Below are 57671 nucleotides of genomic sequence, written 5' to 3'. Positions count from 1 at the left end.
CGGTGCCGCCCGACAGGCGCTCGGCGGATGGCAGTCGCTCACGGGCAAAGAACGCGCCGCCGTCCTGCGCCGCTGGTTCGACCTGATCATGGAGCACCAGGTTGATCTCGGCGCGCTGATGACCTACGAACAAGGAAAACCGCTCGCCGAGGCGAAGGGCGAGGTGGCGTACGGCGCCTCGTTCATCGAATGGTTCGCCGAGGAGGCCAAGCGGGTCACCGGGGACCTGCCTGCGCCGGTCGGGCGCGATCAGCGGATCGCCGTACTCAAGCAGCCGATTGGCGTATGCGCGGCGATCACGCCATGGAACTTCCCGATCGCGATGATCACGCGGAAGGCGGCTCCGGCATTGGCCGCCGGAAACACCATGGTCCTGAAACCGGCTTCCGAGACACCGCTGTGTGCCCTGGCGCTGGCCGAACTCGCCGAACGCGCAGGGCTGCCGGCCGGGGTCCTGAATGTCGTCACCAGTTCGCATTCGGGCGAGGTCGGTAAGGTGCTCTGCGCATCGCAGGACGTGCGGCATTTGTCGTTCACCGGCTCCACCAATGTCGGTCGGGTGCTGATGGAACAGTGCGGGCAGACGGTGAAGCGCTTGGCTCTGGAGTTGGGCGGGCACGCCCCGTTCATCGTCTTTGACGACGCCGACCTCGACGCCGCCGTCGACGGCGCAATCGCCTCGAAATACCGCAATGCCGGACAGACCTGCGTGTGCGCAAACCGGATCTACGTGCAGCGCGGGGTACACGACGAGTTCGTCGAGAAGTTGGCGGCGAAGGTGAGCCAACTTCGCGTCGGAGACGGGTTTGCCGATGGGGTGACCATCGGCCCGCTGATCTCCGCCACCGCCGTGCAGAAGGTGCGCGCGCACCTTCAGGACGCGATGGCGAAGGGCGCGAAGATCCGCGCCGGTGCCGCTCCGACCGAGGGAAACAGGCTGGTCGAGCCGATCGTGCTGTCCGGGGCGTCATCGGACATGCTGCTGGCCCACGAGGAGACGTTTGGCCCGCTCGCCCCGGTCTTCGTCTTCGACGACGATGCGCAGGCTGTGGCGATGGCAAATGACAGCGAATTCGGCTTGGCGTCGTACGTGTACACGAACGACTTGAACCGGTACTGGCGTATCAGCGAGCAACTCGAGTACGGCATCGTCGGGATCAATACCGGCTTGATCTCGAACGAGGTTGGTCCGTTCGGGGGCGTGAAGCAGTCCGGATTCGGTCGCGAAGGCTCTCGGCATGGCATGGACGAGTACCTTTCGATGAAGTACTTATGCCTGGGCGGGGTTCGCTGAGGTCCGGATTCGGCCGTTCCGTAGGGTGTCCGCATGACTGAAGCGAAGGACATCAAGGCCGTACTGTGGGATTTCGGCGGGGTCATCCTGTCGAGCCCGTTCGATGCGTTCAACGAATACGAGGCGCAGCACGGGCTTCCGGCCGACTTCATCCGGACCGTGAACGCGACCAATCCCGATGCGAACGCGTGGGCACGGTTGGAGCGGTCGGAGGTCAACCACGGCGAGTTTGACGTCGCTTTCGCCGAAGAGTCAGCCGCGCTCGGGCACGAGGTCCGTGGCGCCGATGTGCTTGCGCTGCTGGCCGGCCAGGTGCGCCCGGAAATGGTCCGCGCCCTCGACAAGGTGATCGAGGCCGGTTACCGCACCGCGTGCCTGACCAACAACGTCAGCAAGAGCGACAAGATCGACCCGACGGCCAACGAGCGCGCCGACGTGACCGAGGTGTACGCGCGGTTCGAGGCCATCATTGAATCCAGCAAGGTCGGTTTCCGCAAACCAGAGCCGAAGTTCTACACGACAGCGTGCGAGACCCTCGGCGTCCAGCCGGACGAGTGCGTGTATCTCGATGATCTGGGGATCAACCTCAAACCCGCCAAGGCGATGGGCATGCAAACGATCAAGGTGCTCGGCGCCGAGCAGGCGATCAGCGACCTCGAGGGCATCCTCGGTATCCCACTGCGATAGGTCACTGCATCGGCGCGGACTTGGCGGTACCTACTTCTCCGCCGGGTCCGCGGCCGCGCGTGTCGTAGCGTGCTACCGCAGCGGCCCCTGTTGGATCCGCGGCAGCGAAGCTTGGTAGACGTCGGCGTCCGTCTGTGACAGGTCGGCCATCCGCTGCGCTGCGGCGTACCGCTGAAACTGATGCTTACTCGCTTCCACCGGGTAATGCGGCAACGACAGGAGCCGCTCGACCCACCGGTCGACCTCGGCATCGACGTCGTTGGCCGGTACGACGCTGTGCAGGAGGCCGAGCCGGTGCGCTTCCTCGGCCGGGAACGGCCTACACATCACGATCATTTCCCGGGCACGCGCGGCACCGATCTCGTTGATCAGTAGCGGCGTACCGCCCCAGGACAACGGCAGGCCGATCTCGACCTCAGGCAACCGAAACACCGTGTCATCGGCGCCGATCCGAAAATCGCTCGCCGCCGCCAGCAGCACAGCGCCGCCGATGACGTGATTGTGCAGCCTCGCCACGGTGATCGCCGGGCAGTCCAGGATCGCCTGAATGGCGCGGTGCCCGGTCTGCGCGATCCAGCGGTGCTTGCGCGGTGGATCGTCCGGCGCCGGCCGGGACGGATGATTCTTCAGGTCAGCGCCCGCGCTGAAGGCGCGCCCTCGCCCGCCGAGGACGATGACCCGGATCTCGTCGAATTGATGCACGGCGGTGTACAGCCGAGTGATCTCTTCGAGGGTCTGCGGATCGAGCGCATTGAGATTATGTGGGCGATCGAGCCACACCCTCAGCACGGCGCCGTCTGGCTCGATCGACAGGCGTTCGTACGTCGAAAAGTCGTCCAACACGATTGCCTCCCGTGGTGGTTGGGCTGGTTAGTACGCGCGTGCGACGATCGCGATCGCGCCGTCCTCGTCATCTGATGTCGGGATCTCGCCGTCTGGGCGCACCAGACAACGCACGGTGATCGCCGACGCCGCGAGCTTCTTCTCCCCTTCGGTACCCAGCGTCGCCCACGGGATGCGCGCAAACCCGTTCTGCGCCGCCTGCTCGGCCTCATCGACGGTCTGCACATCGACCGTAAGTTCGTCGCGACGCTGCAGGGCCTCCTCGTACAGGGCCCGCTGGTCGGCCTGCAGCGCATCGGTGCAGTACGTCGCGATCTGTTCCAGCACAACCGGGTCCTTGCCGCCGATGATCCGGCGCGCGATCGTCACCTTGCCTTCGGCGACATCGCGCGGACCGACCTCGATCCGCAGCGGAATACCCTTCAGCTCGGCGTCCACGGCGCGGCGGCCGAACGCGGTATCGGTGCGATCATCCAACTCGACCCGGACGCCGGCGTCATTGAGGTCTGCCACGATCCGGGCGGCAGCCTCGGTTACCCCGTCGCCGTCCTTCACGATCATCACGAGGGCTTGAATAGGCGCCAGGACCGGCGGGATCCGCAGGCCATTGTCGTCACCATGCGTCATGATCAACCCGCCGATCATCCGGGTCGACGTACCCCAGGACGCCGTCCAGCAGGTCTCCTGCTTTCCGTCGGCGGACAGATACTTGATATTGAACGCGTTTGCGAAGTTCTGACCCAACTCGTGCGAGGTGCCCATCTGCAGCGCCTTGCCGTCGCGCATCATCGCCTCCAGCGCGAGGGTGTTCGTCGCGCCGGCGAACCGCTCCGCATTGGTCTTGCGGCCGCGGATCACCGGCATCGCGAGCACGTTGACCATGAAGTCCTCGTACACCTCGCGGTGGATCTTCGCGGCGTAGTCCGCAGCGTCCTGCTCGGTGGTGTGCGCGGTGTGCCCCTCCTGCCAGAGGAACTCGGACGTCCGTAGGAACGTGCGTGGCCGCAACTCCCAGCGCACCACATTCGCCCACTGGTTCAGCAGCAGCGGGAGGTCGCGATACGAATTGACCCACTTGGCCATGAACTCGCCGATCACGGTCTCGGAGGTCGGGCGCACCACGACGGGTTCCTCTAACTGCTTGCCACCGGCGTGCGTGACTACAGCGAGTTCTGGGCTGAAACCCTCCACGTGCTCAGCTTCACGCGTCAGGTAGGACTCCGGGATGAACAGCGGAAAGTAGGCGTTCTTAGCGCCGGCGGCCTTGATCCGCGCGTCCATCGCGTCCTGCATCCGTTCCCAGATGGAGTAGCCGTACGGCCGGATCACCATCGTGCCGCGGACCGGCCCGTTGTCGGACATCTCCGCTTTCGAGATGACGTCCTGGTACCAACGGGGGAAGTCTTCGGACTGCGGAGTGAGAACGCGTTTCGCCATGCGAACGATCGTAATGGGCAGCCGGCCGTGACCTGCACCCCGGCTGGGCCCGAGGCTGAGGAAGTCGGCGAAACTGTTGAGCGCGGTGTTGTCGGCGAGCAGCCCTGGTAGGCGGTCGGTGCCGGGTATGTACGAGACCGACACGTTCACCGAGCGCGGTGTACCTGGGGTTAGTAGATGACTCCGCCGAGGACCACGCGCTCGGGCGTGCGTAGCACGCTTAAATCATCGAGTGGGTTGCGTTCGAAGCAGACGAAGTCGGCCGGAGCTCCCTCGACGAGGCCTGGCCGTCTGAGCCATTCGCGGGCACGCCAGGAAGCTGCCCCTAGTGCGTCGTACGGCGACATGCCGATCCCATTCAGCGCAAGCACTTCCTCGGCGATGGAGCCGTGCGCGATACCACCACCGGCGTCGGTCCCGGCGAACATTTCGATGCCTGCCTCGTACGCCGCCCGTAACCGCTGCGGGTGCTGCTCGTGCAGGTTGAGCATGTGTTTGGCATACACCGGGTACTTCCCTGCGCCGGAGGCAATCGAGGGAAAGTTCCGAATATTGACCACCGTCGGTACGAGCGCGGTGCCATGCTCGCGCATCGACGCAATGATCTCATCGGTGATTCCGGTGCCGTGTTCGATGCAGTCGATCCCAGCGGCGATCAGATCAGGCAGCGCCTGTTCGCTGAAGGTGTGCGCGGTGACCCTGGCCCCCGCTTCATGCGCTGCGACCATCCCCGCACGCAGTTCAGGCAACTCCCACAGCGGCGCAAGATCACCCACGCCGCGGTCGATCCAGTCGCCGACAATCTTCACCCAGCCATCGCCACGGCGCGCCTCTACCGTCATCTGGGCTGCGAGGTCCACCGGTTCGGTATGCGTGTAGACGCCCGCGATATAGCGCTTGTCCTGGGCGATGTGCTTGCCTGCGCGGATTACCTCCGGCAGGTCGGGTTCGTCGTTCATCCAACCGAGGTCGTACGGACTGCCGCAGTCACGGATCAGAGTCGCGCCGCCGTCTCGGGTGAGCTGAGCGTTCAGGCGCTGCTTCGGGACGTCGTCGGCCTGCACGAACCCATCCGGTGAGTTCCACAAATGGCAGTGAGCGTCGACGAGTCCAGGCACGATGTATCCGCGCCGCGTGACGGTTTCGGCCCCAGGCACCGGGTCAAAAGTGATGCGTCCATCGACGACGTACAGGTCACGTTCAACGTCAGTGGGCAGGAGAACGCCAGTGAAGCGCAGGGCTGTCATGTACTCGTGCTCATTCCTTCGGCAGGTTGAGCTTTGACAGATCCGGTAGCTTCGAATCCTTCGAGCCGCCGAGCGACTCCGGCAATCCGTCGGGAAGCCCACCGAACCCGCCTGGTAGTGCTCCAGGCGGCAAGCCGGGCATCCCACCGAATCCCGGCGGCATCTGTGGCCGATTCTGACGGTTCGACCCCTTCTTACCTTTGCCCTTCTTGCCACCCTTTTTGTTCTTGGCATTGCGCGATTTGCGGCTGATACTGCTACCGCCGCCGAGGCCCATCGCACCGGACATCTGGGTCATCATCTTGCGGGCCTCGAAGAACCGCGTGACGAGGTTGTTGACCTCCGAGACGGTGACGCCCGAACCGTTGGCGATGCGCAAGCGCCGTGAGCCGTTGATCATCTTCGGGTCGGCGCGCTCACCGGGCGTCATACCGCGGATGATCGCCGCGGTGCGGTCGAGATCGTTGTCGTCGAGGTTGTTGAGTTGGTCCTTGATCTGGCCGGCGCCCGGCAGCATACCGAGCAGGTTCTGCAGCGGGCCCATTCGGCGAATCGCCTGCAATTGCTCGAGGAAGTCTTCGAGGGTGAATTTGTTTCCGGAGGCGACCTTCTGCGCCATCCGCTCGGCCTCGTCCTCATCGAACGTCTGTTGCGCCTGCTCGATGAGCGTGAGCATGTCGCCCATCCCGAGGATGCGCGAGGCCATCCGCTCGGGGTGGAACACATCGAAGTCGTCGAGTTTCTCGCCGGTCGAGGCGAACATGATCGGTTGGCCGGTCACGTAGCGCACCGATAGCGCCGCGCCACCGCGCGCATCACCGTCGAGCTTGGACAAGACGACACCGGTGAATCCGACACCGTCGCGGAATGCCTCGGCGGTGTTGATCGCGTCCTGACCGATCATCGCGTCAATGACGAACAGGATCTCGTCGGGCTGTACGGCCTCACGGATGTCGATGGCCTGTTGCATCATCTCGGCGTCGACGCCGAGGCGTCCAGCGGTATCGACGATGACGATGTCATTCATCTGCCGCTTGGCTTCTTCCAGCGACTCCCGGGCGACCTGAACCGGGTTGCCGACACCGTTACCGGGCTCGGGCGCATAGACCGTGACCCCGGCCTGCCCGCCGACCACCTGCAACTGGGTGACCGCATTCGGGCGCTGCAGGTCGGCGGCAACCAGCATCGGCGAGTGCCCCTGCTCGCGCAACCAGCGCGACAGCTTACCGGCGAGGGTGGTCTTACCAGCACCCTGCAGACCCGCCAGCATGATCACGGTGGGCGGCGTCTTGGCGAACTGCAACCGTCGCGTCTCGCCGCCGAGGATCGCGATCAACTCGTCGTTGACGATCTTGATGACCTGCTGCGCCGGATTCAGCGCCTTCGATACCTCCGAGCCGAGCGCCCGGTCCTTGACCGCCCGAATGAACGCCTTGACGACCGGTAGCGCGACGTCGGCCTCCAGCAGCGCGATGCGAATCTCGCGTGCGGTGGCGTTGATGTCCGCCTCGGTGAGGCGTCCCTTGCTGCGTAAACCGGAGAAGACCTTCTCCAGGCGGTCGGACAGGGTGTCGAACACGAAAGTTGCTCCTGAGGTGAAGTGGCCGGGCCCGAAGAACCAGCCTAAGCGCGGCTAGGCCGCCGCGTTGTCTATAGCGTTCTTGAGGTCGGCCGGGTTGTTGGAGGTGATTTGCTCACCATTGACCAGCACCGTGGGCGTTCCCGGGTACCCGTTCTCGCTGAACGCCTGAGTGTTGGCCTCCGCTACGTCCGCGAACTCGTCCGACTCATAGCATTCGTTCCACGCGTTGGACAGGCCTACCTCCTTGGCGATGTCGGCAAGTTCCGCGTCACTGAGTCCCGGGCCGCCCTCCGGCGGCTGCTGTTCGTACAGCTGCTTCATGAACTTGTAGCCCTGCGGCTGGTCTGCCGCGCACAGCAACGCTTCGGTCGCGCGCGCGGAGTATCCAGCCGGGTTGGAGTTGTTGTTCAGAATCGCGGTCGGGTGTACGACGAGCTGCGCGTCACCGGCGTTCACGGCGTCTTCCATCGTCGCGGAGGCATTCTCCTCGAACTGACGGCAGGCCGGGCAGAGCAGGTCGATCCAGTAGTCGACCTTCGCGGGCGCGTCGTCCTCACCCCAGGTAATCGTGCCGTCCTCAACGCTGACCGTTCCGGCACCGAGATCGCGTGCGGCGGCCGCCGCTTCCTTGTCGCTGTTGCTCTTGGTCACCGCGTAGATGCCGGCGGCCGCGAGCGCGACGACCACGACGGCGGCGATGATCCAGACCGCCGTTTGACGGTTACCACCGGACGCCGCCTTCCGCGCGTCTGCGATGGCCTTGTTCTTCGCCGGCGGCTTGCGGTTACCGACTTTCGGGCCGGTCGAGTTGCTCTTACCGCCACCGGACGCACCGGACGAACCGTTCGCCTTGACGTTTCGCTTGTTCTGCGAGTTCGACATCGATCTCTTTCGTGTAATGGGCGTCCATGCCTCGGCAACGCGCCACTATCGGCACTCGGGATATTCTTCCACGCCTTGGGCAACAGCGGCGTTCAGCGCAATCGCCCTCAACGCCGCTGTGACGCGATCTACCGTCCGACTACGCGCCGGTCTGCAGCAGACCGTCGACGAACTCACGGGGAACGAACGGGATCAGATCGTCTTTGCCCTCCCCCATACCGACGAATTTGACCGGTACGCCGAGATCTTTCTGCACCGCGATCACGATGCCGCCCTTGGCGGAGCCATCAAGTTTGGTGAGCACGACGCCGGTAATATCGACAACATCGGTGAACACTTTTGCCTGGATCAGACCGTTCTGTCCGGTCGTTGCGTCCAGCACCAGCAGCGTCTCGTCGACCGGTCCGTGCTTCTCGACGACACGTTTGACCTTTCCGAGTTCGTCCATCAACCCCTGTTTGGTGTGGAGTCGACCGGCGGTGTCGATCAACACGGTGTCGACGTCCTGCTCTTTACCGGCCTTGACCGCGTCGAACGCGACCGAGGCCGGATCGGCCTGTTCCGGCCCGCGGACGACGTCCACACCGACTCGCTCCCCCCAGGTGGCGAGCTGGTCGGCTGCCGCCGCACGGAAGGTGTCGGCGGCGCCCATCAGTACGGTGTTGCCGTCACCGACGAGCACACGGGCGAGCTTTCCGCAGGTGGTGGTCTTGCCGGTGCCGTTCACACCGACGACCATGACAACGCCTGGGGTGCCATCGGAGCGGGAACTGTGCAGGGTGCGGTCCATCGACTCATCGAGGGATTCAACGAGTTCGTCGGCCAGCAGGGTCTTGATCTGTCCGGCGCTCGACGCGCCCACCGACATCGCCTTGGTGCGCAGTTGTTCGACGATATGCGTGGACGCCGCGACACCCACGTCCGCCTGCAGTAACGAGTCCTCGAGGTCCTCCCAGTCGTCCTCGTCCATTTCATCTTTGGAGATAACGGCGAGCAAACCACGTCCGAAGGCGCTGTTGGATCGCGCCAGACGTTCGCGCAGGCGCCCCATTCGTCCCTTGGTGGACGGCGGCGTGTCCAGTACCGGCTCCTCCGGCGCCGGTTCTGGCTCCGGCTCGGGGGTCGCCTTCGTCTCGGGCTCGGCAGGCGTAGTGATCGTGGGATCCGCCGGAGCCGCGGTGTCGAGGTCCGCCGGGCTGTCGGGGGCGGTGATTTCTTCGGTTGGTTCGGCGAGCGCGGCGGTCTGATCCGGCGACTCATCGGCAGTGAGGGCTTCAGCGGCCGGCGCGGGCGGCTCGTCTACCGGCTTCGGCGGCGACTGGACGGTCGGGGATGTCCGTTCGGCGACCGCCGTCGCGGAGCCCTGCTTCGGTGCGGCGCTGGAGCGTTCTGGTTTGTCCTCCAGCTTCATCACCTTGCGGCCCTTGCTCGCGATGTACGCGTATCCGCCGCCGATGATGACGACGAGTAGGGCCAGCGATATATAGAGCCATTCCATGGCGTGCATCCTTCCAGAGGACGTATCCGGCGGGCGTAGCCGCCGTCGGGTCGGGTGGGTGCCTGCGCTGACTCAGGCGACAGTCTCGGGTTCGCGGATACGCTGCGAAATCACCTGCGTGATGCCATCGCCGCGCATGGTGACGCCGTACAACGCGTCCGCGATCTCCATGGTCCGCTTCTGATGGGTGATGATTATCAGTTGGCTGGTGTCGCGCAGTTGCTCGAACAACGTGATGAGCCGGCCCAGGTTGACGTCATCGAGCGCCGCCTCGACCTCATCCATCACATAGAACGGGCTGGGACGGGCTCGGAAGATCGCCACTAACAACGCAACTGCGGTCAGCGAACGCTCGCCACCGGACAGCAACGACAGCCGCTTGATCTTCTTGCCCGGCGGACGAGCCTCGACCTCGATGCCGGTGGTGAGCATGTTGTCCGGATCGGTGAGTACGAGCCGGCCATCGCCGCCCGGGAACAACGTCGCGAACACGATCTCGAACTCACGAGCCACATCTTCGTACGCGGCGGTGAACACTTCGAGGATTCGGGCATCGACATCCGAGACCACGGTCAGCAGGTCCCGCCTGGTGGCTTTGAGGTCTTCGAGCTGATCGGAGAGGAACTGATGACGCTCCTCCAGCGCGGCGAACTCCTCCAACGCGAGCGGATTGACCTTTCCGAGCAACGCCAGATCTTTCTCCGCCTTCCGAGCTCGCTTCTGCATCACATCCCGGTCGTACGGCGTCGGCGCGGGCGCCGGTTCGCCCTTGTTCTCGGCGTCGGCGAGCATCGCGGCAGTCGGCGGTACTGGTTGCTGTGGGCCGTACTCGGCGATCAGTGCCTCGACGGTGACGCCGAATTCCTCACTGGCCTTCTCGCTGAGCGCGTCGATGCGCAGTCGCTGTTCGGCGCGCGCGACCTCGTCGCGGTGCACCTTGTCCGTGAGCCGTTCCAGGTCGGTGCCCAGTTCACGAATCCGGGTACGCACGGCGCGCAACGCCTCCTCGCGCTCAGCTCGCGCTGCGGTGATGGCGTCGCGTTCCTGTTGCGCGCGCTCCAGGGAGACCTGCAGATGAGCCAGCACGGCCTCAGCCGCAGCCACGACGTCCTTGGCGACGGCGGCCCCGCGTTCTCGCTGTTCACGCTGAGTGGCTAGGCGGGCGCGCGCGGCACGTTCGTTCTGCGCATTTCGCCGCAGCGACGACACTCGGCCAGTCAGCGATTGGACGCGCTCTTCCTGAGTGCGTACGCCGAGGCTGACGTCGACCTCTTGCTGGCGGAGGTTTCCGACCAGAACAACGAGCCGGTCACGTTCCTCGGTGGACGGTTCGGACTCGGTGGGCGCCTCCTGCGCTAGTCGTAGCCGTTCTGTCATTTCGGCAAGGCTGTCTCGCGCCTGCGATGCCTTGTGCTCGGACTGCTCGCGCTGACGCTCGAGCCGGTCGGCCTCGGCGGCGGCATTACGCGCGGCGGAGCCGAACTGCGCCAGTTCCTCGGCGACTGCGTTGATCCGCGCATCGGATTCATGCAGTGCCGCGAGAGCGGCCGCAACTTCGGTCGCGGCGTCCTGCTGCGTGGCGACAGCCCGCTCGATCTGGACGCTCAGTTCGTCGACGCGTCGCTGCGCGGCCTTCATTGCGGCCTCTGCTTCATCGACCGCGGCGCGTACCTCGATCGTGGACGGAGCCGAGGCGGACCCGCCACGTGCCTGGCCTCGACCGATCAGGTCGCCGTCTGCGGTGACCGCACGCACCTGCGGGTGGCTCTCGGCGAGCCTGGCCGCCGCCTGCAGGTCCGCAACGATGGCGACGCCGTGCAGCAGCGAGGCGACGGCGTCGGCGAGGTCCCCCGGGGCGGTGACGTCATCGATCGCCCACCGCGCGCCGTCCGGAAGCGCGGGCAATGCGCCGCGCTGTGCGTCGTCGGCCCGGGCGAGCAGGATCGAGACCTGGCCGCCGTCGGACTCCTTCAGCATGCCGATCGCTTCGGCAGCGTCCTGGGCACCGCGTACGACGGCCGACTCGGCAAATACCCCCAGCGCCGCGGCCACGGGCGCTTCACTGCCAGGCGTGACCTGGATCAGATTCGACAGCGCGCCAAGTACACCCGGCAGCCGGTCGCCCGCCTCCAGCAGATCCGCGGTGCCGTCCTTGCGTTTGAGGCCGACAGCCAACGCGTCTCGGCGTACCTGAAAACTCTTGGCTTCCTGCTCGGCTTCGCGGGACGCGTCACGTAATTCGCGCAGTCGAGTCTTGGCGGCGCCGAGTGCTGCCTCGGCGCTTTCGTGCCGCTCGTCCAGTCCGTGCTCCCCCTCATCGAGGTCGCCGACGGAATTCTGCAGCGTCGCCAGCTTCTCCTCGGCATCCCGAGCACGGGTGGTGGCTTCAGCTGCCGCAGCGCTCAACCGCGTGATTTCGTCATCCGCCCCGCTGACTCGCGCCTCCAGCGTGTTGACCTGCCCAACAAGTCGGGCTAAGCCCTCACGTCGATCCGCGATGGCGCGGACCGCCGCAACGTGCCGTTCCTCTTCGGCCTTGAGCGCGGCCTCGGCGGTGTTCTTCTCCTCGCCGATCTCGCTCAAGCGTGCGCGATCGGCGGTGAGTTGCTGCTGCATCACCGCCAGTTCAGCGGCGAAGGTGTCCGCCTGCCGCTCCAACTCATCCGGGTCTCTGCTGCTGGCCGGATCCTCCAATGGCGCACTGAGGTTGCGGTGACGTTCGGCGCCGAGTTGGATCGTGCCGCGTAGACGTTCGGCGATCCCAGCGAGTTGGAAGTGTGCATCCTGCGCTTCGGCCAGGGCGGGGGCGTCGGCAGCGAGCGCGGCGTCGAGGTCGTTCTCGCTGCGGCTGGCTGTGGCGAGCTCTTCCTCGACCTCCGTGCGGCGCCGCCGCAGGGCGGTCTCGTCGGCGACTTCGCGCTCCACGGTCGAGGACAACGTAGCCAATTCGTCGGCCAGCAACCGTAGTCGCGCGTCCCGAACGTCCGCCTGGATAGTCGCGGCCCGCCGCGCGACGTCCGCCTGCCGGCCCAAGGGTTTGAGTTGGCGACGTAGTTCGTCGGTCAGATCACTGACGCGCGTCAGGTTAGCCATCATCGCGTCGAGCTTGCGCAGTGCCTTTTCCTTGCGCTTGCGGTGTTTGAGGACGCCGGCCGCCTCTTCGATGAACCCGCGGCGATCCTCCGGACGCGCTTGCAGCACGGAATCGAGTTGGCCTTGACCGACGATGACGTGCATCTCGCGGCCGATACCTGAATCGCTCATCAATTCCTGGATGTCGATCAGGCGGCAACGATCGCCATTGATCTCATACTCGCTCTCGCCGCTGCGATACATCCGGCGAGTCACCGATACCTCGGTGTAGTCGATCGGCAGGGCGTTGTCCGAGTTGTCGATAGTCAGCGTGACTTCCGCGCGGCCGAGCGGTGCTCGGCCGGCCGTGCCGGCGAAAATGACGTCCTGCATCTTGCCGCCACGCAGCGCCTTCGCACCCTGCTCACCGAGCACCCAGGAGATCGCGTCAACGACGTTCGACTTCCCGGAACCGTTCGGGCCGACTACGCACGTGACGCCGGGTTCGAGCCGCAGCGTCGTCGCCGACGCGAAGGACTTGAAGCCCTTGACCGTGAGGCTCTTCAGATGCACTGACCACTCCGCATTCTCTTGACTCGGCAACGACCAACGATACCGGTCCGCGGCACGAACTTGCCGGATATGCGTCCGCAGGGGGCGTTACCAGGAACTACCGAGCCACAGCCCCACGGCCGCGAGCGCCGTCGTTGCCACCACCACGCCGATCCCGTTGAGGCCACCGGCAACCCACTTGCGCTCCTGGAACAACCGGACTGTTTCGAAGCTCGCGGTGGAGAAGGTGGTGTAGCCGCCGAGGAACCCGACGCCGATGACGAGGCCGACCGATTTAGGCAGCACCTGCATTGACACCACCCCAGTGAGTAGGCCCAGCAGTAACGAGCCACTGAGGTTGATCACGATAGTGCCGATCGGCAGCACGCCACGGGTGCGCGCCCGGATCGCCCCGTCCAGCAGGAACCGGGACGCCGAGCCGAGCCCGCCCGCCAACGACAGCCCGAGAAAAAGCAACGGGGTCATGACGGCGCCTCCCGCCGGCGGTGCGCCCGGGCGGCGAGCGCTACACCCACCCAGGTGGCCACTGCGCCGAGCAGCACCGTGCCCATCGCATAACCGATACCGGCCGTGATGGCTCCGGATCGCAGCAGGCTCGCCGTACCGGCGGCGAGAGTGCTGTACGTGGTGAACCCGCCCATGAATCCCGTTCCGATCAGCAACCGCAGCCCACGACGTCGTCCGTGGTCAGGGCCACGACGGGCGAGGCTGTCAAGCAGGACGCCGAGCAGCAATGCGCCGGTGAGGTTGATCGCGAAGATCACCCAGGGGATCTGGCTGTCGGTGCCGAACGCGAGCGTGAGCGCCTCACGGGTGCCCGCGCCGAAAGTGCCGCCAATGAAGACGAGAGCGAGCGCCCACCCTTGCAGATAGATCGGCCGTACGGCCGTCGCGTCAGGGTTCGCGTCGGTCATCCTCTGCCGTCACCACCGGGAACCTGCTGAGCGGTCACGGCGAGGCGGCAGCGCACGTTCGCGGCCGAGGGGCGGGCAGGAAGTGGCTGCGCAGCGGCTGAGCCGACCGTGGTGGTGGCGTTCATGATCTATTCCTACCTTTCGGGCGTGCTCGCGCCTACAGGTAGGGACTGTTGTCGGAGGTCCGAGGTTGGGTACGGCGAGCCCCACCGCCGTGACATCTAGACGTCTCTTTTTATTCTCGCACATGGCTCAGGAGGTGATGAGCGCCGCTGGATCGCACCTCGATTGCAGATGCCGCACGGCCTAGACTGGATCATTGTGACCACAGCAGTCCAGGTGATTGAGCTCAGCAAGCGCTACGGCGCAACGCGTGCTGTCGATGGAATGAGTTGGTCCGCGCGTACCGCCGAGATCACCGCGGTCCTGGGCCCCAATGGTGCCGGCAAGACCACCACGATGGAGTGCCTGGAAGGTTTGATCCGCCCCACCTCCGGTCAGGCGCGAGTATTGGGCGCCGATCCCTGGGCGGCGAACGCTGAGCACCGCGCGCGTGTGGGCGTGATGCTGCAGGACGGCGGCCTGCCTAACGGCGCCAAACCCGTCCGGTTACTTCGTCACCTCGCCTCCTTGTACGCCGACCCGCGATCGGTCGATGAACTGGTGAGCGAGTTGGGTATTGACCAGTTCGCGTCCACCACGGTGCGGCGACTATCGGGCGGTCAGCGGCAGCGAGTCGCCTTGGCCTGCGCGCTGATCGGTAACCCTGACGTGCTTTTCCTGGACGAGCCGACAGCGGGGCTCGACCCGCACGCTCGGCTGGATGTGTGGTCACTCATCCGCCGTACCCGCGAGCGCGGCGTCGCCGTCGTCGTCACTACGCACTCCTTCGAGGAGGCCGAAAGGCTGGCCGATCACATCGTGATCATCAATGAGGGTCGCGTGGCCGCCGATGGCCCACTCGCCCAGCTATGCGCCGGGCGGAGCCTGGAAGACGTGTACTTCGAGTTGACTCCCCGGGAACGCGTGTGAGCGCCCCCGCCGCCGAGCGGACCAGGATACTCGCGCAGGCCAAGTTCGACACCGCGAGCCTGCTGCGCAACGGCGAACAGCTCCTCGTCTCGCTGATCTTGCCGGCGATGGCACTCATCGCCGGGGTATTGCTGCCGTTCCCCGAACTCGATGGTCGACGGATCGACGTCGTCGCGCCAGGGGTGCTGGCGCTGGCGATCCTGTCGACGGCTTTCACCGGCCAAGCCATCGGCACCGGTTTCGACCGTCGGTATGGCGTCCTTCGACTACTTGGGGTCACTCCCCTGGGCCGCGGCGGCCTACTCGCCGGACGGGTACTGGCCGTGTTGGCGATCGAGGTGCTGCAAATCGTCGTGCTGAGCACGATCGCGCTCGCCCTAGGCTGGCACCCGGACCTCAGCGGCGTGCTGCCCGCGCTGCTGTTCTGGATCGTCGGTACGGCATGTTTCGTGTCGCTGGCGATGCTGTTTGCCGGGACCCTACGTGCCGAGGCAACCCTCGCACTGGCGAATCTGGTGTGGGTGCTGATGCTCGGGTTGGGCACCGTCCTGCCAAGTTCCTCGTACGGTTCGCCGTGGGAGACGATTGTCGCCCTCACGCCATGTGGCGCACTCGGCGATGGTCTGCGCTCCGCGCTTGGGTCTGGACCACTGGATTGGGTCGCGTTGTTGGTACTGGCCGTATGGACGCTGATCTTCGCAGGGCTCGCCCGCCGATTGTTCCGCTGGTCCGACTGAAGTTAGAACCTGGTGGCGCACGTCAACACCGAATGCGGCGGCCTGGTAGGCGGCTACGACTGAGTGCGGTGTGCGGGCGGCTGGTGGCGCCTAGAGTTCTTCGTACTTCGCATTCAGCGAGGACAACTTCGCCAGGAAGTTCTCGTAGCCGCGGTAGATCAGCTCCAGCCCGTGCAAGGTGGAGGTTCCATCAGCGGCGAGCGCTGCGATGAGGTACGAGAATCCGCCACGGAGGTCAGGGATCGCCAGCTCCGCGCCGTGCAATTGCGCGGGGCCGCTGATCACCGCCGAATGCGAGAAGTTGCGCTGCCCGAACCGGCAGGTCGACCCGCCGAGGCACTCGCGGTACACCTGAATGTGCGCGCCCATCGTATTGAGTGCTTGGGTGAAGCCGAGTCGGTTCTCGTACACGGTCTCGTGCACGATCGACAGGCCCTCGGCCTGGGTGAGCGCCACGACGAGCGGTTGCTGCCAGTCCGTCTGGAACCCTGGTGCGACGTTGGTTTCGATCGCCACGGCATTTAGTTGCCCGCCCTCGGGGCACCAGAATCGAATCGACTTGGCCGATCCGTTTCCGCCGTCGTTCACCTCGAACTGGCCACCGACCTGGCGAAATACGTTCAGGAAGGTCAGCATCGGCTCCTGCTCGGCGCCGACGACCGTGATATCGCCCTTGGTCGCGAGCGCGGCGCAGGCCCAGGACGCTGCCTCAAGTCGGTCGGTGAGCGCCCAATGATCGAAACCGGTCAGTTCTGAAACACCCTCGATACGTACGACGCGGTTGCTGTGCACGGTGATCTGGGCACCCATTTTCTGCAGGATGCAGATCAGGTCCATGATCTCCGGTTCGACCGCGGCGTTGCGTAGTTCGGTGGTGCCGGTGGCCAGTACCGCCGACAACAGCACTTGTTCGGTGGCACCGACGCTGGGGAAACTCAGCTCGATCTGCGTACCGCGGAGTCCGCCAGGGGCGTCGATGTACAGGCCATCGTTCTCTTTACGGACCTTCGCACCCATTTGCCGTAGCGCGTCCAGGTGGAAGTCGATCGGGCGGTCGCCGATCTTGCAGCCGCCCAGGTCCGGGATGAACGCTCGTCCGAGCCGATGGATCAGTGGCCCGCACATCAGGATCGGGATCCGACTGGACCCTGCGTGCACGTTGAGTTCGGCAGGTTCGGCGTGATCGACCCGGCCCGGGTCCATCGTCAACACGCCGTCGGTGCGCTCGACTCCCACACCGTGCAGTTTCAGCAACCCCGACACGACATCGACATCCACGACGTTCGGGACGTTACGCAGCGTGCTCGGGGTGTTACCGAGGAGGGCTGCGACCATGGCCTTCGGCACCAGGTTCTTGGCTCCGCGAACAACGACCTCACCAGTGAGCGGGGTGCCACCGATAACTCTCAGAGAGGAGGCGCTGATCGTCACCTAGAACTCCATTCCGTCACCATCGAATTCAACTGCTCTATGGTGCCACGGCTTTCGGTCAGATGCGGCAGGCAACGATGTCGGTGACGAGGATCGCTCGCGCCCCCAACGACCACAACTCGTCCATGATCGAGTTCGTCTGATCACTGGGCACCATCGCCCGCACGGCGAACCAACCCTCGTCGTGCAGCGGCGACACAGTCGGTGACTGCAGCCCTGGAGTTACCGCAGCAGCGGCGTCCAGACTCTCACCGCGGATGTCGTAGTCGAGCATTACGTACCGACGCGCTACCAGCACGCCTTGCAGGCGACGCAGCAATTGCTGCACGGCCGACTCTTCTGCCACACCCTCGCGCCCGATCAACGTGGCCTCGCTGACGAGCAACGGTTCGTCGCCGATGATCTGCAGACCCGCAGTACGCAGCGTGGTACCGGTTTCAACGACGTCCGCGACAGCGTCAGCTACACCGAGTCGGATTGCTGTTTCGACTGCGCCGTCGAGGCGCACGATCTTGGCGTCGATACCGCGCTGCTTAAGGATGTCGGCCATGACCCCGGCGTACGCCGTGGCGATTCGCTTACCGGCGAGGTCCTCCAACGAACTGATGGTGTCCGGCTCGGCAGCTAGACGAAACGTCGATGCCCCGAACCCGAGTGGAAGCACCTCGGTGGCGTCCGTACCCGAGTCGATCAGCAGATCCCGGCCGGTGATGCCTAGGTCCAGCGTGCCCTCACCGACGTACACGGCGATGTCACGCGGGCGCAGATAGAAGAACTCGACGTCGTTCTGCGGGTCGAGGATGGCCAGTTCCTTGCTGGTGGAGCGCTGGCGGTAGCCGGCCTCCTTCAGCATGGTCGCGGCGGCGTCGGCCAATGAGCCCTTGTTCGGGACGGCGATGCGCAGCATGGGAGTGGTCCTACTCCGTTTCAGAGGTACTTGTAGACGTCGGACATGGGGATACCGCGCGCGATCATCAAGACCTGCACACGATAGAGCAACTGGGAGATCTCCTCCGCCGCCCGATCAGTGTCCTCATGCTCGGCGGCCATCCAGGATTCAGCAGCTTCCTCGACGACCTTTTTACCGGCCTCGTGTACGCCGGCCTGCACGGCCGCCACGGTGCCCGAGCCCTCGGCCGACTCGGCAACCTTCTGCTGGAGCTCTGCGTAGAGCTCGTCGAATGACTTCACTTCTCTCCTCGTAGCCCGGCGAGCGTAATCGCCGTGTCGATCGCGGCGTGTGCCGCCTCGTAGCCCTTGTCCTCGGTAGAACCCGGCGCACCGCTACGCGCGAGCGCCTGTTCCATGGTGTTACAGGTGAGTACGCCGTTGCCGATCGGGGTTCCCTCATCCAACGCGATGCGCGTCAGCCCGGCAGTCACCGAGTCACACACGTACTCGAAGTGCGGCGTACCTCCGCGGATTACCGCTCCGAGCGCGACGACGGCGTCGTGGGTGCGAGCGAGTTGCTGCACGACGACCGGCAGTTCGATCGCGCCGGCAACGTGCACCACCGTAGGCGTGGACACCGAGCAGTCACGCGCACAATCGAGCGATCGCGACAGCATGGTCTGCACCAAATCGGCGTTCCAGCGCGTTGCGACTATCGCCAGCCTCAAACCGGAGGCATCGAGGTTGGCTGAGGTGGGTCGGCCTTCGCCGCTCACGGCAGGATTCCCGGTTCGGCACCCTCCGGCAGTCCCTCAAGCTGATGGCCCATGCGGTCGCGTTTGGTGGTCAGATAGGCGATGTTGTGCGGGTTGACACTCAGCGGTAACGGAACACGTCCGGTGATCTTGAGCCCGTACCCTTCCAGCCCCGCCCGTTTGCCGGGATTGTTGGTCAGCAACCGCATCGACTTGATCCCGAGGTCGGCGAGGATCTGCGCGCCGGTGCCGTAGTCACGGCCGTCGACCGGCAGCCCGAGATCGACATTGGCGTCGACCGTGTCGGCGCCCTGGTCCTGAAGTTGATACGCCTGCAACTTGTGCAGCAGACCGATTCCGCGGCCCTCGTGACCGCGAATGTAGAGCACGACGCCCTTGCCTTCGGCCGCGACGGCCTGCATCGCGGCATGCAATTGCGGGCCGCAGTCACAGCGCAGTGAGGCAAATACGTCGCCGGTGAGGCATTCCGAATGCACTCGCACCAGGATGTCCTCGCCGTCACCGAGGTCGCCGTACACCAGGGCGACATGTTCGACCTCGTCGAACTGGGTGTCGTACCCGACGGCGGTGAATTCGCCGTACTCGGTCGGCATTCTCGCCTCGGCGACGCGCTCGACGTGCTTCTCGCTGCGACGGCGGTAGGCGATCAGATCGGCGATGGAGATCAGAGTGAGGTCATGCTCGTTCGCGAAGACGGTCAGTTCGTCCAACCGTGCCATATCGCCGACGTCCTTCTGCGACACGATCTCGCAGATAGCGCCCACGGGCTCGAGTCCCGCGAGCCGGCACAGGTCGACAGAGGCCTCGGTGTGGCCGGCGCGGCGCAATACGCCCCCGTCGCGAGCCCGCAGCGGTACGACGTGACCGGGCCGGCGGAAATCGCTACGAGCAGCGTCCGGTCGAGCCAGTTCACGGATGGTGTGCGCACGGTCGACCGCGCTGATTCCGGTGGTGATGCCATCGCTGGCGTCCACGGTGACGGTGTACGCCGTGGAGTGCTTGTCCTGGTTCGTGTGGAACATCGGCGGGAGGTCGAGGCGCTCGCACGCCTCATCGGTCATCGGGACGCAGATGTAGCCGGAGGTGTACCGGACCATGAAGCCGACGAGTTCGGGAGTCGCCTTCTCGGCGGCGAAGATGAGATCGCCTTCGTTCTCCCGGTCCTCGTCATCGACGACAACGATCGCCTTGCCCGCGCGCAGGTCCTCAATGGCCTGCTCGATGCTGTCAAAGTCTCTCACTGCCCACGTCCTGCCTCGTTGTGTGACGGCGCTCTGCTCGCCAGCGCCCGCTCGACGTACTTTGCCAGTACGTCGACTTCCAGATTCACCCGATCTCCCTGTGCGCGCTCGCCGAGGGTGGTGAGCTTCAATGTCGTCGGGATCAACGAGACCTCGAACCAGGGATCCTCGGCGTCCGCTGGACTCACCGCACTCACGGTCAGCGATACGCCGTCAATGGTGATAGATCCCTTTTCCACGACGTACTTCGCGAGTTCGGACGGTAGCGAAAACCGCAGCACATCCCATTTCCCGTGCGAGTCGCGATGTAGGAGGGTGCCGACGCCGTCAACGTGCCCCTGCACGATATGCCCGGCCAACCGGCCACCGGCAGGCATGGCGCGTTCCAGGTTGACCTGTCCGCCCGCACGCAGCGCGCCAAGGCTGGAGCGGTCCAAGGTCTCGCCCATCACATCAGCGGTGAATCCGGCGGCGTCGTGCGCAACCACGGTCAGACAGACCCCATTCACCGCGATGGAAGCTCCATGAACGGCGTCGGAGGCCACCAGCGGCGCCTCGATCCTGATGTCGACGTTCTCCCCATCGTGGGTGAGCGAGGATACCGTGCCGATTTCTTCGACGATTCCAGTGAACACGTGCCTACTTCCCTTTCAGTGGTGCATGACGGCGGACTGCCCTCACGAGGACGTCATCACCGCTGCGAGTCACGTCGGCGATCTGCAGATTCAGGGCGTCATCGATGCTGCTTACACCGTAGCCCCGTAACGCAGGCCACATTCCGCTCACCAAGAGCTTCGGGGCGATATAAGCCTGGACCTCGTCGATGAGATCCGCCGCTGCGAAGGTCCCGGCTACGCTCGGCCCGCCCTCCACGAGCAAGGTGAGCACGCCGCGCCGACCGAGCTCCGCCAGTAACGCGTCCAGGTCGACTCCCTCCTGGAGGTCCCCGGGCGAAAGCCACACGTCGCATGCGGCGCGTCCGTTGTTGTGATGATCGATCGAACGCTGTCGCAGGACGTCGACGCGGTGATGCGCTGCTCCGGGACCGAGCGCGATCAACGTCGGGATCTGGCCATCGAGAATCTTCGCGTGCTGCGGAAGCTGACCGCTACCGGTCACGACGATTCGCAGTGGTTGGCGTCCTCGGAGTTCACCGTGCTCGTCGCGGGCGCTCAGGGCCGCGTCATCGGTGCGGACGGTTCCTGCTCCCACCAGGATGGCGTCGACGCGTTCGCGGAGGTCGTGGACGGCGACGCGCGATTGCGGACCCGTGATCCACTGGCTGGACCCGTCGGACGCAGCGATCTGCCCGTCCAGACTCTGCGCGACCTTCCAGATCACGTAGGGGCGACCGGTTCGTTGGTGGTGTAACCAGCCGCGCAACGCACCACGCTCAGCGTCGTCGCTGTTGATGTCGGCAGTGACTGCAATGCCTGCTTCGGCGAGGCGTTGATGTCCGCCGCTGGCTTGATCGGTGGGGTCCGCGACCGCATACGCGACCGCTGCGATGCCTGCCGCGATGATCGCGTCTGCGCACGGGCCGGTACGGCCGGTGTGTGCGCACGGTTCGAGGGTGCACACCAGTAAGGCACCACGCGCGGCGTCACCGGCCTCACGCAGCGCCATGATTTCGGCGTGCGCGCCACCAGGGCGCTGGGTATGCCCACGGCCCACCACGACGTTGTCCCGGATGACGACTGCGCCAACCGGCGGATTCGGGCTGGACAGCCCCTGGGCCAGCACCCCCTCGCGCAGGGCCTCGGCCATCCAGGCCTCGTAGGCAGCCAGTTCGTTCACCGTCACGATGCCGCTGCGGCCTGCTCGCGAAGGGCGCGGACCGCCTGCGCCGGATCATCGGCGCCGTAGACAGCGCTGCCGGCGACGAAGCAATCGGCGCCCGCGGCGGCCGCCCGCTCGATCGTGGCGGCGTTAACGCCGCCGTCTACCTCCACCAGCAGGTTCAGATGACCGGAATCAACGGCGCGCCGTGCCGCGGCAATCTTGTCGATCATCGCGTCGATGAAGGCCTGCCCGCCAAAACCAGGCTCGACCGTCATGATCAGCAACGTGTCGAACTCGGTGAGTACCTCTCGGTAGTCCTCCAACGCGGTACCGGGCTTGAGCGCGAGTCCCGCTTTCGCGCCCTCGGCTCGAATCGCGCGTGCGGTCTGCACAGGATCGCCGGCGGCCTCGACGTGGAACGTCACATTGTGCGCGCCCAACGTCGCGTAACCCGGAGCCCATCGATCGGGGTCGGAAATCATCAGGTGACAGTCGAGGGGGATGTCGGTGGCGGCGCGGATGCTCTTCACCACCGGCTCACCGATGGTGAGGTTGGGGACGAAATGCGCGTCCATGACGTCCACGTGCAGCCAGTCGCTGCCTGCTACCCGATCGATCTCGTCGGCCAGCCTGGCGAAGTCTGCCGACAAAATGCTCGGCGCGATCATCGGCTGGCCGGTGCCCGTGTGCTGGGCGGCGTACTGCATACGTATCCCCTGATTGTCGATTCAACAACTATTGGATCACACTGCGCGCGCGATCGGCTCGCGCGCAGTCCCGGCTGGTGCGCCCATAACACCGCACGCGGCGCCGACATTCCCAACCGTCCCGGATCTCGAGCGAGCGGTGTACCTACCGGCTACTTCACGTGCGCTCAGGCGTGCCGATCAGGCAGATGAACATCGCGTCGGTGCCGTGCCGATGCGGCCACAATTGCACCCACGGACCATCACCTAGGTCAGGCACTCCAGCCAGCAGTGGGCGTACGTCGATCAATCGGGACATATCCCCGACGACAGCACGCACGACTGCGCGAGTTTCCGCGACGTGCGGACTGCACGTGATGTATCCGACGACGCCGCCCGGGCGAACAATTCTCAGCGCCGAGGTCAGCAGTTCACGCTGCAATGCCGTGAGTGCAGGAATATCGGACGCCTGTCGTCGCCACCGCGATTCGGGGCGACGACGCAACGCACCCAACCCGGAACACGGCGCATCAACCAGAACTCGGTCAACGCTGGAGTCGGCCAGCGGCGCCTCGCGTCCGTCACCGATCACCACATCGGCGGGAAATCCGCGAACTGTCCGCTCGACCAGCCGCGCGCGATGCGGCGCCACTTCATTGGCTAGCACCCGTGCGCCGCGTTCGCCGGCGATAGCCGCCAACAGGCCGGCCTTCCCGCCCGGCCCCGCACAAAGGTCGACCCATTGCTCATCGCGACCATCGATCGTCGCGTTAGCCAAAGCCAAAGCAGCCAACTGGCTGCCCTCGTCTTGCACGGCCGCTGAACCGCTGCGAATCTGCGGGACTCCCGCCGGGTCGCCAGAATCCATATATACCGCGAAAGGCGAATACCTTCCTTCGGCGCCTCCGGCGACGTCCGCGAGTTCAGCGCGACCGACTCGGCCTGGGCGGGCCGCGAGGTGGACCACGGGTCGCTCGTCGTCAGCTGCCAATGCGGATTCGAGTTCGGCGTAATCGCCACCGAGCGCATCATTGAACGCGGCCGCTATCCATTTCGGGTGCGAATACATTACGGCCAGATGTCCCACAGGGTCGTCATCTCGATCCGGCGCGACGCGCTCGATCCATTCGCTGTGCGAGCGGTAGCCGATCTTGCGCAACAACGCGTTCACGAACCCCGACTGTCCCTGCGAGAGCACACCGTACGTCGCGCCCACTGTGGCGGACACCGCCGCGTGGGCTGCGATCCGGGTCCGTAGTAGCTGGTACGCACCCAACCTGATCGCGTCAAGAACGTCGTCGTCCAGGTCCTCCACGGGTCTGCTGGAGACTACGTCAATGACCCGATCCAGCAGGCCGGTCGCGCGCAACGTCCCGTACGTCAGCTCCGTCGCCAGCGCTGCATCGCGCGGGTCCAGACCGGCGGCACGGATCCGATCCGGCAGCACCAGATTCGCGTACGCGTCACGTTCGCTGACTGCCCGCAATACGTCGTACGCGACCTTGCGAGGCGCCGCGCCCACGGCCAGGCGTCGACCGCGCGAACCACGCGACACGGACCCACCTTGCGCTCGATCTGCTGGCTGACGAGAGCGGCCGCGTCGATCGCCATTATCCCTACGATTGCGACCGTGTGATTCGTCGCGCCGGCCATCGTGGCGGCTGCCGCCAGTACCTGGTCCGCGCTCGCTCATCCCCGGGCCTCCCCCACGGACATTCCGCTGGCCAAGCGGGCACCGCGCGCAAAGTCCGCGGCCGACATCGGACGCTTCCCCTGTGGCTGCACCTCACCGAGGCGCACCGCGCCCTCGGCGCATCCCACCACGACCTCGCGCTTCGTCACGACGAGTTCGCCGGCCGGCACCTGCTCATCGATCGCCTCGAGGACGGACAATCGCAGCCGCTGCCCGGCGATTACGCACCACGCGCCAGGTGCTGGGGTCGCCGATCGCACTAACCGATCGACCTCGAGGGCCCTCCGGGAGAAATCGACGTGTACGTCCTCGACCAAGATCTTCGGCGCAAGTGTCACGCCCTCTGCCGGCTGCGGGCGAGCAATCGAGGTACCAGCGGCAATATCGTCCACGGTTTTCCGCAGCAACGGCGCGCCTTCAACCGCCAGCCGACCCAACAACTCCCCCGCAGTCGCGCGCGGCGGTGTGTCGAAAGCCAATTCGTCGAAGATCGGCCCGGTATCCAGGCCCGCCTCAAGTTGGAAAGTACAGGCGCCAATCCGCTCGTCGCCCGCAGCGATCGCGTGTTGCACCGGTGCAGCGCCGCGCCAACGCGGCAGCAAGGAGAAGTGCAGATTCACCCAGCCGTGTCGCGGAATCGTCAACGCCGATGCCGGCACCAGCCCGCCGTACGCAACGATCGCCGCCACGTCCAAGTCGAGCGCACTCAACTGCTCGGCGACCGCCTGCTCACGCAATGACGCGGGCTGCAGCAGGTCAATTCCCAATTCGTCCGCACGCTGACCGACCTCACTACGGTGCACCCTGCGACCGCGGCCCGCACGGGTATCCGGCCGCGTGAGCACCGCGACAACGTCATGCTCAGAGGCAACCAAAGCATTCAACGACGGTACGGCGACCTCCGGCGTACCGGCGAACAAGACGCGCATCGCTACAGCCCAAACGGAGACGGATGTGGGCTGACCTTAATCACCGGAACGGGTTGGTTCGCCCACTCGGCCTCGCGGATCGCGCGCATCGCAGCCTTACGCGTCGCGGTGTCCAGCTTGTCCACGAACATAACCCCGTCCAGGTGATCGATTTCGTGCAGTACGGCGCGCGCCAGCAACCGTTCTCCGCTGATCACGAGTGGCTCTCCGTGCACGTCAAATCCCGTCGCGCGAACCTGCAATGGCCGAGTGCAAGGAAAGTGCAATCCAGGAATCGACAGGCATCCCTCGTCGTCGGTCTGCGCTTCTTCGGAGGTGTACTCGACGACCGGGTTCACCAGATGCCCCACTTCGCCGTCGACGTTGTAGGTAAACACGCGGGCACCCACACCGATCTGCGGTGCGGCGAGCCCAGCTCCTTGAGCAGCAAGCATCGTGTCTCGCAGGTCATCGACGAGCTTTGCGAGTTCGCGATCGAATGAGGTGACAGGTTCGCATGACGTACGAAGTATGGGGTCGCCAAAAAGCCGGATTGGGGTTACAGACACCCACGCAGTCTAGTCGTTCGGGCTGTCCCTGATCACAGGAGTCGTTGGGGGTCGAGTTTGATGCGCAATCTATCGCCGGCTTTGCGCATGCTGCGACCCGCGCGAAGATCATGCAGGGCGCGCGCGAGATCGTCGCCGTCGGCGCGCGGCACCCGCAGCAGCATTCGTTCGGCACTCTCATCGGTCGGCTCGGTGACCGGCCCGAGCACGTCCACGGACGACGGCAAATCGGCGTGCTGCACGCTCTCCAACGCCGCAGGGTCGCCGACGATCGCCGCCATCCTGCTCACTGGCGGGAACCTCAATTCGGCGCGATCGCGTAGCTCTCGCTCGGCGTACCACGGGGCGTCCCACCGCACCAAAGCCTGCACCACGGGCACGGAGGCGGGGGCCATGACCACCACGCGGCCACCGTCACTGGCACCTCTGGCCAGCGCTGCCGCGTTCAACCATCTGCGCAGGCCCTCTTCGCCCGCGAGGAGGTCCGCACGCGTCAGCATCGCCCAGCCATCGAGTAGAAGCACAGCGCCGTACCCACCGGGCACAACCGGTTCGGCTCCCGGAGTCGCGATGACCAGGGAAGGTTCGGGTTCGATTTCTGCGACGACCTGCTCACCCGCCGACTGAATGACCCGTACCCCGGGCAGCATCCGACCTAGTTCCTCCGCCGTCCGCCCAGCTCCGACGACGGCGGCGCGAAAGCGACCCGCCGAGCACACCGGGCATGCCCAGGATGCCGCGTGACGCCCGCACCATCGGCAGGCCGCGACCGCATCCCGACCGGCGCCCAAGGCGAGCGGGCCGTTGCACGTCGCGCATCGCGCCGGTGTGTGGCACCGCACGCAGGACAACACGGGCAGGTAACCACGACGCGGCACTTGAACGAGTACCGGCGCACCCAGGCCGAGCGCATGTCGCGCCGCGTCCAACGCCACTTTCGGCAATCGGGCACTGTGCGCTGCCTCGTCCGATCGTAGATATATATCGTCTCCGGAGGCCGTAATCCTTGGCATCGCGGCCCGCAACGTCTCCCGTTCGGCGCGCAGCGGCGCGGCCCAGCCACGCTCCAGCAGGGCTGTCGCAGCCACCGATTGGGTGAAGCCGCCCAGCAATACGCTGGCGCCGGCGAGGTGCGCGCGCAACACGGCAACGTCCCGGGTGTGCGCGTACGGCGCTCGGGGTTCGTCGTACAAGTCGTCGCCGTCGTCCCACACCGCGATCAATCCCAGGTTCGGCACCGGCGCATACACCGCCGAACGGGTGCCCACCGCAATTCGGACTTCACCGCGTAAGCACCGCAAGAATCGGCGGTAGCGCGCCGCCGGGCCACGCGAGGCGTTAAGTTCTGCGTAACCGCCTCTACCGATCAATTCGGCCAGCGCCTGCTCTACCCGGGCGGCATCCTTCGTATCGGGAACCACGAGGACAGCCCCGCGGCCCGCGCTCGCGGTACTCACGGCGAGTTCGGCGAACCTCCTCGGCCAGTCCTCACCAGGCATCGCTGTCCAGACGGCGCGCGCTCGGCGTCCCTGCCGCAATGCCTCAATGAAACCCGAGCCGTACGGCGTCCAGCCTTGCACGTCTGGCGCTGGGTAATCCGGTGGCGGTTGCGGCTCGCTCTGCTCAGTCCGTGCGTTGCGTGGCGGTACCGCCAGCCGGACAACATCGCAGAACCCGCCGGCCCATCGATCGGCGACCGCGCGGATCAATTGCATCGTGTGCTCAGTCAGCACCGGCAGCGGGCTGACCACCCGTTCGATCCGCGACAGTTTCCCGGCGTGGTCCGAACCGGCATGCAAACTGATGACATACCCATCGACGAGTTTGCCGGAGAATCGGACCCGGACCCGGCAGCCGACGGCAATCGCGTCGACGAGTTCGGCCGGCACCTCGTAATCGAACAGCCGATCCAGATGCGCCAGCGGCACGTCTGGGTAGACGGAGGCGACCAGCCGTTCGACGACGTCGTCGGCCAGCTGACCGCTAGCCGTTGATGGCCTTCTTAAGTTCGTCGACACGGTTCGTCCGCTCCCACGGGAAGTCGCCGTCCTCGCGACCAAAGTGCCCGTACGCCGTGGTGGCGCGGTAGATCGGACGCTTCAGATCAAGGTCGCGGATGATGGCCAGCGGGCGTAGGTCGAATACCTCACGAACCGCGGCCTCGATCTTCTCGGTCGGAACCGTTTCGGTACCGAACGTGTCAACGTACATTCCGACCGGCTCGGCGCGCCCAATCGCGTACGCGATTTGTACCTCGACCCGGCTCGCCAACCCGGCGGCAACCACGTTCTTGGCGACCCAGCGGGTCGCGTACGCCGCCGAGCGATCGACCTTCGAGGGGTCCTTACCGGAGAACGCGCCGCCGCCGTGGCGCGCGTATCCGCCGTAGGTATCGACGATGATCTTGCGGCCGGTCAACCCGGCATCGCCCATCGGACCGCCGATGACGAACTGCCCGGTCGGGTTCACCAGGACGCGCATATCGCTCGTGTCCAGGCCGTAGTGCGCCAGAACCGGATCGATAACGTGCTGGCGGATGTCCGGAGCAAGCAGGCCATCGAGGCTGATGCCCTCCGCGTGCTGCGTCGACAACACGACCGTGTCGACACGTGCCGGCCTGCCGTCGACATACTCAATGGTGACCTGGGTCTTGCCGTCCGGACGCAGGTACGGCATGGTGCCGTTGTTGCGAACCTCCGTCAGTCGTCGCGAGAGACGATGCGCCATCGAAATCGGTAGCGGCATCAGTTCGGGCGTTTCATCGCAGGCATACCCGAACATCAGCCCTTGATCGCCGGCACCCTGCGCCGAGATCGCGTCGTCATTGCCTTCAACGCGGGACTCGTGCGCGACATCGACGCCGTTGGCGATATCGGAGGATTGCTCGCCGATCGACACCGACACACCACACGACTGCCCGTCGAAGCCCTTGGCCGACGAGTCATAGCCAATTCCGAGGATCGTGCGTCGCACGATGCCGGGGATATCGGCGTACGCGGTCGTGCGGACCTCGCCGGCGACATGCACCTGTCCGGTCATGATCAACGTCTCGACCGCGACGCGGGCCTCCGGATCGCTCGCTAAAAGTTCATCCAGGATCGCATCACTGATGGCGTCAGCGATCTTGTCAGGGTGGCCCTCGGTGACAGACTCGGACGTGAACAGACGTCGTGACATCTCGATAAAACCCCTTCTCAGGAATAGGCTCGGCCAGTCTAGTCCACGACGGCGACGAGACCCGTCGGCGAGTGAATGGACCAGTTAGCGCACGGCGTCCCAGATCTGGCTGGCGACGCGATGCTTACTGCCGTGCGGGACGACCGCTGAGGTCCCATCGGCTCCCAGGATCAACCCGGCGTTGTCGTCATTCTCGAACGCGCCACCGGCACCGACGTCGTTGACGACGATGAAGTCGCACCCCTTACGAGCGAGCTTCTGCCGCCCGTACTCCTCGACAGTGTGCTGCGCATCGCCGGTCTCAGCAGCGAACCCGACGATCGTCGGCCGACCGCTGAGTCGGCCCTCGGCGCGGGCCGCGACCAGTCCGACGAGAATGTCGGGATTTTTGGTCAGTGAGATCTGATCCGGCTCGGCGTCCGTTTTCTTGATCTTGGAGTCGTGCCGCACCGTCGGCCGGAAGTCGGATACCGCGGCAGCCATCACGACAATCTCGGCTTCGGCGGCAGCAGCAAGGGTCGCTTCTTCCAACTCGAGCGCTGTCTGCACTCGTTGGACGAGCACTCCTGCGGGGGCGACCCGCTCGACGTTCGCGCTGATCAGCGTGACGTCTGCCCCGCGAGCCGCGGCGACCTCGGCGAGCGCCCATCCCTGCTTGCCGGACGAACGGTTGGTCAGAAAGCGCACCGGGTCGAGTAACTCACGAGTGCCGCCAGCGGTGACCACCACGCGGACGCCGCTCATGTCGTACGGCACCGCGGTACCGGTCTCCAGCAGCAGACGGGCCATTCGGTAGATCTCAGCCGGTTCGGCGAGCCGGCCCGGCCCGGTGTCCTTGCCGGTGAGACGTCCGTGCGCGGGTCCGAGCACGGTGATGCCGCGCGAGCGCAGCGTCGCGATATTCGCCTGTGTCGCCGGGTGCTGCCACATCTCGGTGTGCATCGCCGGCGCGATCAGCACCGGCGCGCGGGTCACCAGCATCGTCGAGGTCAGCAGGTCGTCGGCGCGCCCGTTCGCTAGCCGAGCGATCAGATCAGCGGTCGCCGGCGCGATCACCACCAGGTCGGCCTGTTGGCCCAGGCGCACGTGCCGTACCGATGCGATGTCGCTAAATACGCCCGTGCTCACCGGGTTGCCCGACAGCGCCTCGAAGGTGGCGGCGCCGACGAACTCAAGCACCGCCGGGGTTGGTACGACATCGACGTGTAGCCCTGATTCGGTCAGGGCACGAAGGATCTCGCAGGACTTGTACGCCGCGATGCCGCCGGCAACACCTAGGACGACGCGGGGAGCTTGGGTCGGCACGAGGATCGCGCGACTAGGCGTCAGTGGGCTCGGCGGTGAGCATGCCTTCGTTGATCTCGCGCAGCGCGATCGACAGCGGCTTCTCCTGCGGGCCGGTCTCGACCAGCGGGCCAACGTGCTCAAGCAGGCCCTCGGCGAGCTGGCCGTAGTAAGCGTTGATCTGACGAGCGCGCTTGGCCGCGTAAATAACCAGGCCGTACTTCGACGCGGTGTGGGTCAGCAACTCATCGATCGGCGGGTTGGTGATGCCTTCGGGAGCGGGAACAGTTCCGGACACGTAGCCGTCCATCCTTGGTTGGTCTGTGATGCCGGATGCGCGCTCCGGCGGGTCTACGGCGTCTGGGTCTCACCGTGGCCAAGGATCAAGTCTACCAACTGATCAGTGGCCTCGGTGAGGTCGTTGTTCACGATCACCACATCGAACTCCTCGGCTGCCGCCATCTCCACCTCGGCGGCTCGCAACCTCGCGTCGATCTGCTCGGCGGTCTCGGTCCCCCGACCGAGCAGCCGACGCTGTAGTTCGGTACGCGATGGTGGCGCCAAGAACACCATGAAAGCCTCTGGCATCGCAGCCTTCACCTGCCGGGCGCCGTCCAACTCGATCTCTAGTAACACTGTTTCGCCGGCGTCCAGGTGCGCCTGGACGGCGTCCCGCGGGGTGCCGTAACGACGCCCGGCGAAGTGTGCGTGCTCGAGCATCTGCCCGGAACGGATGCGATCGAGGAAGTCGGCCTCGTCAATGAAGAAGTAGTGCTCGCCGTCGCGTTCGCCCGGGCGTGGTGCACGTGTCGTGCACGACACGGACGCCCAGAGGGGCAGGTCCCGTTGGCGCACCTGTGTCATCACCGATCCCTTGCCGACGCCGGACGGCCCGCTGAGCACGATCAGTCGTCCGGGCGCAGGTGGTGCGCTCAAGTTCCCTCCGATGGCGGTTGGTTGCCCGCCTAGCGGCCGGCGAGTTCTTCCTCCAACGCTACCCGTTGCTTTGCGCCGAGCCCGCGCACCCTGCGGCTCTCCGAGATGCCTACGCGCTCCATAATGCGGCCCGCCTTGACCTTGCCGATCCCCGGCATGCTTTCCAGAACGGTGACGATCGGGGTGCGGCTGACCACCTCGTCCGTTTTCGCTCGCTCCAACACGTCCGCCAGCGTCAGTTCGCCGCGGCGCAGACTTTCCTTGAACTCGGCGCGACGTCGACGAGCATCGACGGCGGCCTGAAGCGCCGCGGCCCGGTCTTCGGGGGTGAGGTGCGGAAGGGTCATCTGCGGATACCTCCAGAGTGAATACGCAACCTGTCCAGGCGGAACGTCCGATGTCCGCGAGCGTAGACGATAAGTCGTTCAGCGCGCGCGTAGCTCATCGGCAACGTCGCGCGCACGTCGGCGCAGGTCAGCGGGGTTTGGGCCCGCGCGCAGCACGTCGCGGCTGGTTGAACCGAACACGAGCGGGGCGCCGGACAGCGCCTCTCGTAGGTCACTGGCACTCGCACCTTGGGCACCCAGACCAGGTGCCAATACGGCTCCGGCGAGTCCGCTCAACTGGACCGCACCGCGATCGACGGTCGCACCGACCACCACACCGACACTGCCCAGACGCGCACCCGTGGCGATCTCCGCGGTGTTGCATACCGCCGCCTCGTCGATGATCGATTGAGCAACGGACCGCTCACTGTCAACGAGCGCCTGTTGGATCGCGGCGCCCTCCGGATTCGAGGTGCGCGCGAGCACGAACACTCCGCTGCCGGCCGCCAGCGCGTTGTCGATAAACGGCCGAACGGAGCCGAACCCGAGGTATGGCGACACCGTGACGGCGTCGCTGAACAGCGGACTGGTTGGGCGCAGATACGCGTCGGCGTACGCCTGCGCGGTCGAACCGATATCCCCGCGTTTGATATCCAGGATGACCAGCGCGCCCGCGTCCCGACAGAGCGTTATGGTCTCCTCCAGGACCCGGACCCCGGCGGATCCGAACCGCTCGAAGAAAGCGGACTGCGGTTTGACCGCCGCGGCCACTGGCGCGAGGGCTTCGGCCGCACTCAGCGCGAAGGTGCGCAATCCCTCGACAGTGTCCGGCAACCCCCAGTCACGCAACAGTTGCGCGTGCGGGTCGATTCCGGCACAGAGCGGACCGCGCTGCTGAGCCGCCTCGACGGCCCGATCACCGAATCCCGTCGTCATAATCGCTGCTCCGCTCATGATCCGTCTCGTACGGCGGCAGCGACGTTGCGCACCACCGAAGGGCCTTGGTAGATCAGCGCCGAGTAGATCTGTAGCAGGTCAGCGCCCGCGTCGATCATCGCCAGCGCGTCGGCGGCGCTGCCGATTCCACCGACCCCGATGATCGGCAACTCGCCGCCGACCTCGCCGGCGATATAACGGACACAGTCGCGGGCCATGACCGTCAGCGGCGCACCAGACAGCCCACCCACTTCGGCGCCCAGGTGCTGCTCGGATGGCGCCAGCCCGCCACGCTCAATCGTCGTGTTCGTCGCGATCAGACCCGCTACATCGTGTTCGCGGCACACGGCCAGCACGTCATCGATGGCGCCGTGCGTGAGGTCCGGCGCGATCTTCACCAGCAACGGCATGGCCGGCGCCTCGGCGCGCAGTGCTGCGATTAGTTCGGTGAGGAATCCCTTGTCTTGCAGGGATCGCAGTCCTGGCGTGTTCGGGCTTGACACATTTACGGCGACGTACGACGCGAGGTCGCGCAGCACTCGCATGGAGTTGACGTAGTCCGCCACAGCTTCATCCAGTGGCGTGAGTTTCGACTTGCCGAGGCTGACACCGACCGGGTAACCGAGATTCGCCCGCACGGCTTCCGCGTCTTCACCGTACTTGCGCAGCCGCGCGGCTAATGCCCGTGCACCGTGATTGTTGAACCCCATTCGATTGATCAGGCCGCCCGATACGGGCAGCCGGAACAGACGCGGGAGGTCATTACCGGGCTGGGCTTTCCACGTCACAGTGCCGATCTCGGCGTGGCCGAACCCGAGCGCCGGCCACGCACGCAGCGCTTCGCCGTTCTTAGCCATGCCAGCGGCCAGCCCGATCCGGTTGGGGAAATCCAGACCGAACAACCGCACTGGATCCTCGACGACACCGACGACCTTGCGGCTCAGGCTCTGCATCCACCGGTACTTATCCATGCGCTGCAACTGCGCCATCGTCCATCGGTGGGCCCGTTCCGGATCGCCGCCACCAATCCGGAACAGTCCACGCCGCGCGATGCGGTAGCCGTACGACGCGAGGTCAGCCACGACTACGCCTGCTCGCGCAGCGCCGCCTGCAGCTCCTGCAGCGAACGCACCGTCATCGTGCCCGCTAGTGAGGCCTCAATACCTTGGACCGCAGCCGCGGCACCGGGAACCGTGGTCACGCATGGGATCCCGGCATTGATCGATGCTGCCCTGATCTCGTATCCGTCGTACCGAACCGCGGATCCGGCGCTGCCGCTTGCCCCGGCCGGCGAATTGATCACGAGGTCGATCTCGCCGCGCTGGATCATCTCCACACAGTTGTCCGCACCGTCGGCCTCGTTCAACTTCAGCACCGGTGTCGCTGGCACGCCGTTGCGTCGCAGCACCTGCGCAGTTCCAGTTGTCGCCAGCACCTCGAATCCGAGATCGGCGAGCCGCTTCACCGGGAAGATCGCCGAGCGCTTATCGCGGTTCGCGAGGCTGACGAAAACCTTGCCACTGGTCGGCAATGCGCCGTACACCGAGGATTGGGACTTGGCGAAGGCAGTCCCGAAGGACAGATCGAGACCCATTACCTCACCGGTGGACTTCATCTCCGGGCCGAGGACGTTGTCCACGATCTTGCCTTCGGGCGTGTGGAAGCGGTGGAACTGCATGACGGCCTCCTTGACCGCGATCGGCGAGTCCAGCGGTAAAGTACCGCCATCACCGGTCGCGGGCAGGACGCCCGATTCACGCAACGACGCGATGCTTTCGCCGACGGCGATCCGGGCCGCGGCCATCGCCATGGATACGGCGGTTGCCTTCGACACGAACGGCACCGTGCGGGAGGCACGAGGGTTCGCCTCGAGCACGTACAGGATGTCGTCCTTCAGCGCATATTGCACGTTCAGCAAGCCCCGAACTCCCACGCCTGCGGCGATGGCGAGCGTGGACTCGCGAATCCGTTCGATCTCACTGGTGCCGAGCGTGATCGGAGGCAGCGCGCAGGCGGAGTCACCGGAGTGCACGCCGGCCTCCTCGATGTGCTCCATCACGCCGCCGAGGTACAGATCGGTGCCGTCGTACAGCGCATCGACATCGATCTCGACGGCGTCCTCCAGGAACCGATCGACCAGTACCGGGTGCTCGGGGCTCACCGCAGTCGCACGGGCAATGTAGGACTCGAGGGACTCGTCGTCGTACACGATCTCCATACCGCGCCCGCCCAGCACGTAGGACGGGCGCACCAGCACCGGATACCCAATCTCGTCCGCGATCGCCTTCGCTTCGGTGTACGAGGTCGCCATCCCGTGCTTGGGCGCGGGCAGCGACGCGGCATCCAAGACCTTGCCGAATGCGCCGCGTTCCTCGGCGAGATGAATCGCTTCCGGGGCGGTACCCAACACCGGCACACCGGCGTCCTTCAACCGCTGCGCCAGGCCGAGCGGAGTCTGACCACCGAGGGTGCACAGCACACCGGCGACCGGGCCGCAGGCGCGCTCGGCCTCGACGACCTCCAGCACGTCTTCAAAGGTCAGTGGTTCGAAGTACAGGCGATCGGAGGTGTCGTAGTCAGTAGAGACGGTCTCCGGGTTGCAGTTGACCATGACAGTTTCGTAACCGGCGTCGCGCAACGTCAACGCAGCGTGCACGCATGAGTAATCGAACTCGATGCCCTGTCCGATGCGGTTCGGCCCGCTACCGAGAATGATCACCGCGGGCTTCTCGCGCGGTGCAACCTCGGTCTCCTCGTCGTAGGAGGAATAGTGGTACGGCGTGTGCGCCTCAAACTCGGCCGCACAGGTGTCCACGGTCTTGTAGACCGGCCGAATACCCATCCGCCACCGCAGTGAGCGCACGCCATCCTCTCCGGCGAGTTCCGGTCGCAGCGAGGCAATCTGGCGATCGGAGAATCCGACTCGTTTCGCGCGACGCAACACGTTCTCGGTCAGTGCCGGGGCTGACTGAATCCGTTCTCGCATCTCAACTAGAGCGGCGATCTGCTGCACAAACCATGGATCGAAGCCGGACTCGGTGGCCACCCGCTCGACGCTGGCGCCTAGCCGTAGCGCACGTTCAGCAACGTAGATCCGGCCGTCGTGCGGCGTGCGTAATTGCCGCAGGCACTCGTCGACGGTTGTTCCGTCGGGATCGGCGACGGTGCCGAATCCTGCCGCGGACGTCTCCATCGACCGCAGCGCCTTTTGCAACGCCTCGGCGAAGGAACGGCCGATCGACATGCCCTCTCCGACGCTCTTCATCGTGGTCGTCAATGTCGGGTCGGCACCGGGGAACTTCTCGAACGCGAACCGAGGCACCTTCACCACGACGTAGTCGAGCGTCGGCTCGAACGATGCGGGCGTCTTGAGGGTGATGTCGTTCGGGATCTCATCGAGCGTGTAGCCGATCGCCAGTCGGGCGGCGATCTTGGCGATCGGGAAGCCGGTGGCCTTGGATGCCAGCGCCGAAGAACGGGAGACGCGCGGGTTCATCTCAATGACGATCATCCGACCGTCCTTCGGATTGATCGCGAACTGGATATTGCAGCCGCCCGTCTCGACACCGACCTCGCGCAGTACGGCGATGCCGATATCGCGCATGTTCTGCATTTCGACGTCAGTGAGCGTCATCGCGGGTGCGACCGTGATCGAGTCGCCGGTGTGCACGCCCATCGCGTCGAGGTTTTCGATCGAGCAGATGATCACGACGTTGTCGTTGCGGTCGCGCATCAACTCAAGTTCGTATTCCTTCCATCCGATGACGCTCTCCTCGATGAGCACTTCGGTGGTCGGGCTGGCCTGTAATCCGGCGCGCGCGATCCGCTGCAGGTCTGCATCGTCGTACGCCATGCCCGAGCCGGAGCCGCCCATGGTGAAGGAAGGCCGGATGACAACCGGGAACCCCAGCTCGGCAACGGTCGCCTCGACCTCTTCCATCGAATGGCACACCGCCGAACGCGGTACATCGCCGCCGATCTTCCGCACGATGTCTTTGAACTTTTGTCGATCTTCGCCGCGCTGGATCGCATCTATATCAGCGCCGATGAGCTCCACACCGTACTTCTCCAGCACGCCGCTCTCGTGCAGTTGCACGGCGAGGTTGAGTGCGGTTTGTCCACCGAGGGTCGCCAGGACAGCGTCCGGACGCTCCTTGGCGATGACTTTCTCGACGTACTCGGGGGTCAGCGGCTCGACGTAGGTGGCGTCGGCGAACTGCGGGTCGGTCATGATCGTGGCCGGGTTCGAGTTCACCAGGCTGACCCGGATTCCTTCGCTTCGCAATACCCGGCAGGCCTGCGTCCCGGAGTAGTCGAACTCGCACGCCTGGCCGATCACGATCGGTCCTGAACCGATGACCAGAACGTGGTTGATGTCCTCGCGCTTAGGCATTCGTCTGCTCCTTCTGGCTGGTCATCATGTCGGCAAAACGGTCGAACAGGTATCCGGCGTCGTGCGGCCCGGCCGCCGCCTCCGGGTGGTGCTGGACGCTGAACGCGGGCACATCAAGGCAGCGCAGTCCTTCCACCACGTCGTCGTTCACACAGACGTGGCTGACTTCGACGCGCCCGTACGGCGTGTCGGTGTGGCCTTCGGTCGGTGCGTCTACGGCGAATCCGTGGTTCTGCGAGGTGATCTCGATCCGACCGGTGGCCTTGTCACGCACCGGGACGTTGACGCCTCGGTGTCCGAACTTCAACTTGTAGGTGCCTAGGCCGAGCGCCCGGCCGAGTATCTGGTTACCGAAGCAGATACCGAAGACTGGCAGCTTGGCCTCTAGCGCCTGCTGCATCAGCGCGACAGCGTCACCGGCGGCCGCGGGATCGCCGGGTCCGTTGGAGAAGAAGATGCCGTCGGGGTTCACAGCGCGCACCTCCTCCATGCTCGCGGTCGCCGGCAGCACATGTACCCGCATTCCTCGAGCGGCCATCTGTTCGGGGGTGCTTGATTTGATGCCGAGGTCGATCGCCGCTACCGTGAACTTCTGTTCCCCGACAGCCTCAACGACGTACGGCTCGCTGGTGCTCACCTCACCGGCGAGGTAGGCGCCGGCCATTCGAGGCTGTTCATTCACCAGTGCGACCAGTTGCTCGCGCGGCCGCGCGGCATCGTCGCCGGTGAACAGCCCGACCCGCATCGCACCGCGGTCACGTAGGTGCCTGGTCAGCGCCCGGGTGTCGATCCCTTGCACCGCAACGATCCCCTGATCAATGAGTTGCTGTTGCAACGATCCGCTGGAGCGCCAGTTGGAGTCGATACCGGTCAGATCGCGGACGACGAAGCCGCTCACCCAGATTCGCCCCGACTCATTGTCCTCGCCGTTCCACCCGGTATTGCCGATTTGCGGCGCGGTCATCACCACGACCTGCCGGTGGTACGACGGATCGGTGAGGGTTTCCTGGTAGCCGGTCATTCCGGTGGTGAAGACGGCCTCACCGAATGATGTTCCGGCGGCACCGAAGGATTCCCCGCCGAAACACCGCCCGTCCTCCAGGACGACCAGTGCGTCGTTATTGATGCTGTGCTTACTCATCGAACAGCCTGTCCATTCTTCACAGTCAACTCGCCGCGCAGCAGCGTGTATTTCACACGGCCGGGCAGTTCGAGTCCTTCGTACGGGGTGTTGTGGCTCTTGCTGGCGAGTTCAGTGCCGGAGACGACAACCGAGGCGGTCGGATCCAGCAGCGTGATGTTGGCGGGTGCACCGACAACGATGCCCTGGCCGTGCTCGGCTAGCCGCCCGATCTGGGCGGCGACCGTCGAGGTGACCGCCGCGACTCGCTCCCAGTCGACCTCGCCGGCCTCATTGCTCAAAGTCATGATGGTGATCGAGAGAGCCTGCTCGAGTCCGAGCATTCCCGGTCGGGCTGCCGACCACTCACATTGTTTGTCCTCGGCAGCGTGCGGGGCGTGATCGGTCGCGACGATATCGATCGTGCCGTCCTTGAGCGCTGCGCGCAGCGCGTCGACATCTTCAGCGCGGCGCAGCGGCGGATTCACCTTATAGATCGGATCGTAGGTCTCCGCGAGTTGCTCGGTCAGCAACAGGTGGTGTGGAGTGACCTCGGCGGTGACGTTTACTCCACGCGACTTCGCCCAGCGAATGATCTCTACCGACCCGGCGGTCGACAGGTGGCAGATGTGCAGCCGCGACCCGACATGCTCGGCCAGCAGACAATCTCGAGCAATGATGGACTCCTCGGCGACCGCCGGCCAGCCGGTGAGTCCGAGCTTGCCGGAAAGCTCCGATTCGTTCATCTGGGCGCCGACCGTAAGGCGTGGCTCTTCGGCGTGCTGCGCGATCACTCCGTCGAACGCTTTGACATACTCCAGCGCCCGACGCATCAGGCTAGGGTCGCTGACGCAAACTCCGTCGTCGCTGAATACTCGAACGCGCGCCGCAGAGTCGGCCATCGCGCCCAGTTCGGCCAACTGCTGACCACCAAGACCAACCGTGACGGCGCCGACCGGGATCACGTCCACCAGGCCGATCTCACGGCCGGTGTTGTAGACCTGCTCGACCACACCTGCGGTGTCCGCGACCGGGTCGGTATTAGCCATCGCGTGTACGGCCGTGTATCCGCCGAGCGCCGCTGCCCGCGATCCGGTCTCGATGGTCTCTGCATCTTCACGTCCGGGCTCACGCAGGTGCGTGTGCAGATCGACCAGTCCGGGCAGGCCGATGAGGCCGGTGCCATCGATGACTACATCGGCGTCAGCGTCGATCGACGGCGCGATCTGGCTGATGACGGCATCGGTGATCAACACATCAACGGCTTCACCACCGAGCGGGTGGACCTGCTGAATGAGCGTGGTGGTCATGCTGCACCTCCAAGGAGCAGGTAGAGGACGGCCATTCGGACGGAAACGCCATTGGCGACTTGTTCAACGACGGTGGAACGTGCGGAGTCTGCGACCTCGGCCGCGATCTCCATTCCTCGATTCATCGGTCCGGGGTGCATCACGATGGCCTGCGGCGCAAGCGATCCGGCGCGAGCGGCATCCAGACCGTACCGCCGGGCGTACTCCCGCTCGGTCGGAAAGTAGGACGCGTTCATTCGTTCGCGTTGCACACGCAGCATCATCACCACGTCCGCATCCGGCAGCGCCTGATCGAGGTCATAGCCGAACGCACAGGGCCAGGTTTCGATCCCGACCGGAAGCAGGGTTGGCGGGGCGACGAGGGTGACTTCGGCACCGAGCGTACGCAGCAGCAGCACGTTCGAGCGTGCGACGCGGCTGTGCAGCACATCCCCGACAACGGTCACCTTAAGCCCGTCGAGCCCGTCCCCCACGCCTCGACCCGCACGCTTACGCATCGTGAACGCGTCCAGCAGCGCCTGCGTCGGATGTTCGTGGGTGCCGTCACCGGCGTTCACCACGCTGCCATCGATCCAGGATGCTAATTGCCATGGTGATCCGCTGGCGTTGTGCCGGATCACGACCGCGTCGGCACCCATCGCTTGTAGCGTGAGCGCGGTGTCCTTCAGGCTCTCTCCTTTGGAGACGCTGGAGCCCTTTGCCGAGAAGTTCAGTACGTCGGCGGATAAGCGCTTCGCTGCGAGTTCGAAGGAGATCCGGGTTCGGGTGGAGTCCTCGTAGAACAGGTTGACGACGGTGCGGCCCCGCAGCGTCGGCAGTTTCTTCACTTCGCGGCCCTGCAGGGACGTTTCGATCTGCTCGGCCGTGTCGAGTACGGCGATCGCCTCATCGCGGCTCAGATCCGCCGCAGACAACAGATGGCGCTTCATCGGCCTTCCCCGTTCAGCATCGCCAGGACCTCATGCCGGTCGGGCTGACCGCTCGAGATCACCACGCCGTCGACGCCATCGAGTTCGGAGATGCCCACGAAGATCTGCTCATCGCGCGCGGTGGGGATGTTCTTACCGACATAGTCAGCTCGGATCGGTAGTTCGCGGTGTCCGCGGTCGACCAGCACGGCGGCCTGGATTGCTCGCGGACGCCCCCAGTCGCGCAGCGCGTCGAGCGCGGCGCGGATCGTGCGTCCGGAGTAGAGCACATCGTCGATCAGGACGACGGTCTTCTGATCAATGCCGCCCTCAGGTTCATAGGAATGTTCCAGCGGGCGTACGCCACGCGTGCGCAGGTCATCGCGATACAGCGTGATGTCCAGGACGCCGATGGGGAGCCGCTGCGCGGAGAATGCTTCGATCCGGGATCTGATGCGCTCAGCCAACTGCTGACCGCGAGTCGGGATGCCGACGAGTACGACGTCAGTCGCACCGCCGGTCTTCTCAAGGATTTGGTGGGATATGCGGTCGACCACGCGAGAAATGTCGTCGGCAGACAGGATGACGCGACCGGTCTTACCGGCGCCTCCGTCTGCCGACTCCGGGACGGTGCCCATCGTCGTACTCCTTCTCCGCCTCACGGGACGGTCTTTAAAGGAACAGATGCAACTACAGACTAGCTTCCGGGGCCGCCGCGTTGTACGTCGCCCGGCACTCGAATCGTGTGTACTTACTTACGCTCATTTACGCACGAAGCGAAGGCGGAACGTGTCGGGGCCGCGATCGAGGTACTCGATCGCGAAGGCGCCAGGAGCGCGCTGCTCCAACTGCGTCAATAACGGAAGCGGGTCGTGGTTGGCGCGGATGATCATCCCGTAACCCGCCTTGATCGAATCGAGAGCCCCGAAAATCGATGCATGCCGAATCGCATGCGGAATCACTTGGACGTCGAGTTCCGGCATAGCCCCGTCGTCCTCATGCCCGCAGGCGCACCCGACACCGTGCCCGCCGTCGACCTGCGGCAGCTCGCGGATCTTCATCGGCTTCAGGTCTCGATCCGCAGTCATCGTGCTACTCCTATGCCTCGGGTGGGTTTCCATACCAAGAACTGGCGATATTTATTACTATAGAACTCATGGAAATTCCTCGGGCATACGGTCCTGCCCCGACTCCCACCCGAGCGATGCCGGCGATGTCGCCACAGCGCATGGACTTGCTGGACCTACTTGCTGCAGAACATGCCGCCCGCACGGTGGACGAATTGGCCCGCCTGAGCGACCTGCACCCCAACACGGTGCGCAACCATCTGGACGGTCTCGTTCTCGACGGCGTCGTCGAACGATCCAGCGAGCGCAGTGGTCAGCGCGGGCGCCCATCATGGCGGTACCGCGTTATTCCCGAGCGCATGGCAGGCGCACCGGAATACGTCGGGCTGGCGATGGCACTGGCAGAAAAGCTGGCCCACATCAGTCCTGATCCCGCCAGTGTGGCTCGCGCCGCCGGAGAGAGCTGGGCCGCCCGGATCCCCGGCGACAGCAACAGCCAGGCCGACGTCCTGACACTATTGCAGGACCTCGGGTTCGAGCCGACACGCGAGGAGGCAGATATCCGGCTCACGCAGTGTCCGTTGCTGTCAGCCGCCCGCGAGAACCCTGAGGTGGTGTGCGGGGTACATGACGGCTTGATCCGCGCCCGCCTCGGCGACGACGAACAGGGTTGGCTGGAGCCATTCGCTGGCCCCGGATACTGCATGTGGCACGGATCTAGTCGCGACTCAGACCGCGTCGGTCGTGGCGCGCCCCGCTCCACGTCCGTGACCGAGCAGCAATCAGTCTAGAAATAACGCAGGACGCAAGACTGGCTACCCACGGCGAGCAACTCCCCTGTCTCGGCGTACATGTGGATATCGCCGTGACCCATGCCGTTCGCGACGCCGTGTGCGTCAATCTCGCACAGCACCCAACTCGTAGGCGCTCGACGCACGATCCGCAGAGTATTGTCCAGGCTGCTGCCGCCGCCGGACTTCCCCATCGCCATGGCGATTACCGCAGGGACTTGATCGGCGAACAGCGCGAGAGCTGCGACGTCTGCGGGCAACCCGCCGGTAAGCCGCATCCACAGGCTGATTTTTCCCGACACTGAGGGCATGCCGCGGTCGCGGTGCTCGGCCAGTTCACCGGCTGGCATCCGCACTTCCATCCGATCGATTAGCCGCGAGTCGGGGCCCTGCTCGGGATACAGACCGACCCGCTCGCAGTCCTCTGGGCGCGGCAGCGATGGAGCGTGGCTCCACTGAGTCGCTGCATCGCCGTCCCGGCCGCCAAGCGAGCCGACGACCGTAATGACCTCGCGCTCACCGACGTTCCCGGTGACCCTCGCGTGCGATACGGAGCGCCCGCTTACCGGGACCTGCACTCTGAACTCCAACTCCTCGCCGAGCCGGGCGAAGGACAGGTATTGCGCGGATGCCCAAATCAACGGGCGACCAGTGGCCTGTTGCATGGCGTCGATCCCCGCAGCCAGACCCAATCCGCCGTACATGAAGGGTTCCATGCTCGCCGGACCCACGCATACCGCGGACGTCACCGAAAGCCGCCACATCGGCTCATCGCTGGCGGGATCCAGTTTATATAGCTGTTCTGTCACGTTTCCTCATCCTTCAAGTGCAGTGCTCAGTGCTCAGTGGGGCGAACAGATACCACTTCTAACGTTGCATCTTCGGTCGCATCGACGACGCTGCGTACCGCTCGCGCCACCGATTCGGCTGTCAGATACTTGGACGGGTCGTACTCTCCGCCAGCTCGCCGCACGATCAGGCGTTGCATCTCGGTATCGACCTTGCCGGGGTGCACTGAACTGACGCGAACGCCGTTCGGGCGTTCCTCCTCGCGTAGCGCGTCCGCGAACGCCCGTAGCGCAAACTTCGACGCGCAGTACATCGAGTTCCCCGCATTGCTGGCGAGCCCGGAACCGGAGTTGATCAGCACTATCTGTCCGCGTGTGCGCCGCAATCCAGGTAGGGTTCGCGCGGTCAAGTCCGCAACCGCGAACACGTTCGCATCAAAGATTTCGCGCCATTGGCTCCGAGTGGTTTCGGCTACCGCGCCGTTGTCCCAGATACCGGCACTGTGAATCAGCACGTCGAGATCGGGCAACTCCTCACTCGCCCGAATCAGCGCTGCCTCATCAGTCAGGTCCGCGACGAACGGGGCCGCCGACTTCAACTCGGCGCACGCGACCGCGGCAGATTCGGCCGACCTGGCGCCGATGATCAGGTCGTGCGTCGCCTGTAGTGACCGGGCGATGGCCAGGCCGATTCCACGTGCTCCGCCTGTGATGAGCGCGATTGGGCGATCGTTCATTCCACCACGATAACGACGCGAGCGAGAGCCGTGAGCGCAGCGTCCACGATTATGGGCCAGCGGCCGGCAGCGGTGGCACGGTTCGGATCGCTACCGCCACCGGTCGCGCTCACGTAGGTGGTCGACTGTGCGCTTCTGACGGTCGCTATTGGCCGCTGCTGACAACCGGGGCACCTGCGCCCCACGTCGAACGCGCATGAGTGCGGCGTCAGTTCGGGGATGAACTATATGACGTAATGCGGCCACACATCAGATTCGCCATCGCAGTCGAGGATTGCCATCGCCAGCTGACGACGATCGAACTATCTCCCGGCGAGATGCATCCTTCGTTTCTATGCCTCGGCTATATATCTGCGAATCAGTGCGCGAGCGACTGTCCGTACCGCCGAATTCTGTCGGAGCGGGTGGCTAGAGTTGCTGTTATGACGGAGATCGAGACAGGAGGCGCCTTGGCGCTCTTCGGCGGCATCGATTGCTTCGGCGACCTCGACGGCAGCGAGCAGGTCGGCGTAGCTGCCGCGCACCACGGCCGTATTACCGAGGAGCTCTCCGACACCAGCCACAGCGGGGATTTCAGCGATGAGTGCAGCAGCGACTCGGCGACCACGCTGGCCCGGCGGATCCTGGCGGTCGGCGGCGGGAACACGGCGCAACGCCACGTCGCTGACGTGATTGCTCGCGCGCTAGACCTCGCCGACGCGATCGCCTGCGATAACAACGGGGACGACGACTCGGTGAGCGAGTACCACGTCGCAATGGCTGGCATCGACGCCCTCGACACACTGGAGTCGGCGCTTGCTGCAGCGAAATCACAACTAATCGCGCACAGCTACACGCACGCGCACGAGGAACTGCTTAGCGACACCCAGTCCCCTGGCCAAGTCGTCCGGCACGCCGACGGCGCCCTGGACCGTCTTCCGTCTCGCGCCCAGATCGTCGCGACCGATCTTGCCGTTATTGCCCGTACTACGCCCGGTCGTGCACGGATGCTCACCAAGCACGCGGTGCAGCTGTGCGCACACCTACCCCACACGCTCGGGCGGCTCACGAGCGGTGAACTGACGGCGTACCAGGCGTTCCGAATTAGCCAGGAGGCGCACCAGTTGACGCCCGAGCAGGCGTCCGCCCTCGACGAGGCCGTGTGCGCGAAAAGGTTCACCGGTGCGCACTACGGTCTCGGTGCGCACCGCGCCGCCACGACCACGTTTACCCGCCGGCTCAGCACGGCCGTACGCTCGCTCGACGTACATCAGCGGCCGGACACTTCGCACCGCACGCGCGGATCCCGCGATCGATATATCCGATTCGGGCTCACCGCCGACGGTATGACCAGCGTGCACTGCGCGATCCCCGCCCTCGACGCGTTAGCGATCGACACGGTGCTCGACGACTACGCCCGTACGGCACCCGTCAATGACGATCGCACTCACGAACAACGCCGTGCCGACGTGTTCCGCACCCTGTTCGTCGGTCCCGCCGCACTTTCCCCGCCGGCCCAGATCGCAATGAACCTCGAACAGCTAGACGCGCCAGCGTTCGATGATGAGGGCGGCTACACCGTCATCGATGAGCGGCAGAACCTGCGCGCCCGGGGTATCTACGACACCATCAGACTCCTGGCCGCATGCCTGGACTGGACCTTCCCCAATACCGCCCACGCCGTGGTGAACCTCGACGTCACGACCGACACTCTCCTCGACATTCAGCGCTCGGCTCGTTATCGGCAGCGTCGACAGACCGGTCCGCCGACGGACACTAGTTCCAGTTTCGAACCCGATCCGCCCCCACACTCGTGTTCATCGCCAGGCTTAGCAGCACACCGGTGTCCAGGCTCCGATCCGGGACGCTTGCGTGGAGTGCAGGACATCGCATCGCCGTCCTGTAAGGCATCCGGGCGTGAACGCTGCGCACCGCGAAAAGACGGTCCAGTCGATTGTTGCCGCAGGATTCGACCCTCACTTGCTCGACAACCACGTGCAAGTACAGCAGGGACGCCTGAACTCTGCGATGTGTCGCAGGACGCCATCGCGGACAGTCACGGACCGCACGGGCCCGGGCAGCGGTACCGACCCGCGACCGTCCGCGGTCTCGGCTCGATCTCCGACGACCTCGCCCACGCCCTGTTACAGAACGCCGACCTACGCCGCATCCTCACCGAACCGCGCACCGGGCAGCCGCTCGAAGTCAGCAAGCGCCGTCCCAGTCAGGCCCTTCGCGACGCGATCATCAACCGAGATCGCCAATGCCGGTTCCCCGGCTGCACCCGCACCACCGATGCGCTCGACCTCGACCATGTAATCGCGTTCCGCGAGGGTGAGTCCGCTGCCGGACAAACCACTCCGCAGAATCTGCACGCTCTATGCCGTGCCCACCACCGCGCCAAACACCATCTGCATTGGAGCCCCGTCATGAACGACGATGGGACTATCACCTGGCGCAACAACCTCCTTAGCCTCTCGGTCACTACCTGAGCCGGCATCCACACTGAATCCGCGCCGCCAGCAGCAGTCCGCTTGTACGCAAGACACCGACGGGTGACCGATCTGCGCGCCTCGGCGCACGGAAGCCGCTCGATGGCGGAACTACTAGCAACAGTGTTGCGCCCTGACTCAATGCCCAGGGCTCAGATCCGCGCCAGGGAACATTCGGGGCTGTGGATAACCTCGAGCGAGGGGTGGCTGGGGTCGAGGATGTCAGCTATGGGAATTCGCTATTACGGCTGGCCGCTACGGACCGACCTCGACTTCGCGGCAGCACTCAATGACCCGTGTTCGGCATCTCGCGTCATCGATCAACGCGAGGCCGCCCACGCTCCCCACAACTGCGTGGGTTTGGACAAAGCGCACCTGATGCTCTATCAGTACTTCACGACAGCGACCAGCATCGAGCCCCCACTGGCCGACCCGACAATGCGTTTCAGGGAGTCGCGCCCTAACGAGCCCGATGCGAAGCTTCGCGATGTGCTCGATCCAGAAGCTTTCTCCGAGTGCGAATGCGTCGCTGCAGGCATGGTGACGGTGATGCCCCGACCGGGCGCGATACTGCTCACCGGCGACGCTGTGGGTCGATGGAGCCCCAGCGGTGTCGCTCCGTACTTCGGTGTGGTCCGCCGCGAGTACGTCAACCTCGCCGCCGCGGACTTCCTGACCGTTGACCTCAACGAGTTGGAGCACACGTGCGACGTGCTTTTTGGTGACGGCCACGGCTCCTACTGCCGCTCACAGTTTGCCGAGTTTCGTGACGCTATCGTGCGGTTCGCTGCGGAAGACGCCGGTTTCCTTTACTCGATAACCTAAAGACTGGCAGGTAACGCGTTGGCGGTCGGCTATGCGCGCCAACTGCCAGCGGCAGTCAGCTTGATGGTGGCCGGTGGGCGATTGCACTGCGAGCGACTCAGTGCCAGCGTGGCTGCTCGTGGAAGTGATGGACCGGACCTGAACCAGAACCGACATGCAGATCCTCGCCGTGTCGTAATGCCTCGGTCAGCCACGCCTTCGCCTCACGGACCGCTGGCAACCATTCCGGGTGGCGCCCTCGCAATGCGGCGATCGCTGAGCTCAGTGTGCAGCCTGTCCCATGCGTTGCGGTTGACTCGATGCGAACAGCGTCCAGTCGCGCGAGCCCCGAAGAATCCATTCGCGACGAATCTGCCCAGATGTCCGTGCACTCCGGAGCATCCAGGTGTCCACCTTTCAGCAATACTCGCGATGCGCCGCTCTCAAGGAGCATTAGCGCCTGATTCTCCATCTCTGCAACGGAAGTGGCCATCGGTCGATCGAGAAGCACGCCGGCCTCGGGAATGTTCGGCGTAATGACAGCGGCCCGCGGCACCAACGCCCGAACGGCGTCGATCGCATCGTCGGCAAGTAGTTTGGACCCGGTCGTCGACACCATCACCGGATCAAGCACCACCGGCACCCGCGCGAGCGGTCCGTCATAGAGCAGATCCCCTACGACAGAGGCGATCGAGGCCGATGCCAACATGCCGATCTTCACGACGTCCACGCGCACATCAGCAACGAGCGTCTCGAGTTGCGCACGCACCACTCCGACCGGGATCTCATGCACCAGACGCACCCCTTGGGTCGACTGCGCCGTCAACGCCGTGATCACACAGGTGCCGTACGCGCCGAGCGCGCTGAAGGTCTTGAGGTCGGCCTGAATACCCGCCCCGCCAGACGGGTCGGATCCGGCGATCGACAAGGCGATCGGCGGCTTGGGCAGTGGGGCGTTGAGTGCGTGATCAGCGGGGGCCATGTCCGCACTCTAACCACAGTGGTTACCATCGAGGCACCCCACGGGAGCCCGGGCACGGGCTGAGATCGGACTGACGCCGTCCGGACCGTTCGAACCTGTCCGGGTCATACCGGCGAAGGAAGAGGAGGCGCCGAAGTGCGTACCCCACATCAGTCCGAAGTCCATCCCCAGCACCGCGCGGTCACCGTCGGCGACTTGCAAGTGCCGATGACTGCCATCAGCCTCGCCGACAGTCCCGACGGCACGCCCAACGACGACGTGCTGATCTACCGCACCAGCGGGCCCGGCTCCGATCCACGGGTCGGCCTGTCGGACGTGCGCGGGGCGTGGATCGCGGCCCGAGGCGACGTCGAGCCGTATGCCGGCCGAGGGCGAAACCTTGCGGACGACGGGCGGGCAGCTGTGCGCCGCGGCGAAGCCTCCCAGGCCTGGCGCGGTACGCGCCGTACCCCGATGCGTTCGACACCAGGGCGCACGGTGACTCAGATGCACTACGCCCGCCGCGGGGAGATCACCCCCGAGATGCGATTTGTGGCGTTCCGCGAGGGATGCAATCCAGAGCTGGTGCGCAGCGAAATCGCGGCGGGTCGCGCAATCATCCCCGCAAATATCAACCATCCCGAGTCCGAACCCATGATCATTGGTCGTGCATTCCTGACCAAGATCAACGCGAACATCGGCAATTCGGCCGTCACCTCTTCGATCGATGAGGAAGTCGAGAAACTCACCTGGGCGACTCGTTGGGGCGCTGACACCGTCATGGATCTCTCCACCGGCAATGACATCCACACCACCCGCGAATGGATTGTCCGCAATAGCCCGGTTCCGATTGGCACCGTGCCGATCTACCAAGCCCTGGAAAAGGTGGATGGGGACCAGAGCGCGCTGACCTGGGAGATTTTCCGCGATACGGTCCTGGAGCAATGTGAACAAGGCGTGGACTACATGACCATCCACGCGGGCGTTCGGCTGGCCTACGTGCCACTCACCGCCGACCGCGTCACCGGGATCGTCTCTCGTGGCGGCTCTATCATGGCCGGATGGTGCCTAGCTCATCACGAGGAATCATTTCTATATACGCATTTCGACGAACTGTGCGAGATCTTCGCGCGGTATGACGTTGCGTTCTCCCTCGGCGACGGTCTGCGTCCGGGGTCGATTGCCGATGCCAACGACCCCGCTCAATTGGCCGAACTACGCACGCTCGGCGAACTCACCGCCCGAGCATGGGAGTATGACGTTCAGGTGATGGTCGAAGGTCCGGGACACGTCCCGCTGCACTTGGTCAAGGAGAACGTGGACCTGGAACAAGAGTGGTGCCACGGTGCACCGTTTTACACCCTCGGCCCGCTGGTCACCGACATCGCACCGGGCTATGACCACATCACCTCCGCGATCGGCGCCGCGACCATTGCGCAGCACGGCACGGCAATGCTGTGTTACGTCACGCCGAAGGAGCACCTTGGGCTGCCGAACAGGGACGACGTGAAGACTGGCGTCATCACCTACAAGATCGCCGCGCACGCGGCAGACCTCGCGAAAGGGCACCCACGCGCCAGGGAGCGCGACGACGCGCTCAGCAAGGCGCGGTTCGAGTTCCGCTGGCATGATCAGTTCGCGCTCTCCCTCGACCCAGAGACCGCGGCCAACTTCCACGACGAAACATTGCCCGCGGAGCCAGCAAAAACGGCACATTTCTGCTCGATGTGTGGGCCAAAGTTCTGTTCGATGCGCATCAGCCAAGACATCCGCGACGCATACGGCTCAGCCCAGGAGCAGCGCGCCGCAATCGAAGCCGGGTTGGCGGCGAAATCGCGCGAGTTTGTTGAACTGGGCGCAAGCGTCTACGTCGACGAGGCTCGGTAACCCGATGAGCCTTGTCCCCGGTCTCCCCGCGCCCGGACGCGCCGCCGTTCGCGCTGGAGTCGTCGGCAACTTCGTCGATCAAATCAACATCTTCCTCCCCGTGGTGGCCCTCGCACCTGCGTTGGCGACACTGGCTGGTCCGCACGCTGGCGTCACGGCCGGCGCGGTGGTTATCGTCGCCACGCTGTTGGGCAGACCGATCGGCGCGATGATCTTCGGCCGTATTGCCGACCGGATCGGTCGCACCAGAACGACCAAGATCGCGATCGCCGGTACAGCCGCGTGTAGCCTCGCAATCGCCGCTGTGCCGGGACATCAGCACATCGGGGTGTGGGCGATCACCGCGGTCATCGCGTTACGTTTCGTCGGCGGCGCGTTCCTCGCCGGCGAATACACCTCAGCGATCCCGCTGGCGATGGAGTGGTCGGTGCCGCGACGTCGCGGCCTGGTTTCCGGCTTGATCATGTCGATGGCAGCATGGGCGCAATCAGCGATCGCGTTCGCCACGATAGGTCTGATCGCGCTGCTAGGAATCGGGGCGTACGCCGACTACGGGTGGCGCTTCGCGTTCGCGGCCGGCGGTATAGCCAGTCTGCTGCTACTGGCCTACTACTCAAAGCAAGTCGCAGATGCTCCGCAGGTCACCGCCGAACGGGCGATCGCCGACCGCGCGCGCACCGGCGCTCGCGCTGGACTACGCGCAGTGTTGATCGGTCAGTACGCGGGCGCGTTCTGGCAGGTATTCGCCTTGATGAGCGGCTTATGGTTGATGACCAACATGGTGGTCATCGCGGTGACTGGGCGGCTGGAGACCGACCTGAGTCTCGACTCCGACAATGTGGCGCTGATGATGGGGGTCGCATCCATCGCCCAAGCAGTCGTCATGGCCACGACCGGGCACCTGTCGAGCCGGCTGGGTCGCCGCCGGTTCTTCATCGGTTGGGGCCTTCTCGCCGCCGTCGCTGGTCCGCTGGTCTGGACGTTGACGCTCGCGACAGAGGCAATACCCGCGATATATGGAATCGCGCTGCTACAGATCGTTACTGTGTGCGGGTACGGACCGGTCGGCGCGTACCTATCCGAACGGTTTGAAGCCCATGTACGCTCCACCGGCTACGGGACGGCGTACTCGTTGTCGATCGTGCTCCCCGCGCTGTGGCCATGGTGGTTGCCAATTCTGGAAGACATCCTGGGACGAAACGGGTCCGTCATCACGGTGCTAGCGGTCGCCGGTCTGCTGGTCGCGGGATGCGGCGCACTTGGACCTCGATTGTCTCCAGATGACCTCGACCGGGATGTCGAAGCCGTGGCGCGGATGCCCCAGCGAGAGCACAAACCCGTTAGCGTGCAGTCATGACCAACGATCGAGTCGCCCGAGACGACATCGCCGCAATCATCAACGCGGTTCGGGAACGACGTCCCTTGGTACATGCCTTCAGCGCAGCTGTGACCGCGCCCATCGTTGCCGACGGCCTACTAGCCGCCGGCGCGCGACCGATGATGACAGACACCGCGACGGAAGCGCCCACCGTGACCGACGCTGCCGATGCACTGCTGATCAATGTCGGCTGCCTCAGTAGTGACGCCGCAGCCGGGATCCGCCCCACCCTCCGCGCGGCACAACGCGCAGCTATCCCGTGGATCCTCGACCCCGCAGCGATCGGTCGCGCTCCGGTGCGCACACCATTGGCCCGCGAGCTCCTCACCCTCGGACCGGCTGCCGTACGCGGCAACGGCTCCGAGGTGCTCGCCCTGGCCGACGGCGGGCCCGGCGGTAGTGGCGCGGACAGCACCGTCAGCGCACAGTCCGCTGACGGTGCGGCTCGCCAACTCGCCGACCGGTATCACTGCGTTCTTGCTGTCTCCGGGGCCGTTGATGTCATCACCGACGGAGCTCAGACCGTGCACATCGCTAGCGGCCTGCCGATGCTGACCCGGGTGATCGGCACAGGTTGCCTGTTGGGCGCACTGACCGCCGCGTGCGTAGCCGTCGCACCCCACACGTCGGCGTTCGGTGCGGTCCTCGCCGCCACGGCCCTGTTGACCGTGGCGTCCGAGCGCTGCGGCGGACGTGGGCCGGGCAGCTTTCGCATCGCGCTCCTGGATGCGCTGTATGAATCCAATCCCAGTGATATCAGCAAAGAAGTGTCGCTGCGATGGGCATGATCGACTGGCGCCTGTACCTTGTCACGTCCGGGTCCGGTCCGGAAGTGGTCGCCACCGCACAGGCCGCGGCAGGCGCTGGAGCCGGGCTCATCCAAGTGCGCTGCAAGTCGGCCCCAGCCACCGAACTACTCGCCCTGGTGCTCGCGGTGGCTGAGGTCGTCAACGCGACGTCACCGTCGACCCGCGTACTGGTGAACGACCGGGTCGATGTGGCCCATGCGGCCCGGCTACGAGGTGCACCAGTGCATGGCGTGCACTTGGGTCAGGACGACTTACCGGTCGCCGATGCCCGCGCGATCCTCGGCAGCGACGCACTCATCGGGCTTACGGCCGGAACGGTCGAGATGATCAAGGAGGCCCAGTCACGCACCGGCGCCGCACGTCCGGATTACTTAGGTAGCGGTCCTTTTCGCCCCACACCGACCAAGAACGTCGGTCGTACGCCGATCGGACTGTACGGATACCCTGCGCGTGTGGCGGCCACCGATCTCCCGGTGATCGCGATCGGCGATGTACGCCAAGACGATATCGGTTACCTCGCGCGCACCGGCCTCGCCGGCGTGGCTGTGGTCCGCGAGATCATGCACGCTGCCGATCCCGGCGCGGCGGCAACCGAATGCCTCCGCGCCTGGGATCGAGGAGCGCGCTCAGATTGCTAGATCGGGTTTAACCTGCATGAGCCGGCCCAGCAGTCCGTTCACAAACTTCGGTGAATCATCCGTGGACAGCAGTTTGGCCAGTTCCACCGCTTCGTCGATAACGACGACATCCGGGACATCGTCAGCCCACAGCAGTTCGTAGACAGCCGTACGGATGATCGCGCGGTCGACGCCCGGCATCCGGTCGAGACTCCAGCCGTCGGCGTACGTCGAGACGAGCTCGTCGATCCGCTCGCGCCGCGCCGCCACCCCTTCGATCAACGTCAACGCGTACGGCTGGATTGGCCGCTCATCATCGACGAGGCGGTCCGCCGCCGTGGCGACCGGGTCGGCGCCACGCAGGTCGGCCTCGAACAAGATGTCGATCGCGCGCTTGCGCGCCTTAGTGCGTGCGGACACTAGCTGTTGACTCGACCTAGGTAGGAGCCATCACGGGTGTCGACCTTCAGCTTGTCGCCGGTATTGATGAACAGCGGAACCTGGATCTGCGCACCGGTCTCCATCTCGGCCGGCTTGGTGCCACCGGTGGAGCGATCGCCCTGCAGTCCTGGATCGGTGTGCTTCACCAGCAACTCCACGGACGGCGACAACTCGATGTACAACGGGACACCGTCGTGCGTCGCTACGGTCGCCTTGGTGTTCTCCAACATGTAGTTCGCCGCGTCACCGACGATCTCCGAACTGACGTTCAGCTGGTCATAGGTATCGCCGTCCATGAACACGTAATCCGTACCGTCGTTGTAGAGGTACTCCATATCGCGCCGGTCGACGTTGGCTGTCTCGACCTTGGTGCCGGCGTTGAACGTCTTGTCGACAACTTTGCCCGAGAGCACATTCTTGAGCTTGGTGCGCACGAACGCTCCACCCTTGCCGGGCTTGACGTGCTGGAACTCAACGACGGACCACAGGTTTCCGTCGAGATTGAGCACCATTCCGTTCTTCAGGTCGTTCGTCGTGGCCACTGCCAAATCCTCTCGTTGTGTGTCGCTAGAGGATGACGAGTTCTTTGCTCGTCATCGTCAGCAAGTCGGTTCGGGTCCCGCCCTCGGCGGACGCGTCCTCGTGGAGCACCAAAGTGTCCTCGATCCGTACGCCGCCACGTTCCGAGAGATAAACCCCTGGCTCGACGGTGACGCACACCCGATCCTCCAGTTTAGTCTCCGCCAGCTGGCTGAGATTAGGCGCCTCGTGGACCTCAAGCCCGACACCATGGCCGAGGCTGTGCGCAAACGTGTCGCCGTACCCCGCCGCCACGATGATGTCGCGGCTGACGGTATCGACCTCCTTACCGGTGCGCCCGACGCGAAGCGCCTGAGCACCCGCCCGCTGCGACTGCGCAACGACCTCATAGATCTCGCGCTGCCAGTCCGCCAGCGCGCCCAGGCCGAAGGTGCGAGTCATGTCCGAGTGGTACCCGCGGTATGTAGCACCGAAGTCGAACTTGACCAGATCACCGCGCTGCAACACTCGCTCGCTCGGGCTGTGGTGCGGAATGGCGGAGTTAGGGCCGCTGGCCACGATGGTTTCGAAGGACACTTCCTCCGCGCCCAGCCGGAGCATTCGAAAGTCCAGGTCGATAGCGATCTCGCGCTCGGTGCGGCCAGCGGCTATGCCGCCTGCAGCGATGAGGTCCGCGAGCGCCTGATCGGCGATAGCGGAGGCCTGTCGTAGCAGTTCGATCTCGGCATCGTCTTTGATCGCGCGGAGGCGTTCCACCGCACCGGCGATGCTGCTGAGCTGGACTCCGTCCGCAGCGTCGGCAAGCGCCTGGGCCTCGTCCACGGTCACCACATGTGTCTCATAGGCCACCGAACCCACCTTGGGGTGTAGCTCGGCCATGACCGCCTGGGCCGAGGCGCGGCCGATCAGGTGAGGTAGGTCCGGGACCTGGGTCTTGGACTGTTCTACATATCGACCATCAGTGCTGAACAGGTCGTTGGCGGGCTCTGCGCCGATGACGAGCGCCGCATTCGAACCGGTAAACCCGGTGAGGTAACGAACGTTCACGAGGTTGGTGATCAGCGCTGCTTCAACGCCCAGGGAGCGGATTTCTTCCCGCAGCAGGTCACGGCGGCGCGCAGTGTTCATCTCAGGCATTAGTCGATGCTATCCGGGTGACCGGGCACTTCCGGCTCCGCATTCACCAACCGTCCGGGGGTCGGTGACGCACGTCACTGAACTCGCGCTACGGTGATCTCACCCACATGACGGTTGGCCATGCGCTCAGCGCCGGACCGACGGCCAGGATCACGAGGTTCACGGAGGATTCCATGTCTGCGCAGCCGGAATACATCCACCCGTCCGAGATCACGAATGCCGCTGCCGCGAGCGCTGCCCACGCGCGTGCGGCCGCCGAGGAGATCGCTGAGGAGGCGTTGGGCTCAGGGATCACCGTCGCCCTCGATCCGATCCGCAGCCGCGACGTACTGAGGTTGCTCGCATCGAAGCGGGCCTTCGCTGAGGGATATCCGAAACTGCTCGGCGAATGGCTCAAAGTCGCCATCGGCATCTCGGACATCGAACTTCCCAGCAAGGACGTGTTCTACGGTGACAAACTCTGGCACAGCAACGCGCTGTACCGGCGGATTGCACAGGCGCATCTGGCTTTTGTCGATGCGTTCGAGTCGGTTACTGCACCCTCAGGCGATGACTGGAGCGATTCCGAGCGAGCGGCGTTCGTCGGGGCGATCGTCACCGGCGCGCTCTCCCCCGCCAACTTCCTACCAACGAACCCCGTCGCGCTCCGCGAAGCAATCGACACCCGTGGCGCGTCGGTGATCCGCGGTATGCGGAATTTCCTGAAGGACGTCAGCGACAACAAGGGCCTACCGTCGATGGTCGATTCGACGCCGTACACCGTGGGCGAGAACCTCGCCTGCACCCCCGGCAAGGTGATTTATCGCGAGGAGATCTTCGAACTTATCCATTACCAGCCGCAGACCCCCGAGGTACATGCCCGACCGCTGCTGTTCGTCCCGCCACAGGTCAATAAGTTCTACGTGCTCGACCTCGCCCCGGGCCGATCCATGGTCGAGTACGCCGTCTCGCAGGGCCTGAACACCTTCATGCTCATCTGGCGCAACCCCCGCAAGGATCCCGCGTTACGGCACGGCGCCTGGGGTGTAGCCGACTACACCGACGCGCTCCTTCGGGCCACCGAAATAGTCAAGTCAGTCAGTGGCTCGGCCGACCTGAACGCCGTCGGGCTGTGCGCCGGTGGGATGACCACCGCACTCGCCCAGTCATATCTCAACGCGGGCGGGGACACGTCGATCCAGAACGCGACCTACATCGTCACGATGCTGGACCCACGCAAACCCAATATGGTCACTGGCCTGGCCACCGATGAGTCGCGCGATCAGCTCGATCAGCGTTCAGCCAAGGCGAAGGTGATCGATTCCAAGGACATGGCTGCCAACTTCGCGTGGATACGGCCGAAAGACCTCGTCTTCAACTACGTCATCAACAATTGGCTGATGGGTAAGACCAGTCCGGCGTTCGATGTCTTGGCGTGGAACTGCGACGGGACGAACGTGTCCTCCACCTTCTCGCGCGACACCAACACGTTGCTCAGTGGCGGGGCGTTCACCCGGCCCGGCTCGATGGATCTGCTCGATCGTCCGATCGATATGAGCGCTGTCAAGACGGACGCGTTCATCGTTGCCGGTCAGCGCGACCACATCACCACCTGGCGCCCGTGCTATTCCACCTCGGGTCTGATCGGAGGCACCAGCGAAGTCGTGATCGTCAATAGCGGCCACATCCAGACGTTCGTCAATCCGGTGGCGGGATCGCGATACAAGTACTGGACCGCAGCAGGCAGCGGCGGGGACCCCGATCAGTGGCTATCGAACGCCGAACAGGTCGATGGCTCGTGGTGGCCCAAGTGGAGCGAGTGGATCACCGCCCGCTCGGGTCCGATGCGTCGTGCGGCGACGGATCTCGGCAACCGCGACTACCCACCGATCCAGGACGCGCCAGGAACTTACGTCCACGAGAAGTAGCTCGCTGCGGATGGGTAACCGCTGAGGTGCTAGGCGGTGAATCGAACGATCGCCTGGATCGCGTCCGCGTACCCTTCAACGCCGAGCCCAGCGATGACGCCACGGGCGACCGGGCTGATCACCGACGTATGCCGAAACTCCTCGCGGGCGTGGATGTTGCTGATATGCACCTCGACCAACGGCGCGGTGAGCATCTCACAGGCATCGCGCAGCGCGTACGAGTAATGCCCCCACGCGGCCGGGTTCAGCACCACCGGCGTCTCGAGATCGGCGGCTTCGTGCAGCCAGTCGATCATCTCCGCCTCGTCGTTGGTCTGCCGAACTTCGATCGTGCGGCCGACGGCCTCCCCGACGTCCATGCAGTATTCGACGAGATCCTCGTACGTCCCCTTGCCGTAGATGGAAGGCTCGCGCACTCCAAGCCGGTTCAGATTGGGGCCGTTGAGGACCAGGATCTCGCTCACTGCGTTGCCTTTCCGCTGACGGTGGAGAATGCCGCAATCAGGGCATCTTCCGGTGGGCTGTCCATGATCCGCGGCACTGCGAGTTCATCCAGGACGACGAATCGCAGCCGCGAGCCACGCGACTTCTTGTCGACGGCCATCGTCGCACGCAGGTGCTCCCAATCGACTCCGTCGTACGACGTGGGAAGCCCCACACCGGCAATCACGCGGCGGTGTCGATCGGCCGTCACATCGTCCAACGAGCCGGCGAGACGGCCGAGTTCCGCGGCGAACAACATCCCGACCGCCACGGCGTCCCCGTGCCGCCAGGTGTAATTCTCGGACTTCTCGATCGCGTGACCGAGCGTGTGCCCGTAGTTCAAGATCTCACGCAGGCCCTGCTCGGTGAGGTCTGCCCCGACCACGCGAGCCTTGACTGCTACAGCGCGTTGAATGATCTCCTGGGTGAACGGCGCCCTCGGGGTTCCGGCGGCAGCAAGGTCGCTCTCGATCAGGTCCAGAATTACCGGGTCAGCGATGAACCCGGCCTTGACGACCTCCGCCAAACCGGCGATGTAGTCCGCGCGCGGCAGGGTCTCGAGCACCGCCAACTCACACAGCACACCGACCGGCGGATAGAACGCGCCGACCAGATTCTTTCCGGCCGACGTATTGATTGCGGTCTTCCCGCCGACTGCAGCATCGACCATCCCCAGCAGTGTCGTCGG

At 65.0% G+C, this 57671-nt stretch carries 55 protein-coding genes and 1 riboswitch (2 of these 56 cut by a window edge); of the genes, 12 read left to right on the top strand and 43 right to left on the bottom strand.

What is annotated here, in order from left to right; translation table 11 throughout:
- Together E1H16_RS07575 and E1H16_RS07570 are read left to right on the top strand one after the other, a co-directional pair.
- A protein-coding gene (locus tag E1H16_RS07575; protein ID WP_134323101.1) for an NAD-dependent succinate-semialdehyde dehydrogenase crosses the window boundary here: on the top strand, positions 1-1294 show its 3' portion. 176 nt of this gene lie to the left of the window's left edge; the window shows 1294 of its 1470 coding nt (coding positions 177-1470); its start codon lies beyond the left edge, outside the window; the stop codon is at positions 1292-1294.
- A 33-nt stretch (positions 1295-1327) separates the two neighbouring features.
- The gene (locus E1H16_RS07570) at positions 1328-1981 is read left to right on the top strand and encodes an HAD-IA family hydrolase (protein ID WP_134323100.1); all 654 of its coding nucleotides are present in this window, start codon (positions 1328-1330) and stop codon (positions 1979-1981) included.
- A 72-nt stretch (positions 1982-2053) separates the two neighbouring features.
- On the opposite strand, the gene E1H16_RS07565 is transcribed toward E1H16_RS07570, so the two are convergent.
- The 10 genes from E1H16_RS07565 to E1H16_RS18905 form a co-directional block, all read right to left on the bottom strand.
- Positions 2054-2824 carry an enoyl-CoA hydratase/isomerase family protein gene (locus E1H16_RS07565; RefSeq protein WP_166741665.1) on the bottom strand — a complete coding sequence of 257 codons (771 nt, stop codon included), beginning with the start codon at positions 2822-2824 and terminating at the stop codon, positions 2054-2056.
- A 27-nt stretch (positions 2825-2851) separates the two neighbouring features.
- The gene (proS, locus tag E1H16_RS07560) at positions 2852-4261 is read right to left on the bottom strand and encodes a proline--tRNA ligase (RefSeq protein ID WP_134323098.1); all 1410 of its coding nucleotides are present in this window, start codon (positions 4259-4261) and stop codon (positions 2852-2854) included.
- Between the two features lie 170 nt (positions 4262-4431).
- Positions 4432-5508 (bottom strand): amidohydrolase family protein, encoded by a 1077-nt coding sequence (locus tag E1H16_RS07555; protein ID WP_134323097.1) that lies wholly within the window; start codon positions 5506-5508, stop codon positions 4432-4434.
- Positions 5509-5518: 10 nt separating this feature from the next.
- Complete coding sequence (gene ffh / locus E1H16_RS07550) at positions 5519-7087, bottom strand: signal recognition particle protein (protein ID WP_134323096.1); 1569 nt, start codon at positions 7085-7087, stop codon at positions 5519-5521.
- Between the two features lie 54 nt (positions 7088-7141).
- Positions 7142-7972 (bottom strand): DsbA family protein, encoded by an 831-nt coding sequence (locus E1H16_RS07545; protein WP_134323095.1) that lies wholly within the window; start codon positions 7970-7972, stop codon positions 7142-7144.
- 139 nt (positions 7973-8111) lie between these two features.
- The gene (gene ftsY / locus E1H16_RS07540) at positions 8112-9470 is read right to left on the bottom strand and encodes a signal recognition particle-docking protein FtsY (RefSeq protein WP_243837770.1); all 1359 of its coding nucleotides are present in this window, start codon (positions 9468-9470) and stop codon (positions 8112-8114) included.
- A gap of 72 nt (positions 9471-9542) precedes the next feature.
- Positions 9543-13115: a chromosome segregation protein SMC gene (gene smc / locus E1H16_RS07535; protein ID WP_134323501.1), complete on the bottom strand. Its 3573-nt coding sequence runs from the start codon at positions 13113-13115 to the stop codon at positions 9543-9545.
- An 87-nt stretch (positions 13116-13202) separates the two neighbouring features.
- Positions 13203-13580: a fluoride efflux transporter CrcB gene (gene crcB, locus E1H16_RS07530; RefSeq protein WP_134323094.1), complete on the bottom strand. Its 378-nt coding sequence runs from the start codon at positions 13578-13580 to the stop codon at positions 13203-13205.
- Positions 13577-14029, bottom strand: a complete 453-nt coding sequence (locus E1H16_RS07525; protein WP_208378919.1) for a fluoride efflux transporter FluC — start codon at positions 14027-14029, stop codon at positions 13577-13579. Before E1H16_RS07525 ends, crcB begins: the two co-directional genes overlap by 4 nt.
- Positions 14026-14154, bottom strand: a complete 129-nt coding sequence (locus E1H16_RS18905; RefSeq protein ID WP_279586362.1) for a hypothetical protein — start codon at positions 14152-14154, stop codon at positions 14026-14028. Before E1H16_RS18905 ends, E1H16_RS07525 begins: the two co-directional genes overlap by 4 nt.
- 196 nt (positions 14155-14350) lie before the next feature.
- Here E1H16_RS18905 and E1H16_RS07520 point away from each other — a divergent pair, with 196 nt between their 5' ends.
- Positions 14351-15061, top strand: coding sequence for an ABC transporter ATP-binding protein (locus tag E1H16_RS07520; RefSeq protein WP_208378918.1), 711 nt, complete (start codon positions 14351-14353; stop codon positions 15059-15061).
- Positions 15058-15798 (top strand): ABC transporter permease, encoded by a 741-nt coding sequence (locus tag E1H16_RS07515; RefSeq protein WP_208378917.1) that lies wholly within the window; start codon positions 15058-15060, stop codon positions 15796-15798. Before E1H16_RS07520 ends, E1H16_RS07515 begins: the two co-directional genes overlap by 4 nt.
- A 90-nt stretch (positions 15799-15888) precedes the next feature.
- On the opposite strand, the gene murA is transcribed toward E1H16_RS07515, so the two are convergent.
- The 25 genes from murA to E1H16_RS07390 all read right to left on the bottom strand — a co-directional run bounded on the left by murA (position 15889) and on the right by E1H16_RS07390 (position 41253).
- Positions 15889-17229 (bottom strand): UDP-N-acetylglucosamine 1-carboxyvinyltransferase, encoded by a 1341-nt coding sequence (gene murA, locus E1H16_RS07510; RefSeq protein ID WP_134323091.1) that lies wholly within the window; start codon positions 17227-17229, stop codon positions 15889-15891.
- 58 nt (positions 17230-17287) lie between these two features.
- On the bottom strand, positions 17288-18136 hold the full coding sequence (gene hisG / locus E1H16_RS07505; RefSeq protein ID WP_134323090.1) for an ATP phosphoribosyltransferase: 849 nt from the start codon (positions 18134-18136) through the stop codon (positions 17288-17290).
- 20 nt (positions 18137-18156) lie between these two features.
- Entirely contained in the window at positions 18157-18420 is a 264-nt protein-coding gene (locus E1H16_RS07500) for a phosphoribosyl-ATP diphosphatase (protein WP_134323089.1), read from the bottom strand.
- On the bottom strand, positions 18417-18896 hold the full coding sequence (ribH, locus tag E1H16_RS07495; RefSeq protein WP_134323088.1) for a 6,7-dimethyl-8-ribityllumazine synthase: 480 nt from the start codon (positions 18894-18896) through the stop codon (positions 18417-18419). Before ribH ends, E1H16_RS07500 begins: the two co-directional genes overlap by 4 nt.
- On the bottom strand, positions 18893-20137 hold the full coding sequence (locus E1H16_RS07490) for a bifunctional 3,4-dihydroxy-2-butanone-4-phosphate synthase/GTP cyclohydrolase II (protein WP_134323087.1): 1245 nt from the start codon (positions 20135-20137) through the stop codon (positions 18893-18895). Before E1H16_RS07490 ends, ribH begins: the two co-directional genes overlap by 4 nt.
- On the bottom strand, positions 20134-20772 hold the full coding sequence (locus tag E1H16_RS07485; protein ID WP_134323086.1) for a riboflavin synthase: 639 nt from the start codon (positions 20770-20772) through the stop codon (positions 20134-20136). The genes E1H16_RS07490 and E1H16_RS07485 overlap by 4 nt, the downstream gene beginning before the upstream one ends.
- Positions 20773-20776: 4 nt before the next feature.
- Positions 20777-21934, bottom strand: a complete 1158-nt coding sequence (gene ribD / locus E1H16_RS07480; protein ID WP_208378916.1) for a bifunctional diaminohydroxyphosphoribosylaminopyrimidine deaminase/5-amino-6-(5-phosphoribosylamino)uracil reductase RibD — start codon at positions 21932-21934, stop codon at positions 20777-20779.
- Positions 21935-21936: 2 nt separating this feature from the next.
- The gene (gene rpe / locus E1H16_RS07475; protein ID WP_243837768.1) at positions 21937-22626 is read right to left on the bottom strand and encodes a ribulose-phosphate 3-epimerase; all 690 of its coding nucleotides are present in this window, start codon (positions 22624-22626) and stop codon (positions 21937-21939) included.
- 157 nt (positions 22627-22783) lie between these two features.
- Entirely contained in the window at positions 22784-24160 is a 1377-nt protein-coding gene (locus tag E1H16_RS07470; protein WP_208378915.1) for an RsmB/NOP family class I SAM-dependent RNA methyltransferase, read from the bottom strand.
- Between the two features lie 134 nt (positions 24161-24294).
- Positions 24295-25227 carry a methionyl-tRNA formyltransferase gene (gene fmt, locus E1H16_RS07465; RefSeq protein WP_134323083.1) on the bottom strand — a complete coding sequence of 311 codons (933 nt, stop codon included), beginning with the start codon at positions 25225-25227 and terminating at the stop codon, positions 24295-24297.
- A gap of 2 nt (positions 25228-25229) precedes the next feature.
- Positions 25230-25775, bottom strand: a complete 546-nt coding sequence (def, locus tag E1H16_RS07460; RefSeq protein ID WP_134323082.1) for a peptide deformylase — start codon at positions 25773-25775, stop codon at positions 25230-25232.
- Between the two features lie 32 nt (positions 25776-25807).
- Positions 25808-27793, bottom strand: coding sequence for a primosomal protein N' (locus tag E1H16_RS07455; protein ID WP_243837767.1), 1986 nt, complete (start codon positions 27791-27793; stop codon positions 25808-25810).
- Positions 27759-28952, bottom strand: coding sequence for a methionine adenosyltransferase (gene metK, locus E1H16_RS07450; RefSeq protein WP_134323081.1), 1194 nt, complete (start codon positions 28950-28952; stop codon positions 27759-27761). The genes E1H16_RS07455 and metK overlap by 35 nt, the downstream gene beginning before the upstream one ends.
- Positions 28953-29036: 84 nt before the next feature.
- On the bottom strand, positions 29037-30257 hold the full coding sequence (gene coaBC, locus E1H16_RS07445) for a bifunctional phosphopantothenoylcysteine decarboxylase/phosphopantothenate--cysteine ligase CoaBC (RefSeq protein WP_208378914.1): 1221 nt from the start codon (positions 30255-30257) through the stop codon (positions 29037-29039).
- Between the two features lie 13 nt (positions 30258-30270).
- On the bottom strand, positions 30271-30534 hold the full coding sequence (gene rpoZ / locus E1H16_RS07440; protein ID WP_208378913.1) for a DNA-directed RNA polymerase subunit omega: 264 nt from the start codon (positions 30532-30534) through the stop codon (positions 30271-30273).
- Between the two features lie 53 nt (positions 30535-30587).
- The gene (gene gmk, locus E1H16_RS07435) at positions 30588-31172 is read right to left on the bottom strand and encodes a guanylate kinase (RefSeq protein ID WP_134323079.1); all 585 of its coding nucleotides are present in this window, start codon (positions 31170-31172) and stop codon (positions 30588-30590) included.
- A 29-nt stretch (positions 31173-31201) separates the two neighbouring features.
- Positions 31202-31519, bottom strand: coding sequence for an integration host factor, actinobacterial type (gene mihF, locus E1H16_RS07430; RefSeq protein WP_134323078.1), 318 nt, complete (start codon positions 31517-31519; stop codon positions 31202-31204).
- 78 nt (positions 31520-31597) lie between these two features.
- Entirely contained in the window at positions 31598-32452 is an 855-nt protein-coding gene (gene pyrF / locus E1H16_RS07425; RefSeq protein WP_243837765.1) for an orotidine-5'-phosphate decarboxylase, read from the bottom strand.
- The gene (locus E1H16_RS07420; RefSeq protein WP_134323077.1) at positions 32449-33516 is read right to left on the bottom strand and encodes a quinone-dependent dihydroorotate dehydrogenase; all 1068 of its coding nucleotides are present in this window, start codon (positions 33514-33516) and stop codon (positions 32449-32451) included. Before E1H16_RS07420 ends, pyrF begins: the two co-directional genes overlap by 4 nt.
- A gap of 2 nt (positions 33517-33518) precedes the next feature.
- On the bottom strand, positions 33519-36827 hold the full coding sequence (carB, locus tag E1H16_RS07415; protein WP_134323076.1) for a carbamoyl-phosphate synthase large subunit: 3309 nt from the start codon (positions 36825-36827) through the stop codon (positions 33519-33521).
- Positions 36820-37968: a glutamine-hydrolyzing carbamoyl-phosphate synthase small subunit gene (gene carA / locus E1H16_RS07410; RefSeq protein WP_134323075.1), complete on the bottom strand. Its 1149-nt coding sequence runs from the start codon at positions 37966-37968 to the stop codon at positions 36820-36822. The genes carB and carA overlap by 8 nt, the downstream gene beginning before the upstream one ends.
- Complete coding sequence (locus tag E1H16_RS07405) at positions 37965-39257, bottom strand: dihydroorotase (protein WP_134323074.1); 1293 nt, start codon at positions 39255-39257, stop codon at positions 37965-37967. Before E1H16_RS07405 ends, carA begins: the two co-directional genes overlap by 4 nt.
- Positions 39254-40186, bottom strand: coding sequence for an aspartate carbamoyltransferase catalytic subunit (locus tag E1H16_RS07400; RefSeq protein ID WP_134323073.1), 933 nt, complete (start codon positions 40184-40186; stop codon positions 39254-39256). The genes E1H16_RS07405 and E1H16_RS07400 overlap by 4 nt, the downstream gene beginning before the upstream one ends.
- Positions 40183-40803 carry a bifunctional pyr operon transcriptional regulator/uracil phosphoribosyltransferase PyrR gene (gene pyrR / locus E1H16_RS07395; RefSeq protein WP_134323072.1) on the bottom strand — a complete coding sequence of 207 codons (621 nt, stop codon included), beginning with the start codon at positions 40801-40803 and terminating at the stop codon, positions 40183-40185. The genes E1H16_RS07400 and pyrR overlap by 4 nt, the downstream gene beginning before the upstream one ends.
- 123 nt (positions 40804-40926) lie before the next feature.
- Positions 40927-41253 (bottom strand): DUF2249 domain-containing protein, encoded by a 327-nt coding sequence (locus tag E1H16_RS07390; RefSeq protein ID WP_208378912.1) that lies wholly within the window; start codon positions 41251-41253, stop codon positions 40927-40929.
- Positions 41254-41321: 68 nt separating this feature from the next.
- On the opposite strand from E1H16_RS07390, the gene E1H16_RS07385 reads away from it, so the two are divergent.
- On the top strand, positions 41322-42023 hold the full coding sequence (locus E1H16_RS07385; RefSeq protein WP_134323071.1) for a helix-turn-helix transcriptional regulator: 702 nt from the start codon (positions 41322-41324) through the stop codon (positions 42021-42023).
- Here E1H16_RS07385 and E1H16_RS07380 read toward each other — a convergent pair.
- Both E1H16_RS07380 and E1H16_RS07375 read right to left on the bottom strand, forming a co-directional pair.
- Positions 42020-42832: an acyl-CoA thioesterase gene (locus tag E1H16_RS07380; protein ID WP_134323070.1), complete on the bottom strand. Its 813-nt coding sequence runs from the start codon at positions 42830-42832 to the stop codon at positions 42020-42022. The two genes, E1H16_RS07385 and E1H16_RS07380, sit on opposite strands and share 4 nt — an antisense overlap.
- A gap of 26 nt (positions 42833-42858) precedes the next feature.
- On the bottom strand, positions 42859-43548 hold the full coding sequence (locus E1H16_RS07375) for an SDR family oxidoreductase (RefSeq protein ID WP_134323069.1): 690 nt from the start codon (positions 43546-43548) through the stop codon (positions 42859-42861).
- Positions 43549-43970: 422 nt separating this feature from the next.
- On the opposite strand from E1H16_RS07375, the gene E1H16_RS07370 reads away from it, so the two are divergent.
- On the top strand, positions 43971-46019 hold the full coding sequence (locus E1H16_RS07370) for an HNH endonuclease signature motif containing protein (protein ID WP_166741663.1): 2049 nt from the start codon (positions 43971-43973) through the stop codon (positions 46017-46019).
- A 228-nt stretch (positions 46020-46247) separates the two neighbouring features.
- On the top strand, positions 46248-46844 hold the full coding sequence (locus tag E1H16_RS07365) for a hypothetical protein (protein WP_134323067.1): 597 nt from the start codon (positions 46248-46250) through the stop codon (positions 46842-46844).
- 97 nt (positions 46845-46941) lie between these two features.
- On the opposite strand, the gene thiD is transcribed toward E1H16_RS07365, so the two are convergent.
- Positions 46942-47805: a bifunctional hydroxymethylpyrimidine kinase/phosphomethylpyrimidine kinase gene (gene thiD / locus E1H16_RS07360; RefSeq protein WP_134323066.1), complete on the bottom strand. Its 864-nt coding sequence runs from the start codon at positions 47803-47805 to the stop codon at positions 46942-46944.
- A gap of 30 nt (positions 47806-47835) precedes the next feature.
- Positions 47836-47943, top strand: a riboswitch (TPP riboswitch).
- Here thiD and thiC point away from each other — a divergent pair.
- The 4 genes from thiC (at position 47941) to E1H16_RS07340 (ending at position 52496) form a co-directional block, all read left to right on the top strand.
- Positions 47941-49671: a phosphomethylpyrimidine synthase ThiC gene (gene thiC / locus E1H16_RS07355; RefSeq protein ID WP_134323065.1), complete on the top strand. Its 1731-nt coding sequence runs from the start codon at positions 47941-47943 to the stop codon at positions 49669-49671. Its footprint overlaps the riboswitch before it by 3 nt.
- A gap of 4 nt (positions 49672-49675) precedes the next feature.
- Positions 49676-51028 (top strand): MFS transporter, encoded by a 1353-nt coding sequence (locus E1H16_RS07350; protein WP_134323064.1) that lies wholly within the window; start codon positions 49676-49678, stop codon positions 51026-51028.
- On the top strand, positions 51025-51837 hold the full coding sequence (gene thiM / locus E1H16_RS07345; RefSeq protein ID WP_134323063.1) for a hydroxyethylthiazole kinase: 813 nt from the start codon (positions 51025-51027) through the stop codon (positions 51835-51837). Before E1H16_RS07350 ends, thiM begins: the two co-directional genes overlap by 4 nt.
- Complete coding sequence (locus E1H16_RS07340) at positions 51828-52496, top strand: thiamine phosphate synthase (protein ID WP_134323062.1); 669 nt, start codon at positions 51828-51830, stop codon at positions 52494-52496. Before thiM ends, E1H16_RS07340 begins: the two co-directional genes overlap by 10 nt.
- Here E1H16_RS07340 and nusB read toward each other — a convergent pair.
- The 3 genes from nusB to E1H16_RS07325 are packed head-to-tail and all read right to left on the bottom strand — an operon-like array spanning position 52485 to position 54593.
- On the bottom strand, positions 52485-52895 hold the full coding sequence (gene nusB, locus E1H16_RS07335; RefSeq protein ID WP_134323061.1) for a transcription antitermination factor NusB: 411 nt from the start codon (positions 52893-52895) through the stop codon (positions 52485-52487). The genes E1H16_RS07340 and nusB overlap by 12 nt on opposite strands.
- A complete protein-coding gene (gene efp, locus E1H16_RS07330; protein WP_134323060.1) occupies positions 52895-53458 on the bottom strand; it encodes an elongation factor P in 564 nt (187 codons plus the stop codon). The genes nusB and efp overlap by 1 nt, the downstream gene beginning before the upstream one ends.
- A gap of 25 nt (positions 53459-53483) precedes the next feature.
- Positions 53484-54593 carry a M24 family metallopeptidase gene (locus tag E1H16_RS07325; RefSeq protein ID WP_134323059.1) on the bottom strand — a complete coding sequence of 370 codons (1110 nt, stop codon included), beginning with the start codon at positions 54591-54593 and terminating at the stop codon, positions 53484-53486.
- Positions 54594-54766: 173 nt separating this feature from the next.
- Between E1H16_RS07325 and E1H16_RS07320 the strand changes: the two genes are divergently transcribed.
- Positions 54767-56500 (top strand): PHA/PHB synthase family protein, encoded by a 1734-nt coding sequence (locus E1H16_RS07320; protein ID WP_166741662.1) that lies wholly within the window; start codon positions 54767-54769, stop codon positions 56498-56500.
- A 29-nt stretch (positions 56501-56529) separates the two neighbouring features.
- Here E1H16_RS07320 and aroQ read toward each other — a convergent pair whose 3' ends face one another.
- Together aroQ and aroB are read right to left on the bottom strand one after the other, a co-directional pair.
- Positions 56530-56964, bottom strand: a complete 435-nt coding sequence (gene aroQ, locus E1H16_RS07315; RefSeq protein ID WP_243837763.1) for a type II 3-dehydroquinate dehydratase — start codon at positions 56962-56964, stop codon at positions 56530-56532.
- A protein-coding gene (gene aroB / locus E1H16_RS07310) for a 3-dehydroquinate synthase (protein WP_243837761.1) crosses the window boundary here: on the bottom strand, positions 56961-57671 show its 3' portion. It continues 372 nt past the right edge of the window; only the last 711 of its 1083 coding nucleotides appear in the window; its start codon lies beyond the right edge, outside the window; the stop codon is at positions 56961-56963. The genes aroQ and aroB overlap by 4 nt, the downstream gene beginning before the upstream one ends.

The sequence above is a fragment of the Cumulibacter soli genome (genome assembly GCF_004382795.1).
Taxonomy (GTDB): domain Bacteria; phylum Actinomycetota; class Actinomycetes; order Mycobacteriales; family Antricoccaceae; genus Cumulibacter; species Cumulibacter soli.
The sequence above is the reverse complement of the archived record's forward strand: the minus strand, read 5'-3'. Positions and strand labels throughout refer to the sequence as shown.

Excerpts from the sequence above, each read along its gene's own strand:
- E1H16_RS07325 (WP_134323059.1), bottom strand. The coding sequence starts at position 54,593 with ATGCCTGAGATGAACACTGCGCGCCGCCGTGACCTGCTGCGGGAAGAA.
- E1H16_RS07525 (WP_208378919.1), bottom strand. The coding sequence starts at position 14,029 with ATGACCGACGCGAACCCTGACGCGACGGCCGTACGGCCGATCTATCTG.
- E1H16_RS07370 (WP_166741663.1), top strand. The coding sequence starts at position 43,971 with ATGACGGAGATCGAGACAGGAGGCGCCTTGGCGCTCTTCGGCGGCATC.
- E1H16_RS07320 (WP_166741662.1), top strand. The coding sequence starts at position 54,767 with ATGTCTGCGCAGCCGGAATACATCCACCCGTCCGAGATCACGAATGCC.
- thiM (WP_134323063.1), top strand. The coding sequence starts at position 51,025 with ATGACCAACGATCGAGTCGCCCGAGACGACATCGCCGCAATCATCAAC.
- proS (WP_134323098.1), bottom strand. The coding sequence starts at position 4,261 with ATGGCGAAACGCGTTCTCACTCCGCAGTCCGAAGACTTCCCCCGTTGG.
- rpe (WP_243837768.1), bottom strand. The coding sequence starts at position 22,626 with ATGCAGTACGCCGCCCAGCACACGGGCACCGGCCAGCCGATGATCGCG.
- fmt (WP_134323083.1), bottom strand. The coding sequence starts at position 25,227 with ATGCGCGTCTTGTTCGCCGGTACGCCGGAGGTCGCCGTACCGTCGTTG.
- ftsY (WP_243837770.1), bottom strand. The coding sequence starts at position 9,470 with ATGGAATGGCTCTATATATCGCTGGCCCTACTCGTCGTCATCATCGGC.
- E1H16_RS07570 (WP_134323100.1), top strand. The coding sequence starts at position 1,328 with ATGACTGAAGCGAAGGACATCAAGGCCGTACTGTGGGATTTCGGCGGG.
- hisG (WP_134323090.1), bottom strand. The coding sequence starts at position 18,136 with ATGCTGCGCATCGCCGTCCCGAACAAGGGCTCATTGGCCGACGCCGCC.
- metK (WP_134323081.1), bottom strand. The coding sequence starts at position 28,952 with ATGTCACGACGTCTGTTCACGTCCGAGTCTGTCACCGAGGGCCACCCT.
- carA (WP_134323075.1), bottom strand. The coding sequence starts at position 37,968 with ATGAGTAAGCACAGCATCAATAACGACGCACTGGTCGTCCTGGAGGAC.
- pyrF (WP_243837765.1), bottom strand. The coding sequence starts at position 32,452 with ATGAGCGGAGCAGCGATTATGACGACGGGATTCGGTGATCGGGCCGTC.
- E1H16_RS07365 (WP_134323067.1), top strand. The coding sequence starts at position 46,248 with ATGGGAATTCGCTATTACGGCTGGCCGCTACGGACCGACCTCGACTTC.
- E1H16_RS18905 (WP_279586362.1), bottom strand. The coding sequence starts at position 14,154 with ATGAACGCCACCACCACGGTCGGCTCAGCCGCTGCGCAGCCACTTCCT.
- E1H16_RS07390 (WP_208378912.1), bottom strand. The coding sequence starts at position 41,253 with ATGACTGCGGATCGAGACCTGAAGCCGATGAAGATCCGCGAGCTGCCG.
- E1H16_RS07375 (WP_134323069.1), bottom strand. The coding sequence starts at position 43,548 with ATGAACGATCGCCCAATCGCGCTCATCACAGGCGGAGCACGTGGAATC.
- thiD (WP_134323066.1), bottom strand. The coding sequence starts at position 47,805 with ATGGCCCCCGCTGATCACGCACTCAACGCCCCACTGCCCAAGCCGCCG.
- E1H16_RS07545 (WP_134323095.1), bottom strand. The coding sequence starts at position 7,972 with ATGTCGAACTCGCAGAACAAGCGAAACGTCAAGGCGAACGGTTCGTCC.
- E1H16_RS07400 (WP_134323073.1), bottom strand. The coding sequence starts at position 40,186 with ATGAAGCGCCATCTGTTGTCTGCGGCGGATCTGAGCCGCGATGAGGCG.
- carB (WP_134323076.1), bottom strand. The coding sequence starts at position 36,827 with ATGCCTAAGCGCGAGGACATCAACCACGTTCTGGTCATCGGTTCAGGA.
- E1H16_RS07385 (WP_134323071.1), top strand. The coding sequence starts at position 41,322 with ATGGAAATTCCTCGGGCATACGGTCCTGCCCCGACTCCCACCCGAGCG.
- mihF (WP_134323078.1), bottom strand. The coding sequence starts at position 31,519 with ATGACCCTTCCGCACCTCACCCCCGAAGACCGGGCCGCGGCGCTTCAG.
- E1H16_RS07405 (WP_134323074.1), bottom strand. The coding sequence starts at position 39,257 with ATGACCACCACGCTCATTCAGCAGGTCCACCCGCTCGGTGGTGAAGCC.
- crcB (WP_134323094.1), bottom strand. The coding sequence starts at position 13,580 with ATGACCCCGTTGCTTTTTCTCGGGCTGTCGTTGGCGGGCGGGCTCGGC.
- E1H16_RS07555 (WP_134323097.1), bottom strand. The coding sequence starts at position 5,508 with ATGACAGCCCTGCGCTTCACTGGCGTTCTCCTGCCCACTGACGTTGAA.
- E1H16_RS07350 (WP_134323064.1), top strand. The coding sequence starts at position 49,676 with ATGAGCCTTGTCCCCGGTCTCCCCGCGCCCGGACGCGCCGCCGTTCGC.
- E1H16_RS07340 (WP_134323062.1), top strand. The coding sequence starts at position 51,828 with ATGGGCATGATCGACTGGCGCCTGTACCTTGTCACGTCCGGGTCCGGT.
- pyrR (WP_134323072.1), bottom strand. The coding sequence starts at position 40,803 with ATGGGCACCGTCCCGGAGTCGGCAGACGGAGGCGCCGGTAAGACCGGT.